General features: G+C 64.6%; 52 protein-coding genes (1 of these 52 cut by a window edge). 29 read left to right on the forward strand and 23 right to left on the reverse strand.

Annotated features, from left to right (window positions below):
- Positions 1 to 2: 2 nt before the first annotated feature.
- The gene (gene lpxC, locus F3J45_RS10720) at positions 3 to 914 is read left to right on the forward strand and encodes a UDP-3-O-acyl-N-acetylglucosamine deacetylase (RefSeq protein WP_167061433.1); all 912 of its coding nucleotides are present in this window, start codon (positions 3 to 5) and stop codon (positions 912 to 914) included.
- Positions 915 to 966: 52 nt separating this feature from the next.
- On the opposite strand, the gene F3J45_RS10725 is transcribed toward lpxC, so the two are convergent.
- Positions 967 to 1,425, reverse strand: coding sequence for a DUF721 domain-containing protein (locus tag F3J45_RS10725; protein WP_167061436.1), 459 nt, complete (start codon positions 1,423 to 1,425; stop codon positions 967 to 969).
- A 366-nt stretch (positions 1,426 to 1,791) separates the two neighbouring features.
- Here F3J45_RS10725 and secA point away from each other — a divergent pair, with 366 nt between their 5' ends.
- The 3 genes from secA (at position 1,792) to F3J45_RS10740 (ending at position 7,040) form a co-directional block, all read left to right on the forward strand.
- On the forward strand, positions 1,792 to 4,524 hold the full coding sequence (gene secA / locus F3J45_RS10730; RefSeq protein ID WP_167061439.1) for a preprotein translocase subunit SecA: 2,733 nt from the start codon (positions 1,792 to 1,794) through the stop codon (positions 4,522 to 4,524).
- Between the two features lie 195 nt (positions 4,525 to 4,719).
- Complete coding sequence (gene argJ / locus F3J45_RS10735) at positions 4,720 to 5,937, forward strand: bifunctional glutamate N-acetyltransferase/amino-acid acetyltransferase ArgJ (protein ID WP_167061442.1); 1,218 nt, start codon at positions 4,720 to 4,722, stop codon at positions 5,935 to 5,937.
- Positions 5,938 to 6,095: 158 nt separating this feature from the next.
- Positions 6,096 to 7,040: a Nudix family hydrolase gene (locus F3J45_RS10740; protein WP_167061445.1), complete on the forward strand. Its 945-nt coding sequence runs from the start codon at positions 6,096 to 6,098 to the stop codon at positions 7,038 to 7,040.
- A gap of 80 nt (positions 7,041 to 7,120) precedes the next feature.
- On the opposite strand, the gene F3J45_RS10745 is transcribed toward F3J45_RS10740, so the two are convergent.
- From F3J45_RS10745 to F3J45_RS10755, 3 genes are read right to left on the reverse strand one after another with little or no spacing between them, the layout of a single operon-like run.
- Positions 7,121 to 7,687 carry a cob(I)yrinic acid a,c-diamide adenosyltransferase gene (locus F3J45_RS10745; RefSeq protein WP_167061448.1) on the reverse strand — a complete coding sequence of 189 codons (567 nt, stop codon included), beginning with the start codon at positions 7,685 to 7,687 and terminating at the stop codon, positions 7,121 to 7,123.
- 1 nt (position 7,688) lies between these two features.
- Positions 7,689 to 9,716: an ATP-binding protein gene (locus tag F3J45_RS10750; protein ID WP_167061451.1), complete on the reverse strand. Its 2,028-nt coding sequence runs from the start codon at positions 9,714 to 9,716 to the stop codon at positions 7,689 to 7,691.
- 29 nt (positions 9,717 to 9,745) lie between these two features.
- On the reverse strand, positions 9,746 to 10,663 hold the full coding sequence (locus F3J45_RS10755; RefSeq protein ID WP_167061454.1) for a putative 2-dehydropantoate 2-reductase: 918 nt from the start codon (positions 10,661 to 10,663) through the stop codon (positions 9,746 to 9,748).
- A 102-nt stretch (positions 10,664 to 10,765) separates the two neighbouring features.
- Here F3J45_RS10755 and F3J45_RS10760 point away from each other — a divergent pair, with 102 nt between their 5' ends.
- The 3 genes from F3J45_RS10760 (at position 10,766) to F3J45_RS10770 (ending at position 13,616) form a co-directional block, all read left to right on the forward strand.
- Positions 10,766 to 11,251, forward strand: a complete 486-nt coding sequence (locus F3J45_RS10760) for a YajQ family cyclic di-GMP-binding protein (protein ID WP_167061457.1) — start codon at positions 10,766 to 10,768, stop codon at positions 11,249 to 11,251.
- A gap of 114 nt (positions 11,252 to 11,365) precedes the next feature.
- Complete coding sequence (locus F3J45_RS10765; RefSeq protein WP_167061460.1) at positions 11,366 to 12,208, forward strand: mechanosensitive ion channel family protein; 843 nt, start codon at positions 11,366 to 11,368, stop codon at positions 12,206 to 12,208.
- Positions 12,209 to 12,374: 166 nt separating this feature from the next.
- Positions 12,375 to 13,616 (forward strand): MFS transporter, encoded by a 1,242-nt coding sequence (locus F3J45_RS10770; RefSeq protein WP_167061463.1) that lies wholly within the window; start codon positions 12,375 to 12,377, stop codon positions 13,614 to 13,616.
- A gap of 134 nt (positions 13,617 to 13,750) precedes the next feature.
- On the opposite strand, the gene F3J45_RS10775 is transcribed toward F3J45_RS10770, so the two are convergent.
- Both F3J45_RS10775 and F3J45_RS10780 read right to left on the reverse strand, forming a co-directional pair.
- Positions 13,751 to 15,298, reverse strand: coding sequence for an AmpG family muropeptide MFS transporter (locus F3J45_RS10775; RefSeq protein WP_167061466.1), 1,548 nt, complete (start codon positions 15,296 to 15,298; stop codon positions 13,751 to 13,753).
- Between the two features lie 44 nt (positions 15,299 to 15,342).
- Entirely contained in the window at positions 15,343 to 15,696 is a 354-nt protein-coding gene (locus F3J45_RS10780; protein ID WP_167061469.1) for an MGMT family protein, read from the reverse strand.
- Between the two features lie 179 nt (positions 15,697 to 15,875).
- On the opposite strand from F3J45_RS10780, the gene F3J45_RS10785 reads away from it, so the two are divergent.
- The 5 genes from F3J45_RS10785 to groL all read left to right on the forward strand — a co-directional run bounded on the left by F3J45_RS10785 (position 15,876) and on the right by groL (position 20,552).
- Complete coding sequence (locus tag F3J45_RS10785) at positions 15,876 to 16,859, forward strand: DUF481 domain-containing protein (RefSeq protein WP_205300475.1); 984 nt, start codon at positions 15,876 to 15,878, stop codon at positions 16,857 to 16,859.
- Positions 16,860 to 17,054: 195 nt separating this feature from the next.
- Complete coding sequence (locus tag F3J45_RS10790; protein WP_167061475.1) at positions 17,055 to 17,786, forward strand: HugZ family protein; 732 nt, start codon at positions 17,055 to 17,057, stop codon at positions 17,784 to 17,786.
- 67 nt (positions 17,787 to 17,853) lie between these two features.
- Entirely contained in the window at positions 17,854 to 18,318 is a 465-nt protein-coding gene (locus F3J45_RS10795; RefSeq protein ID WP_167061478.1) for an FxsA family protein, read from the forward strand.
- Between the two features lie 249 nt (positions 18,319 to 18,567).
- Positions 18,568 to 18,861, forward strand: a complete 294-nt coding sequence (locus F3J45_RS10800) for a co-chaperone GroES (protein WP_009684394.1) — start codon at positions 18,568 to 18,570, stop codon at positions 18,859 to 18,861.
- 50 nt (positions 18,862 to 18,911) lie between these two features.
- A complete protein-coding gene (gene groL / locus F3J45_RS10805; RefSeq protein WP_167061481.1) occupies positions 18,912 to 20,552 on the forward strand; it encodes a chaperonin GroEL in 1,641 nt (546 codons plus the stop codon).
- 198 nt (positions 20,553 to 20,750) lie between these two features.
- On the opposite strand, the gene F3J45_RS10810 is transcribed toward groL, so the two are convergent.
- Complete coding sequence (locus F3J45_RS10810) at positions 20,751 to 21,479, reverse strand: phosphatase PAP2 family protein (RefSeq protein ID WP_167061484.1); 729 nt, start codon at positions 21,477 to 21,479, stop codon at positions 20,751 to 20,753.
- Positions 21,480 to 21,659: 180 nt separating this feature from the next.
- Between F3J45_RS10810 and colR the strand changes: the two genes are divergently transcribed.
- From colR to F3J45_RS10835, 5 genes are all read left to right on the forward strand, one after another.
- On the forward strand, positions 21,660 to 22,343 hold the full coding sequence (gene colR, locus F3J45_RS10815) for a two-component system response regulator ColR (protein ID WP_003255215.1): 684 nt from the start codon (positions 21,660 to 21,662) through the stop codon (positions 22,341 to 22,343).
- On the forward strand, positions 22,333 to 23,634 hold the full coding sequence (locus tag F3J45_RS10820; RefSeq protein ID WP_167061489.1) for a HAMP domain-containing sensor histidine kinase: 1,302 nt from the start codon (positions 22,333 to 22,335) through the stop codon (positions 23,632 to 23,634). The genes colR and F3J45_RS10820 overlap by 11 nt, the downstream gene beginning before the upstream one ends.
- A gap of 107 nt (positions 23,635 to 23,741) precedes the next feature.
- Positions 23,742 to 24,422, forward strand: coding sequence for a class I SAM-dependent methyltransferase (locus F3J45_RS10825; protein ID WP_167061492.1), 681 nt, complete (start codon positions 23,742 to 23,744; stop codon positions 24,420 to 24,422).
- A gap of 6 nt (positions 24,423 to 24,428) precedes the next feature.
- Positions 24,429 to 25,130, forward strand: a complete 702-nt coding sequence (locus tag F3J45_RS10830; RefSeq protein ID WP_167061494.1) for a lipopolysaccharide kinase InaA family protein — start codon at positions 24,429 to 24,431, stop codon at positions 25,128 to 25,130.
- Positions 25,127 to 25,357, forward strand: coding sequence for a hypothetical protein (locus tag F3J45_RS10835; RefSeq protein WP_167061497.1), 231 nt, complete (start codon positions 25,127 to 25,129; stop codon positions 25,355 to 25,357). The genes F3J45_RS10830 and F3J45_RS10835 overlap by 4 nt, the downstream gene beginning before the upstream one ends.
- A gap of 177 nt (positions 25,358 to 25,534) precedes the next feature.
- On the opposite strand, the gene F3J45_RS10840 is transcribed toward F3J45_RS10835, so the two are convergent.
- The 9 genes from F3J45_RS10840 to F3J45_RS10880 all read right to left on the reverse strand — a co-directional run bounded on the left by F3J45_RS10840 (position 25,535) and on the right by F3J45_RS10880 (position 39,153).
- On the reverse strand, positions 25,535 to 28,579 hold the full coding sequence (locus F3J45_RS10840) for a multidrug efflux RND transporter permease subunit (protein ID WP_167061501.1): 3,045 nt from the start codon (positions 28,577 to 28,579) through the stop codon (positions 25,535 to 25,537).
- A gap of 13 nt (positions 28,580 to 28,592) precedes the next feature.
- Entirely contained in the window at positions 28,593 to 29,741 is a 1,149-nt protein-coding gene (locus tag F3J45_RS10845; RefSeq protein WP_167061504.1) for an efflux RND transporter periplasmic adaptor subunit, read from the reverse strand.
- A 182-nt stretch (positions 29,742 to 29,923) separates the two neighbouring features.
- Positions 29,924 to 31,021 (reverse strand): DUF1513 domain-containing protein, encoded by a 1,098-nt coding sequence (locus tag F3J45_RS10850; RefSeq protein WP_167061507.1) that lies wholly within the window; start codon positions 31,019 to 31,021, stop codon positions 29,924 to 29,926.
- Positions 31,022 to 31,023: 2 nt separating this feature from the next.
- Positions 31,024 to 32,088 (reverse strand): imelysin family protein, encoded by a 1,065-nt coding sequence (locus F3J45_RS10855; RefSeq protein WP_167061513.1) that lies wholly within the window; start codon positions 32,086 to 32,088, stop codon positions 31,024 to 31,026.
- Positions 32,089 to 32,106: 18 nt separating this feature from the next.
- Positions 32,107 to 33,534, reverse strand: a complete 1,428-nt coding sequence (locus F3J45_RS10860; protein WP_167061520.1) for a di-heme oxidoredictase family protein — start codon at positions 33,532 to 33,534, stop codon at positions 32,107 to 32,109.
- Positions 33,535 to 33,789: 255 nt separating this feature from the next.
- Complete coding sequence (locus F3J45_RS10865) at positions 33,790 to 35,127, reverse strand: imelysin family protein (protein ID WP_167061527.1); 1,338 nt, start codon at positions 35,125 to 35,127, stop codon at positions 33,790 to 33,792.
- Positions 35,128 to 35,298: 171 nt separating this feature from the next.
- Positions 35,299 to 37,350, reverse strand: coding sequence for a bifunctional diguanylate cyclase/phosphodiesterase (locus F3J45_RS10870; protein WP_167061533.1), 2,052 nt, complete (start codon positions 37,348 to 37,350; stop codon positions 35,299 to 35,301).
- 248 nt (positions 37,351 to 37,598) lie between these two features.
- A complete protein-coding gene (locus F3J45_RS10875) occupies positions 37,599 to 38,195 on the reverse strand; it encodes a superoxide dismutase (protein WP_167061540.1) in 597 nt (198 codons plus the stop codon).
- A gap of 358 nt (positions 38,196 to 38,553) precedes the next feature.
- Positions 38,554 to 39,153 carry a LysE/ArgO family amino acid transporter gene (locus F3J45_RS10880; protein WP_167061547.1) on the reverse strand — a complete coding sequence of 200 codons (600 nt, stop codon included), beginning with the start codon at positions 39,151 to 39,153 and terminating at the stop codon, positions 38,554 to 38,556.
- Between the two features lie 105 nt (positions 39,154 to 39,258).
- Here F3J45_RS10880 and F3J45_RS10885 point away from each other — a divergent pair, with 105 nt between their 5' ends.
- From F3J45_RS10885 to F3J45_RS10895, 3 genes are all read left to right on the forward strand, one after another.
- A complete protein-coding gene (locus F3J45_RS10885) occupies positions 39,259 to 40,149 on the forward strand; it encodes a LysR family transcriptional regulator ArgP (protein ID WP_167061554.1) in 891 nt (296 codons plus the stop codon).
- Between the two features lie 45 nt (positions 40,150 to 40,194).
- The gene (locus F3J45_RS10890) at positions 40,195 to 41,190 is read left to right on the forward strand and encodes an NAD(P)-dependent oxidoreductase (protein WP_167061559.1); all 996 of its coding nucleotides are present in this window, start codon (positions 40,195 to 40,197) and stop codon (positions 41,188 to 41,190) included.
- 87 nt (positions 41,191 to 41,277) lie between these two features.
- Positions 41,278 to 42,099 carry an ATPase gene (locus F3J45_RS10895; protein WP_167061562.1) on the forward strand — a complete coding sequence of 274 codons (822 nt, stop codon included), beginning with the start codon at positions 41,278 to 41,280 and terminating at the stop codon, positions 42,097 to 42,099.
- A 72-nt stretch (positions 42,100 to 42,171) separates the two neighbouring features.
- Here the strand turns inward: F3J45_RS10895 and F3J45_RS10900 are convergent, their stop codons facing one another.
- A complete protein-coding gene (locus F3J45_RS10900; protein WP_167061565.1) occupies positions 42,172 to 43,221 on the reverse strand; it encodes an alkene reductase in 1,050 nt (349 codons plus the stop codon).
- Positions 43,222 to 43,238: 17 nt separating this feature from the next.
- Positions 43,239 to 43,541 carry a helix-turn-helix transcriptional regulator gene (locus F3J45_RS10905; RefSeq protein ID WP_167061568.1) on the reverse strand — a complete coding sequence of 101 codons (303 nt, stop codon included), beginning with the start codon at positions 43,539 to 43,541 and terminating at the stop codon, positions 43,239 to 43,241.
- 143 nt (positions 43,542 to 43,684) lie between these two features.
- Here F3J45_RS10905 and F3J45_RS10910 point away from each other — a divergent pair, with 143 nt between their 5' ends.
- Positions 43,685 to 44,257, forward strand: a complete 573-nt coding sequence (locus F3J45_RS10910) for an ACP phosphodiesterase (protein ID WP_167061572.1) — start codon at positions 43,685 to 43,687, stop codon at positions 44,255 to 44,257.
- A gap of 114 nt (positions 44,258 to 44,371) precedes the next feature.
- Here the strand turns inward: F3J45_RS10910 and F3J45_RS10915 are convergent, their stop codons facing one another.
- Both F3J45_RS10915 and olsB read right to left on the reverse strand, forming a co-directional pair.
- Positions 44,372 to 45,160: a lysophospholipid acyltransferase family protein gene (locus F3J45_RS10915; RefSeq protein WP_167061576.1), complete on the reverse strand. Its 789-nt coding sequence runs from the start codon at positions 45,158 to 45,160 to the stop codon at positions 44,372 to 44,374.
- Complete coding sequence (olsB, locus tag F3J45_RS10920) at positions 45,160 to 45,915, reverse strand: L-ornithine N(alpha)-acyltransferase (protein WP_167061579.1); 756 nt, start codon at positions 45,913 to 45,915, stop codon at positions 45,160 to 45,162. The genes F3J45_RS10915 and olsB overlap by 1 nt, the downstream gene beginning before the upstream one ends.
- 147 nt (positions 45,916 to 46,062) lie before the next feature.
- On the opposite strand from olsB, the gene F3J45_RS10925 reads away from it, so the two are divergent.
- The 6 genes from F3J45_RS10925 to F3J45_RS10950 all read left to right on the forward strand — a co-directional run bounded on the left by F3J45_RS10925 (position 46,063) and on the right by F3J45_RS10950 (position 50,895).
- Positions 46,063 to 46,950 (forward strand): acyl-CoA dehydrogenase, encoded by an 888-nt coding sequence (locus F3J45_RS10925; RefSeq protein WP_167061582.1) that lies wholly within the window; start codon positions 46,063 to 46,065, stop codon positions 46,948 to 46,950.
- Positions 46,951 to 47,104: 154 nt separating this feature from the next.
- Positions 47,105 to 48,187, forward strand: a complete 1,083-nt coding sequence (locus tag F3J45_RS10930) for a serine hydrolase (RefSeq protein ID WP_167061585.1) — start codon at positions 47,105 to 47,107, stop codon at positions 48,185 to 48,187.
- Complete coding sequence (locus F3J45_RS10935) at positions 48,184 to 48,480, forward strand: amidase (protein ID WP_167061588.1); 297 nt, start codon at positions 48,184 to 48,186, stop codon at positions 48,478 to 48,480. The genes F3J45_RS10930 and F3J45_RS10935 overlap by 4 nt, the downstream gene beginning before the upstream one ends.
- Before the next feature lie 44 nt (positions 48,481 to 48,524).
- Positions 48,525 to 49,106, forward strand: a complete 582-nt coding sequence (locus F3J45_RS10940; RefSeq protein ID WP_167061591.1) for a YceI family protein — start codon at positions 48,525 to 48,527, stop codon at positions 49,104 to 49,106.
- Between the two features lies 1 nt (position 49,107).
- Positions 49,108 to 50,265, forward strand: coding sequence for a phosphatidylserine/phosphatidylglycerophosphate/cardiolipin synthase family protein (locus F3J45_RS10945; RefSeq protein ID WP_167061594.1), 1,158 nt, complete (start codon positions 49,108 to 49,110; stop codon positions 50,263 to 50,265).
- Between the two features lie 51 nt (positions 50,266 to 50,316).
- Positions 50,317 to 50,895: a DJ-1/PfpI family protein gene (locus F3J45_RS10950; protein ID WP_167061597.1), complete on the forward strand. Its 579-nt coding sequence runs from the start codon at positions 50,317 to 50,319 to the stop codon at positions 50,893 to 50,895.
- Positions 50,896 to 50,998: 103 nt separating this feature from the next.
- Here the strand turns inward: F3J45_RS10950 and F3J45_RS10955 are convergent, their stop codons facing one another.
- Complete coding sequence (locus F3J45_RS10955) at positions 50,999 to 51,397, reverse strand: nuclear transport factor 2 family protein (protein ID WP_167061602.1); 399 nt, start codon at positions 51,395 to 51,397, stop codon at positions 50,999 to 51,001.
- Between the two features lie 115 nt (positions 51,398 to 51,512).
- On the opposite strand from F3J45_RS10955, the gene F3J45_RS10960 reads away from it, so the two are divergent.
- A complete protein-coding gene (locus F3J45_RS10960; RefSeq protein ID WP_167061605.1) occupies positions 51,513 to 52,103 on the forward strand; it encodes a GNAT family N-acetyltransferase in 591 nt (196 codons plus the stop codon).
- A gap of 213 nt (positions 52,104 to 52,316) precedes the next feature.
- On the opposite strand, the gene F3J45_RS10965 is transcribed toward F3J45_RS10960, so the two are convergent.
- Positions 52,317 to 53,840, reverse strand: a complete 1,524-nt coding sequence (locus tag F3J45_RS10965; protein ID WP_167061608.1) for a fumarate hydratase — start codon at positions 53,838 to 53,840, stop codon at positions 52,317 to 52,319.
- Between the two features lie 251 nt (positions 53,841 to 54,091).
- Between F3J45_RS10965 and F3J45_RS10970 the strand changes: the two genes are divergently transcribed.
- On the forward strand, positions 54,092 to 55,012 hold the full coding sequence (locus F3J45_RS10970) for an iron-sulfur-binding ferredoxin reductase (protein ID WP_167061611.1): 921 nt from the start codon (positions 54,092 to 54,094) through the stop codon (positions 55,010 to 55,012).
- Between the two features lie 96 nt (positions 55,013 to 55,108).
- Here F3J45_RS10970 and pyk read toward each other — a convergent pair whose 3' ends face one another.
- Positions 55,109 to 55,828: the 3' end of a pyruvate kinase gene (gene pyk / locus F3J45_RS10975; protein WP_167061614.1), read on the reverse strand. It continues 732 nt past the right edge of the window; 720 of the gene's 1,452 nt are visible here — the last part of the coding sequence; the start codon falls outside the window, past its right edge; its stop codon occupies positions 55,109 to 55,111.

A 55,828-nucleotide genomic window follows, 5' to 3' on the forward strand; every position in this document is an offset into this window, starting at 1 on the left:
CCATGATTAGACAACGCACCCTGAAGAATACCATCCGTGCCACCGGCGTCGGCCTGCACTCCGGGGAGAAGGTCTACCTGACCCTCAAGCCTGCGCCTGTCGACACCGGCATCGTCTTCCGTCGCGCCGACCTCGACCCTGTGGTCGAAATCCCGGCGCGCGCGGCCAATGTGGGCGAGACCACCATGTCCACCACGCTGGTCAACGGTGACGTCAAGGTCGATACGGTCGAGCATTTGCTCTCCGCCATGGCGGGCCTGGGCATCGATAACGCCTACGTCGAGCTCTCCGCCTCGGAAGTGCCGATCATGGATGGCAGCGCCGGTCCCTTCGTATTCCTGATTCAGTCTGCCGGCCTGGAAGAACAGGACGCAGCCAAGAAGTTCATCCGCATCCTGCGCGAAGTGACAGTGGTGGAGGGCGACAAGAGCGCCACCTTCCTGCCTTTCGACGGGTTCAAGGTGAGCTTCGAGATCGACTTCGATCACCCGGTCCTCAAGGGCCAGACCCAAAGTGCGGTGGTAGACTTCTCCAGCACCTCCTTCGTCAAGGAAGTCAGCCGCGCCCGTACCTTCGGTTTCATGCGTGACATCGAGTACCTGCGCAAGCACAACCTTGCGCTGGGCGGCAGTGTCGAGAACGCCATCGTGGTCGACGAGACTGGTGTGCTCAACGAAGACGGCCTTCGTTCCGATGACGAATTCGTCAAGCACAAGATCCTCGACGCCATTGGCGACCTTTACCTGCTGGGCAACAGCCTGATCGGCGAGTTCAAGGGCTACAAGTCTGGCCACGCGCTGAACAACCAGCTGCTGCGCAAGCTGATCAAGGAAACCGATGCCTGGGAAGTGGTCACGTTCGAAGATGCCAGCACGGCACCGATCTCGTACATGCGCCCTGTAGCGGCGGTGTAAGTTCGAACACTCTCTAGTTCATTAAGGCCACCTTCGGGTGGCCTTTTTTTTTTCAGCCCTTGCCTTTGTTGGCGTGGCTGGCCAGGCGTTCGAGGGCGGCGCGCAACTTGGGGTCGGCGATACCTTCTGCCGAATCGCGGATGCTCATTGCGGCGTTGCTCGACAGTTCGGTGGTATTGCCGCCGCGCTTGGCCGGCACCAGCGGCGGCTGCACCTTGTACAGGATGCGCTTGAGGTTGCCGAAGGCTTCCAGTTCCTGAAGCTGGCGCAGCAGGCGTTTTTGCTGGTAGCGCAGGCGGGTGGCCCAGTGCCCGTCGGTGACCACCAGCAGCAGCGTGCCATCACGCCAGGACGCCACATGGCAATGTTCGCGCGCAGCCGGCTGCAACTGGCTTTCCAGCAGGCGCTGCAGGTGCTCCAGGCGCTCGGCCTGGTTCAGTAGCAGGCGCAGCGGGCGGTTCTGGCGCAGCAGGGCGGCGGGTGGCTGGGCGGGGGAGGGTTTGAAGGCCATGGCTGTTTGCATGAAGTTACAAGATGGGCAGTCTAACATCTCTGTTGGCTGTGCCGGCCTCTTCGCGGGGCAAGCCCGCTCCTACAGATATTGCGCGATTCCCGTAGGAGCGGGCTTGTCCCGCGAAGAGGCCAGTGCAAGATACGAGTCATTCTCGCTACGTTTCATCAACCTGAAGGTTGAACTCAGGGAAAATGCCCCTATCTTAGAAAAGCCCCCGCCTAAGCGCTGTGCCAGCATCGTGGCAATCGACCACTTTCCTCACCATCGTTTCCGGGTAGAATGCTCGTTCGCATGCGGCCTCAGGGCTGCACGGGCGACTCATGGGGCCGCCCTCCATCCCTACGTGTGGAAGATCCTGCCGATATGTTTGCGCCTTTGTTAAAAAAACTTTTTGGAAGCAAGAACGAGCGTGAAGTCAAACGCATGCTCAAGACGGTAGCTATCGTCAATGCCTTCGAAGAGAAGATGGTGGCCCTCTCCGACGAGCAACTGCGGGGCAAGACCGCAGAGTTCAAGGAACGCTTGGCCAAAGGCGAGACCCTGGACCAGCTGTTGCCTGAAGCCTTCGCCGTGGCCCGTGAGGCCGGCAAGCGCGTGATGGGCATGCGCCACTTCGACGTGCAGCTGATCGGTGGCATGACCCTTCACGAGGGCATGATCGCAGAAATGCGTACCGGTGAAGGCAAGACCTTGGTCGGTACCCTGGCCGTGTACCTGAACGCACTGTCCGGCAAGGGCGTGCACGTGGTCACGGTGAACGACTACCTGGCCCGCCGTGACGCCAACTGGATGCGCCCGCTGTACGAATTCCTCGGCCTGTCCGTGGGTATCGTCTCGGCCTTCCAGCCGCCTGAAGAAAAGCGCGCTGCCTACGCCGCCGACATCACCTACGGCACCAACAACGAATTCGGTTTCGACTACCTGCGCGACAACATGGCGTTCAGCCAGGAAGAGAAGTTCCAGCGTGAACTCAACTTCGCGGTGATCGACGAAGTCGACTCGATCCTCATCGACGAAGCCCGTACCCCGCTGATCATCTCTGGCCAGGCCGAAGACAGCTCCAAGCTGTACATCGAGATCAACCGCCTGATCCCGCGCCTGACCCAGCACATCGAGGAAGTGGAAGGCCAGGTCACCCAGGAAGGCCACTTCACCATCGACGAGAAGAGCCGCCAGGTCGAGCTCAACGAAGCCGGGCACCAGTTCATCGAGGAAATGCTCACCCAAGCCGGCCTGCTGGCCGAGGGCGAGAGCCTGTACTCGGCGCACAACCTGGGCCTGCTGACCCATGTCTATGCCGGCCTGCGTGCGCACAAGCTGTTCCACCGCAACGTCGAGTACATCGTGCAGGACGGCCAGGTGCTGCTGATCGACGAGCACACCGGCCGTACCATGCCGGGCCGTCGCCTGTCCGAAGGCCTGCACCAGGCCATCGAGGCGAAGGAAAACCTGAACATCCAGGCTGAAAGCCAGACCCTGGCTTCGACCACCTTCCAGAACTACTTCCGCCTCTACACCAAGCTGTCCGGCATGACCGGTACCGCCGACACCGAAGCGTTCGAGTTCCAGTCGATCTACGCCCTGAACGTCATGGTCATTCCGCCGAACAAGCCGCTGGCGCGCAAGGACCACAACGACCTGGTGTACCTGACCGCCGACGAGAAATACGCCGCGATCATTGCCGACATCAAGCAAAGCATGACCCAGGGCCGGCCGATTCTGGTGGGTACCGCCACCATCGAAACCTCCGAGCACATGTCGAACCTGCTGAAGCAGGAAGGCATCGACCACAAGGTACTGAACGCCAAGTACCACGAGAAGGAAGCCGAGATCATCGCCCAGGCCGGTGCCCCGGGCGCGCTGACCATCGCCACCAACATGGCTGGCCGTGGTACCGACATTCTGCTGGGTGGTAACTGGGAAGCCGAAGTGGCCGCCCTGGAAAACCCGACCCCTGAGCAGATCGCCCAGATCAAGGCCGACTGGCAGAAGCGTCACCAGCAGGTGATCGAGGCCGGTGGCCTGCACGTGATCGCCTCCGAGCGCCACGAATCGCGCCGTATCGACAACCAGCTGCGTGGCCGTTCCGGCCGTCAGGGCGACCCGGGTTCGAGCCGTTTCTACCTGTCGCTGGAAGACAGCCTGATGCGCATCTTCGCCTCTGACCGGGTGAAGAACTTCATGAAGGCACTGGGCATGCAGTCCGGTGAGGCCATCGAGCACCGCATGGTCACCAACGCCATCGAGAAAGCCCAGCGCAAGGTCGAAGGCCGCAACTTCGACATCCGCAAGCAGCTGCTCGAATACGACGATGTGGCCAACGAACAGCGCAAGGTGATCTACCACATGCGCAACAGCCTGCTGGCGGCCGAGAACATTGGCGACACCATCGCCGAGTTCCGCCAGGAAGTGCTCGATGCCACCATCAGCCAGCACATTCCGCCGCAGTCGCTGCCCGAGCAGTGGGACGTGGCCGGCCTCGAGGCTTCGCTGGCCAGCGATTTTGCCATCAAGCTGCCAATCCAGCAGTGGCTCGACGAGGACGATCACCTCTACGAGGAAACCCTGCGCGAGAAGCTGCTGAGCGAAATCACCACGGCCTACACCGAGAAGGAAGACCAGGCCGGCATCGACGCCCTGCGTACCTTCGAGAAGCAGATTCTGCTGCGCGTGCTGGACGATCTGTGGAAAGACCACCTGTCGACCATGGACCACCTGCGCCACGGTATTCACCTGCGTGGCTATGCGCAGAAGAACCCGAAGCAGGAGTACAAGCGCGAGTCGTTCACCCTGTTCCAGGAACTGCTGGAGTCGATCAAGCGCGACACCATCCGCGTGCTGTCGCACGTTCAGGTACGCCGCGAAGACCCGGCCGAAGAAGAAGCCCGCCTGCGCCGCGAAGCCGAGGAGCTGGCCAGCCGCATGCAGTTCCAGCATGCTGCCGCGCCGGGCCTTGAAAGCGAGCTGAGCGAGGAGGGTGCTGAAGTGGCCGTGGCCGCCGCCCCGGTGCGCAACGACCTGAAACTGGGCCGCAACGAGCCGTGCTGGTGTGGTTCGGGCAAGAAATTCAAGCATTGCCATGGTCAGATCGAGTGATCTGATTCACTCGCTGTAACGTGACACACCGGGGGCCGCTGTGCGGCCCATTCGCGGCACAAGGCCGCTCCTACAGGGACCGCGCCCAGCCTGATGGTTGCGATGCCCTTGTAGGAGCGGCCTTGTGCCGCGAATGGGGCGCGAAGCGGCCCCGCTTTTCCCTCATCATTTCACCGTATTTCTAGGAGCGCTCTAATGGCTGTTGGTCTTGGTCCTTTGCCCACCCTGCACCCGGTTCCGGGTTTTGAACTCGGCATCGCTTCTGCCGGCATCAAGCGCCCTGGGCGCAAGGACGTGGTGGTCATGCGCTGCGCCGAAGGCTCCAGCGTCGCAGGCGTGTTCACCCTCAACGCCTTCTGCGCCGCACCGGTGATCCTCTCCAAGCAGCGTGTACAAGGCACCGTGCGCTACCTGCTGACCAACACCGGTAACGCCAACGCCGGCACCGGCGCACCTGGCCTGGCCGCCGCCGAGCGCACCTGCGCCAAGCTGGCCGAGCTGACCGGCGTGCCAGCCGAGTCGGTACTGCCGTTCTCCACCGGCGTGATCGGTGAGCCGCTGCCGGTCGAGAAGATCGAAGGCGCCCTGCAGGCCGCCCTGGACAACCTGTCGGAAAACCACTGGGCTGAAGCCGCCACCGGCATCATGACCACCGACACCCTGCCCAAGGGTGCCAGCCGCCAGTTCCAGCACGACGGCGTGACCGTTACCGTCACCGGTATCAGCAAAGGCGCGGGCATGATCCGCCCGAACATGGCCACCATGCTCGGCTACATCGCCACCGACGCCAAGGTCGCGCCGGCGGTGCTCAAAGACCTGATGCTCGATGGCGCCAACAAGTCGTTCAACCGCATCACCATCGATGGTGACACCTCCACCAACGACTGCTGCATGCTGATCGCCACCGGCAAGGCCAACCTGCCGGAAGTCACCGAGGCCAGCGGCGCGCTGTTCGAAGCGCTGAAAAAGGCCGTGTTCGAAGTGTGCATGGAAGTGGCTCAGGCCATCGTCCGTGACGGCGAAGGCGCGACCAAGTTCGTCACCGTGCAGGTCAACGGCGGGGGCAACCACCAGGAGTGCCTGGATGTGGGTTACGCCGTGGCCCACTCGCCGCTGATCAAGACCGCGCTGTTCGCTTCCGACCCGAACTGGGGCCGTATCCTGGCCGCCGTTGGCCGTGCGGGTGTGCCTGAGCTGGACGTCAGCCTGATCGATGTGTACCTGGACAGCGTGTGCATCGCCAGCCAAGGCGGGCGCAGCCCGAGCTACACCGAGGAGCAAGGCTCGAAGGTGATGGCGCAGGAAGAAATCACCATCCGTATCGAGCTGGGCCGTGGCCAGTGCAGCGAAACCATCTGGACCACCGACCTGTCCCACGAGTACGTGAAGATCAACGCCGAATACCGTACTTGATGTAACGGTTTTTGGCTTGCGGGCCCTTTCGCGACCTGCGGTCGCTCCTACGGGGGGTTGCGTTGCCCTGTGGCAGCGAGCGTAGGGCGGGATAGGGCTTGCACGCCGAATGCCACCCCAAACCATTTACCACTGGCCGGCCTGGCGGAGCGTGAAGGTTGAAACGGATACATGTTGTAGCAGCAGTCATTCGGGGCACCGATGGCCGCATTCTGATAGCCCGGCGCGCCGACACCCAGCACCAGGGTGGTCTCTGGGAATTCCCAGGTGGCAAGGTGGAGCAGGGCGAGGCCGTCGAAGCGGCCCTGGCCCGTGAGCTGCGCGAGGAGCTGGGTATCGACGTGGTGCGTTCGCGGCCACTGATCAAGGTCAGCCATGACTACCCGGACAAGCAGGTGCTGCTGGAGGTTCGCGAAGTCGACGCCTTTGTCGGCGAGGCCCACGGCGCCGAAGGCCAGCCACTGGCCTGGGTGGCCCCGCGGGATTTGCCCCAGTACGAGTTCCCCGAGGCCAACAAGCCGATCGTCGCCGCAGCGCGCCTGCCCGACCAATACCTGATTACCCCCGATGGCCTGGAAGTGCCGCAACTGCTCAAGGGCATCCAGAAGGCGGTGGCCAATGGCATTCGCCTGATCCAGTTGCGCGCGCCAGACATGTACGACCCCAAGTACCGCGATGTGGCGGTGGACGCGGTGGGCCTGTGCGCCGGCAAGGCGCAGCTGATGCTCAAGGGCCCGCTGGAATGGCTGGGCGACTTCCCGTCGGCCGGCTGGCACCTCACGGCTGCGCAGTTGCGCAAGTACGCGGCCAAGGGGCGGCCATTCCCGAAAGCACGCTGGCTGGCGGCGTCTTGCCACAGTGCCGAGGAGCTGGCGCTGGCTGAGCAGATGGGGGTGGATTTCGTGACCCTGTCGCCGGTGCAGGCAACCCAGACCCACCCTGAGGCCGTGCCGCTGGGCTGGGATGAGGCGCAGCGGTTGATCGCAGGTTTCACCCAGCCCGTCTACCTGCTGGGTGGCGTAGGGCCGGCTGAGCGCGAGCAGGCCTGGGCGGCTGGCGCGCAAGGTGTGGCGGGGATCCGGGCGTTCTGGCCTGAGGCCTAAGCGCCCACGCCCCCCCGGTAGGAGCGACCGCAGGTCGCGATGGGCTGCAAAGCAGCCCCATCACGACCTACACACAACCATCACCCCAAAGGCTTCTGCGCAGGCTGCCACAACACCTCAGCCACCCCCTGGCGCCGCCCAATGATCCGCGCCGCCACAAACAGCAAATCCGAAAGCCGGTTGATATAGGCCAACCCCACCCCCGCCAACGGCTCCAGCGCATTGAGCTGCTGGCAGCGCCGTTCGGCACTGCGCGCCAGGCTGCGGCACACATGGGCCTGGGCCACCAGCGCCGAACCGCTGGGCAGGATAAAGTTCTTCAACGGCCCCAGTTCCTCGTTCCACACATCGATGGCCGCTTCCAGCCGCTCCACCTCGGCCTGGTTCAGCGCCTGGTAGCTGGGCATCGCCAGCTCCCCGCCCAGGTCGAACAGCCGATGCTGGCAGGGCGCAAGCACGTTACCCACCTCATCCAGCCCGTGTTCCCCCAGCCCCGCGAGCAGCAGGCCAAGTTGGCTGTTAAGGCTGTCGACCTCGCCGATCGCCTCGATTCGCGGGTGGTCCTTGGGCACCCGGCGCCCATCGCCCAGGCCGGTTTCGCCCTGGTCGCCGGTGCGGGTGTAGATTTTCGACAGGCGATAGCCCATGTCATGCCTCCGTTTTGGTCGCCGCCGTCGCCGGCTGGCCGAGGGGCAGGCGCAGGGTGAAGCAGGTGCCCTGGCCGGGCGTGGACTGCACTTCCATCTGCCCCTTGTGGTTATTGGTGATGATGAAGTAGGAAACCGACAGCCCAAGCCCGGTGCCCTGGCCGATCTCCTTGGTGGTGAAGAATGGCTCGAAGGTACGCTTGCGCACGGCCTCGGGCATGCCGACGCCGTTGTCCTCCACCTGGATTTCCGCCCACGGCGGGTTGAGCCGGGTGCGCAGGGTAATGCGCCCCGGCTCGCTGGGCTGGGGGCGCAGGTGAATGGCCTGGGCGGCGTTCTTCAGCAGGTTGAGCAGCACCTGCTCCAGCTCGTTGGCCGTGCCTGGCACCGGCCCCAGGTTGGGGTCGAACTGGCGCACGATGGCCTGGCCCTTGAAGTCGAAGCCGATGGTCAGGTCGAAGTCGTTGCCGGCAATTTCCACGGCCTGGTCGATCAGTGCCGGCAGGTCGCAGGGTGCCAGTTGGCGGTTGCTCAGGCGGCTGAAACTGAGCATGTGGGTGACGATTTTCGCGGCCCGGGCACCGGCCTGCTGGATGCCATCGAGCAGTTGCGGCACCTCGCGGCTGGCCAGGTAACGGTTGACGCTGGTGAGGTCGATGCCCTGCTCGCCGGCCTGCTCCTGGTTGCGCGGCAGCTCCGGAGACAGGCGCCGGCGGATGTTCTGCACGTTGTGCAGAATCGCCCCCAGCGGGTTGTTGATTTCGTGGGCCATGCCGGCTGCCAGGCCGCCGACCGAGAGCATCTTTTCCGACTGCACCATCATCTCTTCCAGCGACAGGCGCTGGGTGATGTCGTCGATCCGAATGACCACGCCACGCCCGCCACCGCCCATCAACGGGTAGAAGGTCAGGGCGTAGTGGCGCGAGTCGTCCGCCTTGGGCCAGGTGACCCGCTCGATCTTCGCCACCCGGTGCTTTTCCACGGTTTCCTTGAGCTGGGGCAGGAACGGCTTGAGCGGTTCGAAGGCGATGAAGATCGGTTGGTTCAGCGCCTCGTCCAGGGGCGTGCCGGAGAGTACCGTGGCCTCGTGGTTCCACTGGGTGACGTAGAGTTGTTCGTCGAGGGCGATCAGCGCCGAGGGCATCGAGTCGATGATGCTGTTGAGGTAGTTCTGAAAGCCCGTGAGCTTTTTCTCGATCTTGCTGCGAACCTGAACTTCCAGCTCCAGCTTGCGGTTGGTGTGGCGGGTTTCCTCGGCCAGGCCCTGGGCCTGGTCGTAAGCGTCCTGGAACTCGTCACGGGCGCGCTTGAGCTGCTGCTCGCGGGCCTCGATACGCGACAGCATGGTGTTGAAGGCCTCGGCCAGGCTGCCGATTTCGTCGTCGTTGCCCCGCTGCGCGCGCAGGGCATAGCTTTCCTCGCGGGTTACCTGGCGGCTGAGCTCTTCGAGCTGATTGATCGGCTGGGTAATCAGGCGCTTGATCTGCCGGGCGATGACGATCCACAGCAGGATGCTGAACACCAGGATCGCCAGGCTGGCGCTGAGGGTGCCGGTGTAGAAGGCCGTGGGCAGCTCGCTGCTGGCTACCAGCAGCAGGTGCGCTGGCGGGCTGGCCTCGCGGGGCAGGCGGATCAGCTGGGTGCTGCGAAACTCCATCAGGCGCCAGCCGTCGATGTTGCGGTAGCGCTTGGGCAGGGCCAGCGGCTCGCCGTGCTGCAACTGCGCCAGCAGGCGCCCGTCGCCGCCGTAGAGGGCCGCCGCGCGCAGTGGCGTGTAGCTGCCCAGTTCCTGGAGCAGGGCGGTGGCGTTTTCTTCCGAGTCGCCGGCACGCGCCGACAGCTGCGGGTTGGCCACCAGCCGGCCAATGGTCTGCAGGGCCTGCGGCGCCATGCTTTCCTGGGTGATCCAGTAGGCGGCGCTGATGAAGGTCAGGTTGGCCACCAGCAGAATGGTCACCAGCAGCACCAGCAGGGCTGCCAGCAGCTTCTGCCCGACCGGGAGGTTTTCCAGGCGTTGGCGCAAGGTCATGGGCTGGGCGATGTCCTTATGGGTTGACGTCAGGCGCTGGGCAAACCGCGCGCCCGCAGGTTATCGACCAGGCGCTGGTGCAGGTGTTCCAGCTGGGGCAGCGCCATGCCGTGGCGGGCAGCGGCGCGGCAGGCATGGCCCAGCAGGTAGTGCACCTCGGTGCGCCGGCCGGCGCGAACGTCCTGGTACATGGAAGAGTAGTTGGCCGCGGTGGCCAGGATCACCCGTTGCACGTCTTCGGCAAGGTCGATTGCCGCCTCGGGCTGGCCACAACGCTGCAGCAGGCCGGCCAGCTCCGCACTCAGCGCCTCCACTTCACCCAGGTGGCCGAGCAGCCCGCCGTTCTGGCAATCGTGCAGCACGGTCAGCGGGTTGATCGCGCAGTTCAGCGCCAGCTTGCGCCACAGGCGGGTGAGGATGTCGACGGTCCATTCGCTGGGGATGCCGGCGTCCTGCAGGTCGCCGAACCAGTCGGGCACGGCCGGGTTGGCAGGGTCGCCCAGCCAGGTGAAGCCCTGGCCGGCAAAGCGCACCTGAAAGTCGCCCTCGCGAAAGGCGCCTTCGGTGCTGGAGGCAAAGATGCAGCGGGCCAGGGGCACCTGCTCGGCCACTTCGTCCTGGCTGCCCAGGCCGTTTTGCAGCAGCACGATCGTCGCGCCATCGGCCAGGCGTGGGGCGAGGCGGGCGATGGCGGGGGCGGCGTCATAGGCCTTGCAGGCCACCAGCACGCGGTGGATCGGCCCGGGGGCCTCAGCGGTTTCCGCGGGAATGGCGTAATGCCGCGGTTGCTCCTGTTCGACCAGGGTCAGGCCACCGGCCTGCTGGTAGGCCTGCAGGCGCGCTGCATCACGCAGGATCAGGCGCACTGCCTTGCCCGCACGGGCCAGGCGGCAAGCCCAGAGGGTGCCGAGGCTGCCGGCGCCGAGAATATGCCAGGTGCTGCTCATCTGCGTTTCGCAACCCGTTATAATGAGTCCGCATTTTAACCCGCTAACACCGACGCGCTCCATGTTCAGACTGAGCGCGCTTTTATTTTATGGAGAACAACCATGCCTTCGTTCGACGTGGTATCGGAACTGGACAAGCACGAAGTGCAGAACGCGGTCGACAACGCCATCAAGGACCTCGACCGCCGCTACGACCTCAAGGGCAAGGGCAGCTTCGAGTTCAAGGACAAGGAGCAGACCGTGGTACTGACCGCCGAGGAAGAGTTCCAGCTCGAAGCGATGCTGGAAATCCTGCGCCTGGCCCTGGTCAAGCGCAAGATCGACGTGAAATGCCTGGAAACCAAAGACCCGTATGCCTCGGGCAAGGAAAAGAAGCAGGAAGCCAAGTTCCGCGAAGGCATCGACAAGGACCTGGCCAAGAAGATCGTCGCCACCATCAAGGATGGCAAGCTCAAGGTCCAGGCCGCCATCCAGGGCGAGCAGGTGCGCGTCACCGGCAAGAAGCGTGACGACCTGCAGGAAGCCATCGCCCTGCTGCGCACCAAGGAGTTCGACATGCCAATCCAGTTCAACAACTTCCGCGACTGATCGCCGGGTTGTCTGGAACCCCGATGGCCCAATGATGTCCATGGTGGCCATGGCCGCTGAAATACCGGCGGCCTGCTTCACAGTGCATGTGCCGCTCGGCATCAGGAGATGACTATGGATTTGAACGCTGAAGTGGATCAGCTGGTCCGCCAATCGCAGACCTGGATCCCCTTGATCATGGAATACGGCAGCCGCCTGCTGCTGGCGTTGCTGACCCTGGCGGTCGGCTGGTGGATCATCAACAGGGTCAGCGCCCGCCTGGGCAAACTGGTTGGCCTGCGCAATGCCGACCTGGCACTGCAGGGGTTCATCAGCACCCTGTCGAACATCGTGCTGAAGGTGCTGCTGTTCGTCAGCGTGGCGTCGATGATCGGTATCGAAACCACCTCGTTCGTCGCCGCCATCGGTGCCGCGGGCCTGGCCATCGGCCTGGCCTTGCAGGGGAGCCTGGCGAACTTCGCCGGTGGCGTGCTGATTCTGATGTTCCGCCCGTTCCGCATTGGTGACTGGATCGAGGCGCAGGGCGTGTCTGGTACTGTCGACAGCATCCAGATTTTCCACACCGTGCTGCGCACCGGTGACAACAAGACGGTCATCATGCCCAACGGCAGCCTGTCCAACGGCATCATCACCAACACCAACCGCCAGCCGACGCGCAAGGTGGTGTTCGATGTGGGTGTGGACTACGAGGCCGACTTGCAGAAGGCCCGCCAGGTGTTGCTGAGCTTGGCCCAGGACCCGCGTGTGCTGGCCGAGCCGGCGCCGCAGGCGGTGGTTTCGACCTTGGGCGACAGCTCGATCACCGTGTCGCTGCGCCTGTGGACCAAAACCTCCGACTACTGGGATGTGATGTTCATGCTCAACGAGCATGCCCGTGACCGGTTGAAGGCTGAAGGCATCGACATTCCCTTTCCGCAGCGGGTGATTCGCGTGGTGCAGGAGACGGCCGCGCAGTAAGTTTTCGTTGAAGCCGGGGCCGCGTGCGGCCCTTCGCGGGGCAAGCCCGCCCCTACAGGGCGCGCTTGCCCCGGTTTTTTTTGCGTCCCTTACACTTGTTCACAGCAAACCCCCACCATTTCTGGCATATAGCCTGACCCCCTCTGCCTGTACCCGATACGCCATCATGAAACCACTCCTGTACATCACCCCCCTGCGGGCCCTGCTGTTTGGCCTGACCCTGGCCCTGTTCGAACTGCTCACCTACCTGGCCAGCGACGCCGTGATGCCGGCCATGCCGGTGGTGGTCGAGCACCTGAACGCCAGCCCCGAATACATCCCCCATGCGCTGAACCTCTACCTGCTCGGTGGCGTGGTGCTGCAATGGCTGATCGGCCCGCTGGCCGACCGCTATGGCCGCCGGCCATTGTTGCTGGCAGGCTGTGCGTTCTTTGGCGTGGCCTGCCTGGCCACCTACTGGGTGCAGGACATCGGCCTGTTCAACCTGCTGCGCCTGTTGCAGGGCATTGGCCTGGGCTTCGTGGTGACCGTGAGCTACCCGGCGCTCAACGAGGCCTTCAGCGAGGCTGACGCGGTGCGCATGATGGCACTGCTGGCCAATATCGCCTTGCTCTCGCCGTTGCTCGGCCCGCTGATCGGCACCCTGATGCTGCAGTGGCTGGACTGGCGCTGGCTGTTCGTGGCCTTCGCCATCGGCGCGGTGCTGTGCTGGGTGTTGCTGCACCGCTTGATGCCCGAAACCCTGGGGGTGGAGCGCCGTGACGGCTCGCGCCTGGCGTTCACGCCGATCCACCTGCTGCCGCTGCTCGCCGGTTATGGCCAGTTGCTCGGCAACCTCAAATTCGTTGCCGGCAGCGCTGCACTGGGCCTGGTGGGCTTGCCGCTGATTGCCTGGATCGGCCTGTCGCCGGTGCTGTTGATCCACGACGAGGGGTTGAGCACGATGGCCTATGCGCTGTGGCAGTTGCCGGTGTTTGGTGGGTTGATCCTGGGTAACCTGGTCATCAACCGCATTGCCGAGCGCTATCCGTTGCCGGCGTTGGTACGCGGCGCACTGGGGCCGTATCTGGCCGGGCTGTGCCTGATGGTGCTGGCGACCTGGTGGTGGCCGTCGGTGACCAGCGTGGTGGCGGGCATGACGCTGTATGCCCTGGGGCTGGGGGTGGCCAATGCCGTGCTGTACCGCATGACGCTGTTCGCCAGCGAGCAGAGCAAGGGGTTGGTGTCGGCGATGTTGGGGATGATCACCATTGCCCTGCTGGGGCTGGGTGGGGCGCTGCTGGCGATGATCGGGGCGGGGGAGAGCTTGCTGCACTTTGCCCTGGCCGCCGGTGTGGCCGGAGTGCTGGCGCTGTGGCCGTTGTGGTTCGTGGTGGGGCGGCCGGCTTCACCTGTGGTTGCGGGGTAATCGCAATCGCCTGTAAGGGCCTCTTCGCGGGGCAAGCCCGCTCCTACAAGGACCGCACACCATTTGAGGTTTGTGCGGTCCTTGTAGGAGCGGGCTTGCCCCGCGAAGAGGCCGCTACAGGCTAACAAGCACTGTCAGGGCTGCTCGGCCGCCGGGTTCTCAACCGGCACGGGCTTGCCCTTTCCCGCTTCCTGGCGCCAGTGCAAGGCAATCAGGATCAAGGTCGGTACACCCAGCAACGCCGTAATCAGGAAGAAGTCGTGGTAGCCGTACTTCTCCACCATCACCCCCGAATACCCGCCGATCAGCCGTGGCAGCAACAGCATGATCGAACTCAGCAGCGCATATTGCGTGGCCGAGAACTTCAGGTTGGTCAGGCTCGACAGGTAGGCGACGAACGCCGAGGTGGCCAGGCCCGAGCTGAAGTTGTCGAGCGAGATGGTCACCACCAGCATTTCCAGGTTCGGGCCCATGTCCGACAGCATCAGGAACAGCAGGTTGGTGGCCGCCGAGGCAACCCCGCCGATGAACAGGATCGGCAGGATGCCGAAGCGCACGATCAACAGGCCGCCGACACCCGCGCCGACCAGGGTCATGACCAGGCCGAAGATCTTGCTGACGCTGGCGATTTCGTCCTTGGTGAAGCCCATGTCGATGTAGAACACGTTGGCCATCACCCCCATGACTGTGTCGGACATGCGGTAGGTGGCGATCAGCCCAAGCAGCAGCAGGGCCTGCCAGCGGTAACGGGCGATGAAGTCGTTCACCGGCGTCAGCACCGGCGCCAGGCCGCGCCGGCCCATGCCCGACAAGCAGGCCCAGGTCAGCAGCACGTAGAGGATCAGGCGCAGGAAGGCGCGGTCTTCGAGCAGCAGGTCGAGCGGCGTGGCATCGCCGGAAATCACGCTGGACCAGCCGGTGTTGAACATCTGGGTGAAGCTTGCCGGCACCGATACCAGCAGGATGATCAGCACGAACACCGAGGCCATCTGGTGCATCAGGCCGTAGCGCGCGGCCGACAGCTGGGTGCGCATCGGCACCGGTGGCTCACGCATCACCAGGGTGGTGAACAGCGCCGGCAGCATCATCACGCCAAACAGCACGTAGGTGCCGGCCCAGGCCTTGTGCAGGTAGCTGAAACCGGTGGAGCCGAACCATTCGGCGAAGAACAGCGCGCCGGCGGTGGCAAGCAGGGCGGCCACCCGGTAGCCGGCCATGTAGCTGGCGGCCAGGGCGGCCTGGCGCTGGTCATCGGCGATTTCCAGGCGGTAGGCATCGACGGCGATGTCCTGGGTGGCCGAGGCGAACGCCACCAGCACGGCCAGGGCAATCAGCCACGACAGGTGCTGTTGCGGGTCGCACAGGCTCATGCCGACCAGGCCGATCACCACCAGCGATTGCGACAGCAGCAGCCACGAACGCCGCCGCCCCAGGCCGCCGAGCAAGGGCAGGCGCCACTGGTCGAGCAGCGGCGACCAGACCCACTTGAAGGCATAGGCCAGGCCGATGAGGCTGGCGTAGCCGATGGTTTCACGGGCAACACCCGCTTCGCGCAGCCACACCGAGAGGGTTGAAAACACCAGCATGTAGGGCAGGCCGGCGGCGAAGCCGAGCAGCAGGAGTACCAGGGTTGACGGACTGGCATAGGCGGCAAGGGCAGCGCGCCAGGTTTTACGGGGCATGGGCCAACATCTGCCTCAAAGTTTGCGAAAACAAAGCGCGCACTCTAACCGCTGTGCTCCATTGGGCGCCAGCCATGGCGCGTCATATCCACACGATTATTGGCTACATTCACACCCTCCGCACGCAGCCTGGCCCGTTGTTCATCACCCGATGGCGTGCCCAGCGCCAGGCTCAGGCGGCCGCCAGCGCCCAGCACGCGGTGCCAGGGCAGGCGGGTATCGGCTGGCAGTTGCCCGAGGGTGCGCCCAACCCAGCGCGCCGCCCGCCCGAGCCCGGCCAGTTCGGCAAGCTGGCCGTAGCTGACCACCTTGCCTTCGGGCACCTGGCCCAGCACCGAATACAGCGCCGTTCGTCGGGCCTCGGGCGAGTCCAGGGCATGCGCATACGGCTCAGACATCAGGGCAGCCCTGGCCTGGGATGAAACCGGACGAATGGTCGCGGCAAATGAGAGTTGAACTCAATGGCATGGTCCTGGGTCTGTGCTTGCTCTGGTAGCGGGTATCTGGATAATGCCCGGCTTTTTCGTCAAATCGAACCCGTAACGTGCTTATGTATTCTAGATCCTTGCTGTGCCTGATGAGTGCTTCGCTGTTTGCCGCCCCGGCCCTGGCCGACACCGTGTGGATGAAGAACGGTGACCGCCTGAGCGGCAAGATCCGGGTCTTCGACGGCGGCAAGCTGCTGCTGGAAACCCCGTACGGCGGGTCGATCTCGCTGGACTGGAAGCAGGTCAAGACCCTGGAAAGCGACCAGGAACTGCTGGTCAAGCAGGATGCCTACACCGGCGAAAAAGCCAAGTCGCTCAAGGCTGCCGAGCCGGGCAAGGTGACCCTGGCCAATGGCGATGCGCCGAAAACCGTTGACCTGGCCAGTGTCCAGCAGATCATGAAGCCCAAGCCGCTGGTGGAGGACTTCATCTGGAAGGGCAACGTCGATGTGGCAATGGACTACAAGCGCGCCGAAACCGACAGCGACGACTACGACGTCAGCTTCAAGACCACCGCCCGCCACGGGCGCTGGCGGCACAATGCCGAAGGCGAGTACAACCGCGAAACCAAGGACGACGTCACCACCACCGACAACTGGAGTGCCGAGTACGCACTGGACCGCTTCATCACCGAGAAGTGGTTCTGGCAGGGGCGTCTTGAGTACAAGAGCGACCGCATCGAAGACCTGGCGCGCCAGCGCACGGTCGGTACCGGCCCTGGCTACCAGTTCTGGGATGATGAACTGGGCGCGTTCTCCCTGGGTTCGCTGATCAACCGCACCGACTTCGAGTACCAGGACGGGTCCAAGGACAACTTCTATTCCGCCGCGGTGAAGTGGGACTACACCCGCTACCTGATCGGCAAGAACGTGCAGCTGTTCACCAATGGCGAGTTCGCCAAGCCACTGGGTGGCGCGGCAGACTACTCGCTGGATGCCGAGGTGGGGCTGCGCTACAAGGTCACCGAGTGGGCATCGCTTAACCTCAAGGCCGAGAAAGACATCATCAGCGGTACTCGGGACAGTGACCTGGACAAGACCCGGTATACCGCGGGCTTCGGTGTGACCTGGTAATCGCCGGGGGCGCGTTGCGCCCCAATCGCGACGTACCGTCGCTCCTACGGGGGGAGGGCGCGCGATCTGCAGGGGTGGGATTTACCGTAGGAGCGACGGCACGTCGCGATGGGCTGCAACGCAGCCCCTCTGGCACTCCCAGGTGATAATGCTTATCGTGTCACCCATCCAGCCCGCCATCAGGAGCCGCCCCCAGTGAGTACCAACGCCATCCGCCCCGCCCGGGAACTGCTGCTCAAGGAGTACCGCGGCGTGCTCTCGACCCATTCCAAGTCCATGCCCGGTTTCCCGTTCGGCTCGGTGGTGCCTTATTGCCTGGACGCCGAGGGCAACCCGCTGATTCTCATCAGCCGCATCGCCCAGCACACCCACAACCTGCAGAAAGACCCCAAGTGCTCGTTGCTGGTAGGCGAGCGCGAGGCCGAGGACGTGCAGGCGGTTGGCCGCCTGACGCTGATGGCCGAAGCCCACAAGCTGGTCGATGAAGCCGCCATCGAGGCCGCCGCCGAACGCTACTACCGCTATTTCCCCGACGCCGCCAATTACCACAAGGCCCACGACTTCGACTTCTGGGTGCTGCAACCGGTACGTCACCGCTACATCGGCGGCTTCGGTGCCATCCACTGGCTCGACCAGGTAACCCTGGCCAACCCGTTCGCGGGCAAGGCCGAGGCCAGCATGATCGAGCACATGAACAGCGACCACGCCAATGCCATCGCTCACTATGTAGAGCTGAGCGACCTGCCACGCAGCGCAGCGGCGCACATGGTGGGTATCGACAGCGAGGGCATGCACCTGCGCATCGGCCAAGGCATCTACTGGCTGCCATTCCCAAGCCCTTGCAACACGCCGACACAAGTGCGCGAAGCCTTGGTTTTGCTGGCCCGCGCCGACCAATGGCCGACCGCGACGCACGTCGAGGCTTGAAAAGCTGCGTTCACGCATCCATCTGTAGGTCTTACAGGAAGGGTTTCTTCCGACGAGGAATGCTTTGATGCGTGCTTTTCTATTGCTGTTTCTACTGTTCCCGGTGCTGGAGCTGTTCGTCTTCGTGAAGGTCAGCGCGGCCATCGGTTTCTTCCCGGCGCTGCTGCTGATCATCGCTGGCTCCGCCCTGGGCGTGCTGGTGATTCGCGTGGCCGGCCTTGCCACCGCCCTGCGTGCCCGTGAAAGCCTGCAGCGTGGCGAGTTGCCCGCCGAGGACATGTTCCAGGGCCTGATGCTGGCGGTGGGTGGTGGCCTGTTGCTGCTGCCGGGCTTCATCAGCGACGTGCTGGGCCTGCTGTGCCTGCTGCCGTTCAGCCGCCACCTGGCTGCGCGCAAGATGCGCGAGCGCGCCGAGGCCCAGGCCATGCGCCAGCGTGCGTTCCAGGACGACCCGTTCCAGGCGCAGCCGCGAGACGGCGGCCACCGGCCGAACGTGATTGAGGGCGAGTACGAGCGCCGCGACAAACAGTGACACCCACAACCCCCGGGGCCGCATCAGCGGCCCCGGTGTTTTTCAGCCTGCTGAAAATTTTTGCATGGCAAGCCTTGTAATTGATTATGGCGGCCTCATGTATGTGGTCACCGCAAGGTTTCTGGTGGCAACGCCAGGCTAAACACAGGTGGTTCGCCCTTTGCGGGCCACCCCCGGCCACGCCGGACCGCATCAACCCGCCGGTGTCGATACCGGCCGATGAAAACCACAATTTGGGAGAGATCGACAATGAAGCTTCGTCCTCTGCATGACCGCGTAGTCATCCGTCGCAGCGAAGAAGAATCGAAAACCGCTGGCGGTATCGTCCTGCCGGGTTCGGCCGCTGAAAAACCAAACCGCGGCGAAGTCGTTGCTGTTGGCACCGGTCGCGTTCTGGAAAACGGCGAAGTACGTGCCCTGGCCGTAAAAGTCGGTGACAAAGTGGTTTTCGGCCCTTACTCGGGCAGCAACACCGTGAAAGTCGATGGCGAAGACCTGCTGGTCATGGCCGAGAACGAAATCCTCGCCGTTATCGAAGGCTGATTTCCCCCGACTTCCCGTTACTCCAAAGAATTTCCAAGGATTAAACGATCATGGCTGCTAAAGACGTAAAATTCGGCGACTCCGCTCGTAAGAAAATGCTGGTTGGTGTCAACGTTCTGGCTGACGCGGTAAAAGCGACCCTCGGCCCGAAAGGCCGTAACGTGGTTCTGGCCAAGAGCTTCGGCGCGCCAACCATCACCAAGGACGGCGTTTCCGTCGCCAAAGAGATCGAGCTCAAAGACGCCTTCGAGAACATGGGCGCCCAACTGGTCAAGGAAGTCGCTTCCAAGGCCAACGACGCTGCCGGTGACGGCACCACCACCGCAACCGTCCTGGCCCAGGCCATCGTCAACGAAGGCCTGAAAGCCGTCGCTGCCGGCATGAACCCAATGGACCTCAAGCGCGGCATCGACAAGGCCACCGCTGCCATCGTCGCCGAGCTGAAGAACCTGTCCAAGCCATGCGCCGACTCCAAGGCCATCGCCCAGGTAGGCACCATCTCCGCCAACTCCGACAACTCCATCGGTGAAATCATCGCCGAAGCCATGGAAAAAGTCGGTAAAGAAGGCGTGATCACCGTTGAAGAAGGCTCGGGCCTGGAAAACGAACTGTCCGTCGTAGAAGGCATGCAGTTCGACCGTGGCTACCTGTCGCCATACTTCGTCAACAAGCCAGACACCATGGTTGCCGAGCTGGAAGGCCCGCTGCTGCTGCTGGTCGACAAGAAGATTTCCAACATCCGCGAACTGCTGCCAGTGCTGGAAGCCGTTGCCAAGGCCGGCCGCCCACTGCTGATCGTTGCTGAAGACGTCGAAGGCGAAGCCCTGGCTACCCTGGTCGTCAACAACATGCGCGGCATCGTCAAGGTTGCTGCTGTCAAGGCACCGGGCTTCGGCGACCGCCGCAAGGCCATGCTGCAGGACATCGCTGTCCTGACCGGCGGCCAGGTCATCTCCGAAGAAATCGGCCTGACCCTGGAAACCACTACCCTGGAGCACCTGGGTAACGCCAAGCGCGTGATCCTGTCCAAGGAAAACACCACCATCATCGACGGTGCTGGCGTTGACGCCGACATCGAAGCACGCGTCAAGCAGATCCGTGCCCAGATCGAAGAAACTTCCTCGGACTACGACCGTGAGAAGCTGCAAGAGCGTCTGGCCAAGCTGGCTGGCGGTGTTGCCGTGATCAAGGTCGGTGCTGGCACCGAAGTTGAAATGAAAGAGAAGAAAGCCCGCGTTGAAGACGCCCTGCACGCTACCCGTGCAGCCGTTGAAGAAGGCGTGGTGCCTGGCGGTGGTGTGGCCCTGGTTCGCTCCCTGGCTGCCATTGTCGGCCTCAAAGGCGACAACGAAGACCAGAACGTCGGTATCGCCCTGCTGCGCCGCGCTGTAGAAGCCCCGCTGCGCCAGATCACTGCCAACGCCGGCGACGAGCCAAGCGTTGTTGCTGACAAGGTCAAGCAAGGTTCCGGCAACTACGGCTACAACGCTGCTACCGGCGAATACGGCGACATGATCGAAATGGGTATCCTGGACCCAGCCAAGGTCACCCGTTCGGCCCTGCAAGCTGCAGCTTCGATCGGCGGCCTGATGATCACCACCGAAGCCATGGTTGCTGACCTGCCGGAAGACAAGCCAGCTGCTGGCATGCCTGACATGGGCGGCATGGGTGGCATGGGCGGCATGATGTAAGCCAGCCTTACCCCCTGCACCAAGAAAAAGCCCCGGTTCGTAAGAGCCGGGGCTTTTTCGTTCTTCCGTTCCAGCCCTGCGGGCCTCTGTAGGAGCGGGCTTGCCCCGCGAAGCAGGCGGCGCGGTGTATGGCACCGGCGGCGCCGGTGTTCGCGGGGCAAGCCCGCTCCTACAAGGTTCTGAGGTGTTAGCGGCGAATCAGGCGGCGCGCTGTTCGCCGGCTGGCGCTTCGGCCAGGCCTTTGCGGTACAACACGAAGTAGTACGACCCCAAGCCGATCAACCAGCAGAACACTGCCGTCCACACGTTGTGCGACAGGAAGTGCGCACCCTGCATCATCCGGCCCAGCGCCAGCCCGGAGCCGGCCACCAGGGCTACCACGAACGCCACCCGCGCAAGCTTTGGTTTGCGGTCACGCAGCATGAAGAACAGGCCGAACAGGCAGAACCCGGTTGCCGCATGCCCACCGGGCCAGCACAGCCCCGGTTTGTCGGTGGCCGGCCGGGGCTGCAGCAGTTCGCTGTAGGTTTCCTTGCCGCCGAACTGGGTCAGGCTCCACGGGCACTGCACCTGGGTCACCTTTTTCAGCGGCGTGACGAACGCCGTCGACAGGCCCAACGCCAACACCAGGCAGCCCAGCTCCCGGCGCCAGCCGAACAGCTTCTGCCAGAAGAAGCTCAAGGCGTATGTGCCCAGGGACAACAGGCCGATCAGAATGACCACCTGCTTGACCCGGTCATGCATGATGGTTTCCAGCAGGTAACTGTGGCGGCCGATGAACTGCCCGGCAGCAGGGTCGAAGAACAGGTTGGCGACGTCCATGTCGACCGAGGTCAGCTCCATCAGAACCAGGCCCACGGCAACCGCCAGCGGGATGCCCAGGTACAGCCAGGGGTTGATCGGGCGCGGCCGAGTGCGTTGTTGCATGACGACTCCAGAGGGTAAAAAGACCGGGCATTGTCATGCGCCCGCTATCCTCTGTTCGTGAAGGATCAGTGAAAAAACTGTCAAGTTCGCAGAGTTTGCCCCAGGGCTGGCACAGTGCCGACGATGGCCTTAAGCTGCGCCTGCCGTGCACCCCGGCGAAGCGCCGCACAGGAGAACCCGATGCGTATTCTTTTGGTTGAAGACAACCGCGATATCCTGGCCAACCTGGCCGACTACCTTGGCATGAAGGGCTACACCGTCGATTGCGCCCAGGACGGCCTGTCTGGCCTGCACCTGGCCGCCACCGAACACTACGACCTGATCGTGCTCGACATCATGCTGCCCGGCATCGATGGCTACACCCTGTGCAAACGCCTGCGCGAGGACGCCCGCCGTGATACCCCGGTGATCATGCTCACCGCCCGCGACCAGCTCGACGACCGCCTGCAGGGCTTCCGCTCGGGCGCCGACGACTACTTGCTCAAGCCCTTTGCCCTGTCGGAACTGGCTGCGCGCATCGAGGCGGTGCTGCGCCGGGCCCAGGGCGGCGGGCGCCGCACCTTGCAGGTGGCAGACCTGAGCTACGACCTCGACACCCTCGAAGTGACCCGCCAGGGCCGCCTGCTCAAGCTCAACCCGGTAGGCCTCAAGCTGCTGGCCGTGCTGATGCAAAAGAGCCCGCACGTGCTGCGCCGCGAAGTGCTGGAAGAGGCCCTGTGGGGCGACGATTGCCCAGACAGCGACAGCCTGCGCAGCCATGTGCACCAGCTGCGCCAGGTCATCGACAAACCGTTCGAAAAACCCCTGCTGCATACCGTCCATGGCGTCGGCTATCGCCTCGCCGAGGGCCGTGATGGAGTTTAAGCAAAGCCTTGCCCAGCGCATCATCATCGCCTTTGCGCTGATGAGCGCGCTGGTGGCCGGGGCCTTCGCCTTCGGCATCGTTGCCACCGTGCACCTGGTCGAGGAGCGGTTGATTTCCTCGGTGCTGGGCGGTGACCTGCAGCGCCTGCTGCGCATGGACAGCGTCAGCGACTGGAGCCACCGGCCGCGGCCGGACCAGCTGTTCTACTTCAGCGGCGGGCGCGATGATTTCGAACTGCCCAAGGACCTGCGCCACCTGGACGTCGGCTTCCATGAGGTATTCCGCGACCAGCTGTCGTACCACGCCATGGTCGAGATCGTCGATGGCCGGCGCTATGTGCTGCTGCAGGACCAGAGCGACTTCGAAGAACGCGAGCGGGTGCTGTTCGCCGTGGTGGTGGTCGGCTTCGTGCTCAGTCTGGTGCTGGCCGTGGTGCTGGGCTGGCTGCTGGCGCGACGGGTGATGGCTCCGGTGATCCGCCTGGCCCGCCAGGTACGCCACCGCGACCAGTTGCTGGGCCTGGCGCCGCCGTTGGCGCCCGATTATGCCGCCGACGAAGTGGGCCAGCTGGCGGTGGCCTTCGACGACACCCTGGGCCGGCTGCGTGATGCGCTGACCCGCGAGCGGCTGTTCACCAGTGATGTCAGCCACGAGCTGCGCACGCCGCTGATGGTGCTGGCCACCTCGTGCGAACTGCTGATCGAAAACCCCAACCTCGACACCCGTTCGCGCAGCCAGGTGGAACGCATTGCCCGTGCCACCGAAGAAATGCGCGAGCTGGTCAAGACCTTCCTGATGCTCGCCCGCGCCCAGCGCGACCAGGGGGCGGTGGCGTCCCAGGCGACGTTGCGTGAAGTGGCCGATGACCTGATCGGGGTGTGGCGCGACACCATCGAGCAAAAGGGCCTGTCGCTGTACTTCGATGGCCGGGTCAGTGCCGGGCCACTGCTGTACAACGCCACCTTCCTGCACTCGGTGATGGGCAACCTGTTGCGTAACGCTGCGCATTACACCGACAGCGGCTATATCCGCCTGAGCCTGGAAGCCAACGGTTTCAGTGTCGAGGACAGCGGTGTGGGCATTCCTGAGGAGCAGCGTGAAAAAATGTTCCAGCCGTTCGTGCGCGGCGAGGAGCGTCGTGGCGAGGGCCTGGGGTTGGGGCTGTCGCTGGTGCAGCGGATTTGTGACGACCAGGGCTGGCGCGTCACCCTGACGTCGGCCGCACCCCATGGCTGCCGTTTCCAGGTAGACCTGAGCCAAAGCGCGGAAAAAACAGACCCTTCTCAGTAACAAGATGATATATCTTACAGACTAGATTACATTTTTTTCACGCGGGCATGACCAGACGGCTACGCTTGCTTACCTAAGGTGGGCGCTCTGGAGTCAGGAGATGCCCGATGCGCAGCCCAATCAAACTCGAATTTTCCGAGAAGTACGACCAGCAGCACGCCCAGGAGTACTTCCTCAAGCACCAGGATGGCCTGGCCCGTCGCCTGTCGCACCTACGCGATGAGCAACTGGCCCGGCACGCCTTGGCGCTGGCCGGAGAACCGGGCTTGGTGCTCGATTTGCCCTGTGGTGCGGGCCGTTTCTGGCCGCTGCTGGCGGAAAAGCCGAACCGCGTGATCATCGGTGCCGACAACTCCGAGCACATGCTTGAAACCGCCCGCGCTGCGCAACCACCACAGGTGGTGGCGCGGGTACGGCCCTTGCAGACCTCGGCGTTCGATATCGACCTGCCGGACAACGCGGTGGACAGCATCTTCTGCATGCGCCTGTTCCACCACATTGGCGAGGCTGCGCATCGCAAGACGATTCTCGATGAGTTTCAACGGGTGACCCGCGACAGCGTGATCCTGTCGCTGTGGGTGGACGGCAACTTCAAGGCCTGGCGGCGCAAGAAGCTTGAGCACAAGCGCAACGCCAAGGCCGAGCAGGGCAGCTACCAGAACCGTTTCGTGCTACCGGCCGAAACCGTTGAGGCCGAATTTCAGGCCGCCGGCTTCAGAATCCAGGAACGCCTCGACTTCCTGCCGTTCTACGCCATGTGGCGGGTTTATGTATTGCGCAAGGGGTAGTGTTTGATGGCTGTAGCCCAAAGTGGGGAGTCACGGTTCGATTTTTACTGGCGCCAGCAGGGCGAATGGGTCGAGGAGCCCAACCAGCGGCGTGGTGGCGAAAGTGGCGTGCAACGCCTGAACGATGCCAGCGGCAAGCTGCTGTATGCCAAGCGCCAGGTGGGGCATATCTACCGCAGCCTGCTGCATCCGTTCGGCAGGCCAACCGTATTGCGTGAACTCGATGCGCTGAACAGCTTCGAGCAATTGGGCGTGCGCGTACCGCGCATCGTCTTCTGCGGCGCCGAGCGCGATGCCGACCACCAATGGCGTGCGCTGCTGGTGAGCGAGGCGCTGGATGGTTTCGTCGAGCTCGACACCTGGCACGAACAGGGCGCGCGCGAGCGTTACCCGCAGGTGGTGCACGAGCGCATGCTCAAGGACCTGGCCGACAACCTGGCGCGCATGCACCTGGGGCATTGGCAGCATGGCTGCCTGTACGGCAAGCATGTGTTCATCAAGGTGATTGGCGAGGGCGAGCAGGCCCGCGTCGAAGTGGCGTTGCTGGACCTGGAGAAATGCCGGCGGCGGATCAGCTGCCAGCGTGCGGCCGGCAATGACCTGCGCCAGCTGCGCCGCCACTCGTCGCTCAACGACGCGGAATGGCAAACGCTGCTCTATTTTTATCAGATGGCGTTTGGCAGCGCTGTCAAAGGGTTAGGGCAATGAAACTAGAAATCGCTCGAGCTTTGTTCCTGGTGGCTGGCTTGGCTGTGACCACGGCGGCGGTGGCTGCCTGGGAAGAGCCGCGTCCTGTGGTGTTCAGCAAGGCTGAGCAGGCGGCGCAGTGCGCGTTGCCGCGGGAAGTGAAGCAGCAGCACGCGCAGGTGGCGCCAGATCATGATCTGTTGCTGTTCCTGTTCGGCATGCGCCAGGGACTTCGGCCATTTGGCTGAAATTGGCTTGAGCAAACAAAGGCCCCGCACTCGCGGGGCCTTTGCTTTTGAAATGGGCGCGCATCCTGTAGGAGCGAGCGTAGCTCGCGATGCGCCGCCTGCGGCGCCCGATAGCACCGCCGTTGAACCAGCGCCGCGCGCGGCGCATCGCGAGCTGCGCTCGCTCCTACAGGGGCGTCAGGCGGCTGCGGGGTGTTTGGCTTCGGACCTGTGGGCCAGCAGGGTGTAGATGCACGGCAGCACGAACAGGGTAAATAGCGTGCCGATGGACATCCCCGTGGCAATCACCGTACCGATGTCGAACCGGCTGACCGCCCCGGCCCCGGTCGCCAGAATCAACGGCACCATGCCGAATACCATCGCCGCCGTGGTCATCAGCACCGGCCGCAGGCGAATCGCCGCCGCTTCTTCGATCGCCTCGCGCACGCCCAGGCCTTTTTCCTCGCGCAGTTGGTTGGCGAATTCGACGATCAGGATACCGTGCTTGCTGATTAACCCGATCAGCGTCACCAGCCCCACCTGGGTATAGATGTTCATGCTGGAAATCCCCAGGAACAGCGGCAGCAATGCCCCACAGATCGACAGCGGCACCGTTACCAGAATCACCAGCGGGTCGCGGAAGCTTTCGAACTGCGCCGCCAATACCAGGAAGATGATCGCCAGCGCCAGGCCAAAGGTTACCCACAGCGCGCTGCCTTCCTGCACGTATTGCCGCGCCGTGCCGGCATAGTCGAAGGAGAAGCCCTCCGGCGCCTCCTCGCGGGCAATGTCCAGCACCGTCTGCAAGGCCTCGCCGATGCTGACCATCGGCACGCCCTGGATGATCGCGGCGTTCAGTTGCTGGAACTGGTTGAGCTGGCGCGGGCGGGCGCGGTCGTTGAGGGTGATCAGGGTCGACAGGGGCAGCAACTGGCCCTGCTCGTTCTTCACGTAGTAGTTGTTCAGCCAGCCGGGGTTGTCACGGTAGGGCCGCTCGACCTGGGCGATCACCTTGTAGCTGCGCCCCTCCAGGGTGAACCGGTTGATTTCCCCCTCGCCCAGCAGGGTGGCCAGGCTGCCGCCCAGGGTGTCCATGGACACGCCCATTTGCGCGGCCTTGGCCCGGTCGATATCAACCACCACCTCGGGCTTGTCGAAGGCCAGGTCGATGTCGAGGAAGGCGAACTTGCCCGAGGCCTGCGCCCGCTGCTTGACCCGCTGCGCCACCTCCAGCAGGGCCGGGTAGTCGCCGGCGGTGTTGATCACGAACTGAAATGGCAAGCCCTCGCCGGTGCCCGGCAGCGATGGCAGGTTGAAGCCGAAGATCTGCAGCCCGCCAATCTGTTCGAGCTTGGCCTGCACCAGGGGCAGCAGCTGCATCTGGGTGCGCTCGCGCTCGTTCCAGGGCTTGAGCAGGAACCCGCCGATACCGCTCTGCACACCGTTGAAACCGTTGATCTGGAACGACGAATAGTATTCGGGAAAGCTCTTGAACAGCGGCGTGAACTGGTCGGTGTAGGCGTTCAGGTAGTCAAGGTTGGCCGGCTGCGGCGAACTGCTCATCATGAAGATCACGCCCTGGTCCTCGTTGGGCGCCAGCTCGTTCTGGGTGAACTTGAGCAGCACCGGGATCAGGCACAGGATGATCACCGCGAACACCAGCACCACCGGGCGGCTGTCGAGGGTGGCGTGCAACAGGCGCTGGTAACGCCCCTTAAGGCGTTCGAACAGCACGTCCAGGCGGTGGGCCAGGCCACTGGCATTGTGCTCCGGGCGCAGCAGCAGGGCGCACATCATGGGTGACAGGGTCAGGGCAACAATCCCGGAAATCACCACCGCCCCGGCCAGGGTGAGGGCGAACTCCTTGAACAGCGCACCGGTCAGCCCAGTGAGAAAACCGATGGGGGCGTACACCGCCGCCAGGGTGATGGTCATCGACACCACCGGCATGGCAATTTCCCGCGCGCCCTCAAGCGCTGCGTCGAACGGTGTCTTGCCTTCTTCCATGTGCCGGTGAATGTTCTCCACCACGACGATGGCATCGTCCACCACCAGGCCGATGGCCAGCACCATGGCCAGCAATGTCAGCAGGTTCAGCGAATAGCCCATCATCTGCATGAAGAACAGCACGCCGATCATCGACAGGGGAATGGTCACCACCGGGATCAGCACCGAGCGCAGGGCACCGAGGAACAGGAACACCACCACGATGACGATCAGCACCGCCTCGCCCAGGGTCTTGATCACCTCGTCGATGGACGCCTGGATGAACAGCGTGGCGTCGTAGGCGATCGACACCTTGAGCGCTTCAGGCAGCTGGCCTTGCAGCTCGGGCATGATCTTGCGCACTTCCTTGATCACCTCCAGCGGGTTGGCCGCCGGGGTGGCCTTGATGCCGATGTACACCGACGGCGTGCCGTCGAACGAGCTGACCGTGTCGTAGTTCTCCGCACCCATCTCCACCCGCGCCACGTCGCCCAGCAGCACCCGGCTGTCACCGGACACCTTGACCGGCAACGCGGCGAACGCTTCGGCGGATTTCAGCTCGGTGCTGGCGTTGATGCTGGTGACGGTGTATTCGCCCTTCACCTCGCCAGCGGCGGAAAGGAAGTTGTAGCGGCGCACGGCACTGGTCACGTCGGTGGCCGAAAGGCCGAAACCGGCCAGCTTCACCGGGTCGATCCAGATGCGCATGGCGAATACCTGGTTGCCGAGAATCTCGGCCTCGGCCATGCCCGGCAGGGTGGCCAGCTTGGGCTGGATCACCCGCGACAGGTAGTCGGTGATCTGCGGGTTGCTCATTTCCTTGCTGTAGAAGCTGATGTACATCAGCGCCGAGGCGTCGGCGGCTTCCTTGCTCAGCACCGGGTCTTCGGAGTCTTGCGGCAGCTGGTTGCGCACTTCGTTGGCCTTGGCCAGCAACTCGGTGAACAGCCGGTCGCTGTCGGCGCCGATGCGTGCGTAGATGGAGATCACCGAGAAGTTCTGCCGGCTCACCGAGGTCATGTAGTCGATGCCTTCGGCACTGGCCAGGCTCTGCTGAAGGGGCTGGGTGATGTAGCCCTGGATGGTTTCGGCGTTGGCCCCGGGGTAGGCGGTGGTCACCGTGATCAGGGCGTTTTCCATTCGCGGGTACTGGCGGATCTGCAGCTTGTTCCAGGCCTGGAAACCCAGCAGCAGAATCAGCAGGCTGACCACCGTGGCCAGTACCGGGCGGCGGATGAACGGGTCGGTGAATGCCATGCCTGCCTCCCGTTCAGTCCGTGCGCCTGGCGCCCTGGTCGGGCTTGAGCGCGCTGTCCTGGCCAATGCGGATCGCCGCGCCCGGGGTCAGCTTGAGCTGGCCAGCGGTGACCACCTGCTCGCCGGCCTTGAGGCCCTTGCTGACCACCACCACGCCGTCGCGGCGCTCGCCGGTCTGCACGGTGCGCTGCTCGGCAGTGAGCTGGGGCTGGCCGTTGTCATCGTGCTGCGGGTTGCCGTCCTGGTCCTTTTTCGGTGTGGCGACGTACACCGAGTTGCCGTACAGGGTGTAGGTGATGGCGCTTTCCGGCACCACCACTTGCGGCTGCGGGTCGGGCAACAGGACCAGCAGGTTGGCGAACATGCCCGGCAGCAGCTTGCCATCGGGGTTGGCCAGGGTTGCGCGCAGCAACAGGTTGCGGGTGTTTTCATCGACCTTGGGGTTGATCGCGCTAAGGCTGGCGGGGAAGGTCTGGCCAGGGTAGGCGGCCACCTGCACCAGTACTTGCTGGCCCAGGCTCAGGTGCGGCAGGGCCTGCTCCGGTACGTTGAAGTCGACGTACAGGCTGGAGAGGTCCTGCAAGGTGGCGATCATGGTGCCGGCGGCCAGGTACTGGCCGATGTCCACCTGGCGGATGCCGAGGGTGCCGCTGAACGGGGCATTGAGGCTTTTCTTGGTCTTCTGCGCCTTGAGCTGTTCGACCACCGCCTGGTTGCGCCGGTACTGGGAGTTGAGCCGGTCGAACTCGCCACGGGAGATGGCCGCATCGCCCACCAGTTGGCTACCACGGCCGAAGTCGACCTTGGCCAGGCCCAGGTCGGCCTGGGCGGTGCCGAGCAGGGCCGACTCCTGGTCGTCGTTCAGTTGCAGCAGCGGTTGCCCGGCTTTCACCTTTTGCCCGGAATCGAAATACAGCGCCTTGACGATGCCTTCCACTTCAAGGCTCAGGTCAACGCCCTGCAGCGCCCGCAGGCTGCCCACGGCGGGCAGGCGTTCTTGCCACTGGCGTTGTTCGGCCTGGGCGGCGGCGACGGTGATCGGCGGCCGGGGGGCGGTGAACATCTGGACCTGTTTATAGATCGAGAAGCCCTTGTAGCCCGCCAGGGCCAGCACGATCAGCAGTACGACGGCCAACATGATGAGCATGCGGCGACGGACCATGGTTCCGGTTCCTTGGAGGCTGGGTTGTTATGCGTTTTGACACGACAACGGGCGATCATGCCCACGTGCGGATAGACGAAGTATTGACTGTTTTCCGAGAGAAGGGGAGATGATTGCCTATGGCGGCCTCTTCGCGGGCAGGCCTGCTCTTGTAGGAGCGGGCTTGCCCCGCGAAAGGGCCCTCAAGCCAGGTGCAAATGGTTGTCCCAAAACCCGGAAGGCAGCTTCATCGGTTGCCCGACCAGCTCGCCCTTGCGGCAATCATAGAAGCGGCAACGCCCCTGCCCGGAGGTGACGACGAAGCCATCCTTCACCGCCCCGACACCGGCGCAATCGGGCATCGGCGCATCGAGCTTCACCGCCCCGCTGTCCAGGTCCCAGACGAACAGGCGGTTGGCCCGTGGCGCGGTCAGTGCCACCAGGCGCAGGTCGCTGTGAATGGCGACGCTGGCGGTGTACTGGGCCATCGACTGCAACTGGTGTTCCGGCACCGGGAACGCCTTGAACGGCTCACCCGGGCGCTTGATCGCCAGCAACTCGGCGGTTTCGTCGGCATCGCCCATGAACTGCTGGCAGGCCGCGATCGTGCCATCTTCGCCCACCGCCAGGTGGCGCACGCTGTTCATCTGCTGGGCCAGGGTTTCCTTGCTCAGCAGGGTGCCATCGCGCTGCATCAGCACCAGGCTCGGCTCCATGGCGTTGAGGTTCATCTCGACCCGGCTCTCGGCTTCGGTGCGAATGCCACCGTTGGCCACGACCAGGGTTTCGCCGTCCGGCAGCCAGGCCAGTTCATGGGGGCCGATGCCGTGGGTCGGGATTTCCCCGGTGTACACCAGGCGCTCGCCCTCGAAACGGTACACGCCGAGCACGCCACGCCCCGGGTCGGTGGTGTCGTTCTCGGTGGCGTACAGCCATTCGCCGCCCTTGTGGATCACCGCGTGGCCATAGAAGTGCCGGTTCGGCTGCGACGCGATGGTTTGCAGCAGGCGCCCGTCACGAAGGTCCAGCAGGTAGCTTTCGGTGCCGGGGCGGCGGGCGACGAACAGGGCGATCGGCAGCTCGGGGTGGTTGATGATGGCATGGCAACGCTGGGCCACCTGGGTGCTGAACACCTGGGTGCCATCCAGGCGGAACCCGACTGCGTAGTGCTTGCCGTCGCCATCGTCACGCGCCGACAACAGCAGCGGCTCGCTACCCTTGTTGCGCAGCAGGCTCCAGCCGCCCAGGGTCAGGGCGCTGAGCAATACGCTACCGAGTTTGAGGGCCTGGCGTCGCAGCATGATCAGTCACCGTCGTTGGCATTGAAGCCCAGCTGGATGTTCAACGCCTTGGCCAGGTCGCCTTCGTGCAGGCGGTGGACGACGTTGAGGGCATCGTAGATCTGGTTGAGGGTCTGCTGGCCGGCGTCGTCGGCCAGCAGCTCGCCGAGGGTCTTCTGGTTGTCGGCCAGCAGTTTCAGGGCAGTAGCGTAGGCGTCGTCGATCTTCTGCGCCAGGGCTTTCTGATCGCTGGGCAGCAGTCCGCGCAGGCCCTGGTTGTCGACACCCACCCACACGGCCTGGGCGGCCTTGAGGGTAGCTTCCAGGCTTTTCATCGACGAGTGGCTGCGCCAGGCTTCGGCCTGCAGCGGCTGCGGGATGCCCTTGCTCTGGCGGCCCATCGGCGCGCCCAGCTTCTTCTTCAGGGTGTCCAGTGCCGTTACCTGGGAGCGCAGCAGGTCGGCGATGGCCTCGTGGGAGTCGGCGTAGCGCTGGTTGGGGAACTTGGTCATCTGCGACAGCATGCCGTCGGTGCTGTTCCAGCTCTTGAGGATTTCCTCGGCCAGCACCTTCTGGTGTTCGCCGATGGCCACCAGCAGCGGGCAGTAACGGGCCTTCTGCTCGGCGGTAGCGATGTCAGGCTTGCTGTCGAACAGGATGTATTCGTAGGCCGAGAGGCCACGTACCACGACGCTGGCCTTGCCCAGGGCCGCGGCATCGACGGGCTTGTCACCATTGACCAGTTGCTCGACCTGGCGGCCGACCAGGTTCTTCTTGTCGGGCCAGAATTGCACTTGCCAGGCGCGGTTGCCTTCGGCCAGCGGGCCGACCAGCAGGGGTTGCAGCTCGGCCCAGGCTTTCTGTGCATTGAGGAAGTCGGCGCGTGCGGTGTCCAGGCTTTCCTTGCCTTCGCAGTAGGCCAGGGCGCTGGCCGCCAACTGGCGGTCGGCTTCGACCCAGCGGCTGTAGGTCGGCAGGATGACCTGCTTGGCGATGGCAGCGGAGGTGACCGCTTGTGGGTCCTGCGGCGAGCAGGCACCCAGGGCGAGTGCGGCGAGGCTGGTGAACAACAGTTTGGGTCGGAACATGCCCGGCTCCTTGCGCGTTTAAAGTGAGTTCAGGAACGCCAGCAGCGCGGCGCGCTGCTCGGCATTGAAGGTCAATACATGGTCGCGCGCCGCCTGCGCCTCGCCGCCGTGCCAGAGCACGGCTTCGAGCAGGTTGCGGGCGCGGCCGTCGTGCAGGTACTGGGTGTGGCCGCTGACGGTTTCGGTCAGGCCGATGCCCCACAGGGGCGGGGTGCGCCAGTCCTGGCCGTTGGCGGCGAATTCGGTGCGCTCGTCGGCCAGGCCCGGGCCCATGTCGTGCAGCAGCAGGTCGCTGTAGGGGCGGATCACCTGGTGCGCCAGCTCCGGTTCTGCGCTGTTGGCTCCGGTGGTGAACTGCGGCACATGGCAGGCCTGGCAACCGGCCTGGAAGAACAGGTTCTTGCCGGCCAGCACCTGCGGCGCGCCGACGTCACGGCGGGCAGGTACGCCCAGGTTGCGGGTGTAGAAGGTGACCAGGCGCAGGATATTGTCGCTGACTTCCTTTTCACCGCCTTCACCGTCGCCATTGGGCGCGGCCAGGCAGTCTACCTGCGCCGCGGTGCAGTCGTCCTTCGGTTGCAGGGTGCTGGTCAGGCCCATGTCGCCACTGAAGGCGTGCACGTTCTGCTGGTTGACGTTGGGCTGCCCGGCTTTCCAGCCGAAGCGGCCGACCACGGTCTTGCCCTGGGCATCGTCCCAGACCCGGTTGGCACGCCCGCGGATACCGTCGCGGTTGTGGTCGTCGGGGTCTTCGTTGGCCAGGATATCGGCTTCGGGAATGGCTTCGAGCAGGCCCAGGCCGATCATCGGCGGGGCCACGCGGGCCGAGAAGCGGGTGTCGGGGTGCATCGGGCCGTAGCCGAGCTGGGTGATCTGCAGGGCAGGGCGGCGCAGCTCGACCGGGTGGCCGTCCTTGAAGGTGACGGTTTGCGTGGTGTAGCTCACCCGCACCTTGCCCTCCGGCGCCACGCCGGGGATGGCCATGTCCTGCAGCTGCGTGCCGTAGACCGGCTCGGGAACCACGCCCAGGCGTTCGATCACTTTGGCCAGGTACGGCTGGTCGGGGATCGACAGGCGTACCAGCATGCCCACCGCATTGCTGTCGCCAGGTTCGGGCGGGTGGCCGCGGCCATCGCGCACGTGGCAGTTCTGGCAGGCCGTGGTGTTGAACAGCGGGCCCAGGCCATCGCGGGCGGTGGTGGTGGACGGGGCGATCACCCAGGGGCTGCGGAAGAAACTGTTGCCCACCGAGAAGTCCAGGCGCCGCTCGGGCGAAAGGTTGGCCGAGGGCATGGAAAAGGCACTGCGGTCGCTGCGCTGCACGGTTGCCTGGCCGCCAGACAGCGCTTCGCCCGGCTCGGCCTGGGTGAAACGCGGGGCGTCATCACAGGCGGCAAGGGCAAGGGCCAGCAGCAAGGGGGAAAGTCGGGACAGCGACGAGGACATGCAAAATCCTGGGCGTGGACGAAAAACCGGCGTGCAAGCTTAGCAGGCCAGCCCTGTTTGAATAAGAGCAATTTGCAATTGCCTGGGTGAAAAGGATGTGAAATGCCAGCATTTTCATTGACTGTGCGGGCCCTTTCGCAGGGCAAGCCCGCGCCTACACAGGTCGAGATGTAGGAGCGGGCTTGCCCCGCGAAAGGGCCCGCACAGAAAAAAGGCGACCCGAAGGCCGCCTCTTTGCAGAACCGAAACGACTGATCAGAACTCGTGGTCAGCAGTATCCGGGTTCAGGTTGGCAATGCCCAGCTTGCCGGCGGCCTGCTCGATGGCGCCCGTCTGCTTGACCAGCGAGGCGATGGCATCGCGCACGATCTGGTTGCCGGCAGGGTTGTCGGCGGCGATCAGCTGGTCGTAGTGCTCGCCCTTGAGCGCGTGGTCGACCATGACCTGGATCTTGGCCTGGGTGGCGTCCAGGTCGGCCTTCAGGGTGCTGTCGGTCGCCGGGTCGGCCTTGGCCACCAGCGACGACAGGCTTGGGCCGCTCAGCTTGGTGCCGTCGACGCGGGTGTACTCGCCCAGGTAGACGTTGCGAATGCCCAGGGCATCGTAGAAGTGCGAGTAGTGGGTGTTGTCGCTGAAGCAGTCCTGCTCGTCTTCCGGCGAGTTGGCTTCCAGCGAAACCTTCATGCGCTCGCCGGCCAGTTCGCCCAGCGACAGGCTGCCCATGCCGAACAGCATCTTGCGCAGGCCATCGCTGGCAGGTTCTGCTTCCAGGGTGGCGCGGTAGTTGTCGGCGACGTTCGGCGCCCAGTTGCCGACCATCTCTTCGAGGTCCTTGACCAGCAGGTCGGTCACGGCCTTCAGGTAGGCGCGGCGACGGTCGTTGTGGCCGCCGGTGGCACCCTGGCCTTCGAGGTAGTCGGTGTACGGACGGTTGCCGGCGCCTGGGCCGGTGCCGTTGAGGTCCTGGCCCCAGAGCAGGAATTCGATGGCGTGGTAGCCGGTGGCGACGTTGGCCTCGGAACCTGCCAGTTCATTCAGGCTGGCCAGCTTCTCGGGGGTGATGTCCTTGACGTCGACCTTCTCTTCGCCCACCTGGATCTCGGTGTTGGCGATGATGTTGGCGTTGGCCGCAGGGTTACCCAGGGCGTGCTCGTAGCTCTTGTCGACGTAGTCGATCAGGCCTTCGTCCAGCGGCCACGAGTTCACCTGGCCTTCCCAGTCGTCGATGATGGTGTTGCCGAAGCGGAAGGCTTCGCTCTGCAGGTACGGAACGCGCGCGGCGGCCCAGGCTTCCTTGGCGGCCTTCAGGGTGTCGTCGCCTGGCTTGGCGAGGAAGGCGTCGATCGCGGTTTGCAGGGTCTTGGCGGTGCTCAGCGAGTCGCTGTATACGGCAAAGACCATCTCGGCGTAATGCTTGACCACGGCCTTGCCGGCCGCTTCATCGACTGCGCCAGGGGCCGCAGCGGTGGTGCTGGCGGCAGCAGGTGCCTGGGCTTGCGGGGCGGCGGCCTTGTCGTCTTTGCCTTCACCGCAACCGGCGAGAGCGATGGCGATGGCCAGCAGACTGGCGGAGGCCAGAGGCATACGAATCATTATTGGTTTTCCTGCGTCGTGTGGTTGGACCAAGGGTTAGGCCGTGCGCCGTGGCACGCGAAACCGCAACATCATGCGAAAGATTTGCATTTGCTGTAAAGGGGCGCACGCGCAATTCATGTAAATGCGCGTCATGGCCTGTAACCATGGCGTGCAACCCGAAGTGCAGCGTTACAGCACGGACACCTGGTTGCGCTGCGCCTGCTTGAGGAAGTTGGTCAGTTCGCGCGAAGGCAAGGGTTTGCTGTAGTGGTAACCCTGACCCTCATGGCAGCCCTGGGCGATGATGTAGGTTTCCTGCTCGGCGCTTTCCACGCCCTCGGCAATCACCTGCATGCCCAGGCTTTTGCCCAGCTGGATGATGGCGCGCACGATGGTGGCGTCGTCATCGTCGTCGAGCAGGTCCTGGACGAAGCTCTTGTCGATCTTGATCTTGTCCAGCGGCAGCGACTTGAGGTAGCTGAGCGAGGAGTAGCCGGTGCCGAAGTCGTCGATGGCGATCATCGCCCCGGAGCGGCGCAGGCTCAGCAGGTGCTGGGCGGCGGTGCTGATATCTTCCATCAGGCCGGTTTCGGTAACTTCCAGCTCCAGGCTGCGCGGTGGCAGGCGGTGCGCCTGCATCAGGTTGTTGACCACCCGTGGCAGCTCGTTGTGGTGCAACTGCACGGTGGACAGGTTGACCGCCATGCGCAGCTCGACGAACCCTAGGTCGTGCCATTCGCGCAGTTGGCGGCAGGCCTGGTCGAGTACCCACTCGCCGATGGCGATGATGCTGCCGTTCTGCTCGGCCAAGGGAATGAACTGGTCGGGCGGCACCATGCCCAGTTCCGGGTGCTGCCAGCGCAGCAGCGCTTCCACGCCGACCACGCGGTGGTCGCGGTAGCTGATCTGTGGCTGGTACACCAGGTACAGCTGGTTGCGCGGCAGGGCTTCGCGCAAGTCTTTTTCCAGCTCGCGGCGGCGGCGCATCTCGCTGTCGACGCTGGCGATGTAGAACTGGTAGCGGTTGCGCGAGCGGGCCTTGGCCAGGGTCATGGTCTGCTCGGCTTTTTGCAGCAGTTTCTCGGTGCTGTCGCCGTCTTCGGGGAACAGGGTGATGCCGATGGTGGCGCGCAGGCGGATTTGCTGGTGCTCGAAGCCGAATGGCACTTCCAGGTCGTCGAGAATGCTCTGGGCCAGTTCCGCGGCTTCGTAGGGCTGCTCGATATTGGCCTGAACCAGGGCGAACTGGTCACCGCCCAGCCGCGCCAGGGCGCCCAGGCGGCCACTGTGGGCGCGCAAGCGGTCGGCCAGGGCCAGCAGCAATTGGTCGCCCACCTGGTAGCTGAACTGCTCGTTGATGCCCTTGAAGTCGTCCAGGCCTACGCACAGCACGGCCACCCGATGTTGCAGGCGGCCGCCGTCGACCAGAATCTTGTCCAGTTGCTGCTGCAATTGCTGGCGGTTGGGCAGGCCGGTGAGGAAATCGTACTGGGCCATGCGCTGCAGGCTGTTCTCGGCTTCATGGCGCAGGTGGGTGTTGCGTTCGATCGAGGCCAGCAGTTGGTTGGCCGTGTTCACCCAGATGCCCAGTTCGTTCTTCTCGTGGCCCTTGAGCAGCGGGATCTGGTGCTGGCTGGGGCGGTCGGGGTTGATCTGGGTCAGGTGCTCGATGATCTTCGACAGCGGCTTGGTCAGCAGCCAGTGGTACACCAGGTACAGCACCAGGCCCATGGCCAGGGCGCGCAGCACGCCGGACACGAAGATGATGATCGCGTTGACCAGGAAGTCCTCGCCGTAGGAGGCGGTGTCGAGGGTGATGCTCAGGTCGCCGTAGTATTCGCTGTACGGGCCACGGCCGACCAGTTGGGTGGTGTAGGTGCGCTCCTGGCCAAGGAACAGGTCGGTGAGCCAACGCATGGACATGTCCTGCAGCGGGCGGGATTTTTCCGCGAGCATGGTTTCGTTGGGGTGGCCGATCGAGGCCATGCGCACCGAGTCGTCCTGGAACAGGCCTTCCATCACCTGCATGCCCATTTCCCGGTCGAGGCTGTACACCGCCTGGGTGGAAGGGTCGCGGAACATGTCGAGGATGCGCTGGGCATCGTTGTTGACGGCCTGGCGGGTCTTGTAGGTGTCGTAGACGATCTGCGCGCAGCTAAGGACGACGCCGACCGCCAGTGCCGAAAGAAGCACGACCCTGAGCAACTTGACCGATAAGCTGTTCCGCAATTCCAGCTTCAATGGGGTTTCCTTAATCCATGCGCATGGCATCATTTTGCCATTAACGTTGGCAATACACTATCGGCCTACCATGGGAAGTGTATCGGTTGCCCGACCCTGCAACTTGAGTGCGCGCTGCCAAACTTCCAGAGGTTTGATGTTAGCGCGCTATACGGGCTGAGCAAGCAAAACCGTGTTGGCCTGCTTGCGGGCACAGGCACAAAAAAACCCGGCACAGGGCCGGGTTTCTTGGGTCAGGGCTGAACGAATCAGGCCTTGAAGGTGTTGCCTTCGAACTGCTCGGCCACGAAGGCCCAGTTGACCAGGTTCCAGAACGCCTCGACGTACTTAGGACGCACGTTGCGGTAGTCGATGTAGTAGGCGTGTTCCCAGACGTCGCAGGTCAGCAGCGGGGTGTCGCCGCTGGTCAGCGGGCAGCCGGCGCCGATGGTGCTGGCCAGGGCCAGGGAACCGTCAGCCTTCTTCACCAGCCAGCCCCAGCCGGAACCGAAGGTGCCGACCGAAGTCTTGGTGAACTCTTCCTTGAACTTGTCGAAGGAACCGAATGCGGCGTTGATGGCCTCGGCCAGGGCGCCAGTTGGCTGGCCGCCGCCGTTTGGCGACAGGCAGTTCCAGTAGAAGGTGTGGTTCCAGACTTGAGCGGCGTTGTTGAAGATGCCGCCCGAAGAGCTCTTGACGATCTCTTCCAGGGTCTTGCCTTCGAATTCGGTGCCTGGGACCAGGTTGTTCAGGTTCACGACATAGGTGTTGTGGTGCTTGTCGTGGTGAAACTCCAGGGTTTCCTTGGAGATGTGCGGCTGCAGGGCATCGTGGGCGTACGGCAGCGGCGGCAATTCAAAAGCCATGGTGGATCTCCTGATTCAGGTCTGTTTGCGGTTTGCGCAAGGCCGATCACGGGCGGCCCGATATACGTCGGCGAGTTTTTACTCTTTGCGACGCAGGGGCTGGATCATAGCACCGGGCCCGACGCATAACCACGCAACAAACATAGGGAATAGAGGTTCCAGAGCGGTTGGGGCGAGCCGACCGGTGGTGTATGCCGTAAGCCTTTCAGCGCCTGGGAGATCGAGCGCCGCCCGCGCGGCGCATCGCAGGCAAGCCTGCTCCTACATCTGTTTCGGGCCAATCAATGCTGTGCCATTGGCGCAGGCGTCCAATGTAGGAGCAGGCTTGCCTGCGATGCGCCGCGCCAGCGGCGCTCATTCACCCAAATACCAACTGCGCCGCCACGGCAAACATCATCACCGCCACCATCAGGTCCAACAACCGCCAGGTGGCCGGGCGGGCCAACCACGGCGCCAGCCACGCCGCGCCGATCGCCAGGGTCGAGAACCACAGCAGCGAGGCACTGGCGGCACCGGCCACGTAGGCGCCGGGCACGGTTTGCTGGGCGCCCAGCGAGCCAATCAGCAGCACGGTGTCGAGGTAGACATGGGGGTTGAGCAGGGTCACCGCCAGGGCGCTGAGCAGCACCGCCCGGCGTGACCGCATGCCCTGGCCCTCCTGGTGCTGCAGACTCTGCTTCGAGCAGGCGCTGCGCAGCGCCTTGGCGCCGTACCAGATCAGGAACACCGCGCCGCCCCAGCGGGCGATGGCCAGCAGCGTCGGGTTGTGCGCCAGTACCGTGGCCAGGCCGAACACCCCGGCCGCGACAAGGATGGCATCGCAGACGATGCACAGCGCCGCCACCGGCAGGTGGTGTTCACGGCGCAGGCTCTGGGCGAGGACGAAGGCGTTCTGCGCGCCGATGGCCATGATCAGGCCGAAGGCCACCAGCATGCCGTTGATATAGCTTTGCCACATGGCACAGGCTCCCGAAAATAAACAGCCAGAAAAGATGCTGGCCATTGTCGCCATGGCGGCTGTATAAGAAAAACAAATAACGCTCACCCCACATTAGGAAAATCGATGTTCGACTACAAGTTGCTGGCCGCCCTCGCGGGGGTGGTCGAGCAGGGTGGTTTCGAGCGCGCCGCCCAGGTGCTGGGGCTGTCGCAATCGGCCATTTCCCAGCGCATCAAGCTGCTTGAGGCGCGGGTTGGCCAGCCGGTACTGGTGCGCGCCACGCCGCCAAGCCCCACTGAAGTGGGCCGGCAACTGCTCAACCATGTGCAGCAGGTGCGCCTGCTCGAACGCGACCTGCAGCGCCAGGTGCCGGCGCTGGACGAGGAGGGGCTGCCCGAACGCCTGCGCATCGCTCTCAACGCCGACAGCCTGGCCACCTGGTGGGCTGGCGCAGTCGGGGCGTTCTGCGCCGAGCAGCAGTTGCTCACCGACCTGGTGGTGGAGGACCAGGAAGTGGGCCTCAAGCGCATGCGGGCCGGCGAAGTGGCGGCCTGCCTGTGTGGCAGCGAGCGGCCGGTGGCCGGCGCACGCAGCTTGCCATTGGGCGCCATGCGCTATCGGGCCCTGGCCAGCCCCGGGTTCATGGCGCGCTATTTCCCACAGGGTTTCGACGCCGGGCGCCTGGCCCGCACGCCGGCCATCGTCTATGGCCCGGACGACTTCCTGCAGCACCGCTACCTGGCATCGCTGGGCATTCAGGACGGTTTCCTGCATCACCTGTGCCCATCGTCCGAAGGCTTCCTGCGCATGACCGAGGCCGGCCTGGGCTGGGGCCTGGTGCCCGAGTTGCAGGCCCGCGAGCAGTTGGCCAGCGGGCAACTGGTGGAAATTTGCGCCGATACCCCTATCGATGTGCCGCTGTACTGGCATCATTGGCGCAACGGCGGGCACCTGCTCGCGCAACTGACCGAACACCTGCGCGCCACCGCGCACCACTGGCTGGTGCCGTTGTAGCGGCGGCTGGCGTCTGTTGCATCTGAAATCTAGGCGGAGTCATACATGCAAATTCTGGTCACCGGCGCGAGCGGCTTCATTGGCGGGCGCTTTGCGCGCTTTGCCCTGGAGCAGGGCCTGAAGGTGCGGGTCAGCGGCCGGCGCGCCGAGGGGGTCGAGCACCTGGTCAAGCGTGGGGCGCAGTTCATTCCCGGCGACCTGGGCGACCCGGAGCTGGCCCGGCGCCTGTGCCAGGGCGTCGAGGCGGTGGTGCACTGCGCAGGCGCGGTGGGCAATTGGGGGCGTTACCAGGACTTCCACCAGGGCAACGTGGTGGTGACCGAGAACGTGGTTGAAGGCTGCCTGAAAGAGCACGTTCGGCGCCTGGTGCACCTGTCGTCGCCGTCGATCTACTTCAACGGCCGCGCCCGCCTGGATGTTCGCGAAGACCAGGTGCCGCGGCGTTTCCACGACCACTATGCACACACCAAGTACCTGGCCGAGCAGAAGGTGTTCGGCGCCCAGGAGTTCGGCCTGGAAGTGCTGGCGCTGCGCCCGCGCTTCGTGACCGGCGCAGGCGATGCCAGCATTTTCCCACGGCTGATGCAGATGCAGCGCAAGGGCCGCGTGGCGATCATCGGCAACGGCCTGAACAAGGTCGACTTCACCAGCGTGCACAACCTCAATGATGCCCTGCTCAGCGCGCTGTTCGCCGACGACCGGGCGTTGGGCCACGCCTACAACATCAGCAACGGCCAGCCGCTGCCGCTGTGGGACGTGGTCAACTACGTGATGCGCCAGATGAACCTGCCCCAGGTCACCCGCTACCGCCCCTATGGCCTGGCCTACAGCCTGGCAGCGTTGAACGAAGCCGCCTGCCTGCTCTGGCCCGGGCGCCCGCAGCCCACGCTTTCGCGCCTGGGCATGCAGGTGATGAGCCGGGATTTCACCCTGGACATCAGCCGCGCCCGCCAGTACCTGGACTACCAGCCCAAGGTCAGCTTGTGGACGGCGCTGGATGAATTCTGCGCCTGGTGGAAGCATCAGCCGCCGGGGCAGTGAACCCGGGCGGCAGAAGATGGTCATCAGTGCGCCGCGTGAGCGGTTTATAATCATGTCTCTTTGCTACCACCGCGGTTGAAGCCCCCTATGCGCAACGATGCCCACGACGATTTCGATGATGTGCCCACCTTGCGGGCCGGAACTCCCGATGACGACGAGCTGCTGCCCGCGCACGTTTCGCGCAGCCGCAAGAAGGCCGCCAAGCCGGCCAGCACCGGCCCGCTGTGGGCGTTGCTGGCGGCGTCGTTCATAGCCCTGGCCGGGTTGGGCTGGTGGAGCTTCCAGCAGATCTCGCTGATGGAGCAGCAACTGGTCGCCACCCAGGAAAGCTTTGCCCGTATCAGTGAGGAGGCGGCTGGGCGGCTGCAGGCGATCAGTGGCAAGGTCGATGCCAGCGAGTCGTCCAGCACCACCGGTAGCGAGGCGTTGAAGCTGCAGATTCGCCAGTTGCAGGCGAGCCTGGCCGAGCAGGGCAAGCAGCAGCAGGGCGTGGCGGGGCAGGCCGGTGACCTGGGCAAGCGCCTGGAGCAGGTGCTGGCCGATACCCGCGAGCAGCAGAAGGCCGTGACCGAGTTGCAAACCCAGTTGCAGGCGCAGTTGAAGGCGGTCAATGGCGAACTGGCCGCGTTGAAGTCGGGCCAGGTGGACGGTGGCAAGCTCGATGGCCAACTGAAAAGCCTGAACGATGACGTGGCGGCGCTGAAGAAGCAGGGCGGCCAGAAAGCGGCCATCGAAAGCCTTGAGCAGGATGTGCTGGTGCTCAAGACCCAGATGGAGAACCGCACGGCGTCCGGGAGCGGGGCCACGGTGCAGGAATTCGATGCGTTTCGTGGGCAGACCACGCGCAACCTGAATACCCTGCAGAGCCAGATTCAGAACTTGCAACAGCAGATTAACGCTCGGCCTTGAGAGCACCTGAGGCTTCTTCGCGGGGCAAGCCCGCTCCTACAGGAGCGGGCTTGCCCCGCGAAGGGGCCAACATCAAAGGTGCGGGTAGTCGATGTACCCCACCGGCCCCTGGCCATAGAACGTCTCGGGGTGCGCCTCGTTCAACGGCGCATCGGCCGCCAGCCGTGCTGGCAGGTCCGGGTTGGCGATGAACGGCACGCCAAAGGCCACTGCATCGGCCTTGCCTGCCGCCAACGCGGCATTGGCACTGGCCTTGTCGAAGCGCTCATTGACGATGTACGCCCCGCCGAACGCCGCCTTGATCTGCGGCCCCAGGCTGTCGTCGGCTTCCTTCTCCCGCGAGCAGATGAACGCGATACCCCGCTTGCCCAGTTCGCGCGCCACGTAGGTGAAGGTTTCGGCGCGGTCGGCGTCGCCCATGTCATGGGCGTCGGCCCGCGGTGCCAGGTGTACGCCCACCCGGCCTGCGCCCCACACCTCGATGGCCGCATCGGTGACTTCCAGCAGCAGGCGCGCGCGGTTCTCCAGCGAGCCGCCGTAGCGGTCGGTGCGCTGGTTGGTGCTGCTTTGCAGGAACTGGTCGAGCAGGTAGCCGTTGGCGCCGTGGATCTCCACACCGTCAAAACCCGCGGCCTTGGCGTTTTCCGCAGCACTGCGGTAGGCCTCGACGATGTCGGCGATTTCCTCGGTTTCCAAGGCCCGTGGGGTCGGGTATTCGCTCAAGGGGCGTACCAGGCTGACATGGCCCTTGGGCTGGATCGCGCTGGGCGCCACCGGCAACTCACCGTTGAGGTAGCTGGGGTGCGAGACGCGGCCAACGTGCCACAGCTGCAGGAAAATGCGCCCGCCGGCGCCATGCACGGCCTGGGTGACGTTATGCCAGCCACGCACCTGCTGGTCGTTCCAGATACCGGGGGTGTCGGGGTAGCCGACGCCCATCGGGCTCACCGAAGTCGCCTCGCTGAGGATCAGCCCGGCGCTGGCGCGTTGCACGTAGTATTCGGCCATCAGCGCGTTGGGCACCCGGCCTTGGTCGGCCCGGCAGCGGGTCAGCGGAGCCATGATGATGCGGTTGGGCAGTTGCACGTCGCCCAGGGTGATCGGATCGAAAAGCGTGGTCATAAGGGTTACCTGCCTGGTCAAAGCGCGTGGCGCAGTTGTTCGAGGAACGCCTGGATGGTGGCTTCGTCGCGTTTGAAAAAGTGCCACTGGCCGATCTTCTGGCTGCGGATCAGCCCGGCGCGCTGCAAGGTCGCCAGGTGGGCCGAGACGGTCGACTGCGAAAGGCCGCAGCGTTGGTCGATCTGCCCGGCACACACACCGTTTTCGGTGCTGTGGTACTGGTCGGGGAATTGCGTTGCCGGGTCTTTCAGCCAGCTGAGGATTTCTCGCCTGACCGGGTGGGCCAGCGCTTTTATGATTTCGTCGAGATCGAGTGGCATGGGTGAGGCTCGTTGTGTATCGCGGTTGAGCGAAATTTAAATCGGTATTTCGCGATATACAAATATGAAGAGGTTCTGAGCTGAGTGCGAATCGCTATATCGCGTTATAACGATATAGGTGTGGGCGGTGCTAGACTGGGCCCATGAACTACCTCGCACACCTGCACCTGGGCGGCCCGGCACCGCAACAACTGCTTGGCAGCCTGTATGGCGACTTCGTCAAAGGCTCGCTGGAGGGGCGCTTTGCGCCTGCGCTGGAGTCGGCGATCCGGCTGCACCGGCAGATCGACAGCTACACCGACCAACACCCGCTGGTGCTGGCGGCGCTGGCACGGTTCCCCCGTGAGCGGCGGCGCTTTGCCGGCATTGTGCTGGATGTGTTTTTCGACCATTGCCTGGCGCGGCATTGGGGCGACTATGCCGACCAGCCCCTGGAGCAGTTCACCGCGGGGTTTTACCGGGTGCTGTTGGCCGAGCCGGAATTGCCGGGGCGATTGGCGCGGATTGCGCCGTTCATGGCGGCGGATGACTGGCTCGGGGCTTATGGTGATTTTGCGACGTTGGAGCAGGTGTTCAATGGCATTGCCCGGCGATTGTCTCGTCCGGAGGGGATGGCGGGAGTGATGGTTGAGCTTGAGCGGTTGTATGAACCGTTGATGGCGGATTTTCGTGAGTTCTATCCGCAGTTGCAGGCGTTTGCGGCGGCGGGCAGGTGAGCTGTGTGGTGCCTGTACCGGCCCTTTCGCGGGGCAAGCCCGCTCCTACAAGTACGTATCCCGTTGTAGGAGCGGGCTTGCACCGCGAAAGGGCCGGTACCGGTAAAGCCAGGCTCAGGCAGCCCGCGCCTGCCGCCGCGGCACCACCGGCACTTCCTCAGCCCCGAACAACGCCAGGTGAATCGCCTGCTGCGCCTGGAACGCCAGCGCCGCCCGCTCTTTGTCCACGCTGCTGATCGGCGCCAGCAACTGAATACACACCTCACCCCGTGGCTCGGCAAACAAGCGCGTCAGGTGCGACACCAGGTCATCGTCACCGATGAACGGTGCAATCGGGTCGGTTTCGCCGTTGCGCCGGTACTGGATGGCCACCGGCTGCAGGGCCACGCCCTGGTCGATGGCGCCGGCCAGCAGGCGGCCGTGGAAGGTGCGCAGCTGTTGGCCGTCGGTGGTGGTGCCCTCGGGGAAAATCACCAGCGGCTGGGCCTGGCCCAACTGCCCGCTGATCTGCTCGCGCAGGCGCTGGCCGTCGCCACCGCCGCGGCGGATGAACAGCGTGCCGGCCTTTTCCGCCAGCCAACCGGCCACAGGCCAGTGACGCACTTCGGCCTTGGACAGGAACGACAGCGGCATCAGCATGCCCAGCAGCGGAATGTCGGTCCATGACACATGGTTGCTGACCCACAGCATCGGCTGCTGCGGCAGCGTGCCGACCACCCGTACCTCGAAGGGCAGGGCGCCGGCCAGGTATTTCATGAACCAGCATGTCCAGCGCTGGCGCCGCTGCATCGGTGTCTTCAGGCCCAGGCGTTCGCCCACGCCGATGATGCTTGCCATGAGCATGCCCAGCAGCAGCACCAGGATCAGCCTTGAGAAGCGGGCGATGACCCGCAGCTTGGGCATCAGACCGCTGCCTTGAAGTGGCGGGCGTAGCGTGGGCACAGGTCGTCGCGCTTGAGCAGGATGAACACATCGGCGACCTGGAAATCTTCGTCCCAGCATGGCTCGCCGCAGATCTTCGCGCCCAGGCGCATGTAGGCCTTGAGCAGCGGTGGCATTTCGGCGATGACGTTGCTCGGCAGGGCCAGGTTCGGCAGCGGGTTCTTGGGTTCGGCACGCAGGTGCTCGGTGCACAGGTAGCGTTCGCGCAGGCGCTGCATGACGGCATGGGCTTGCACGCCGCCGTCTTGCATGGGGATGCTGGCGCAGCCCATCAGGTAGCTGTAGCGGCCTTCGTTGAGCACTTCGGCCAGCTCGCCCCAGAGCACGGCGATGGTGCCGCCGTTGCGGTAGTCGGCCGCCACGCAGGTGCGCCCCAGTTCCAGGATCGGGCCTTGCAGCTGCAGCAGGCCGTGCAGGCTGAATTCTTCTTCGCTGTAGAAGCGGCCCAGGCTGCTCGCGGCCTGGTGGTCGAGCAGGCGGGTGGTGGCAACCAGCTCGCCGGTGTTCAAGTCTCGCACGCCGATGTGGCGGCAGTGCACGTCATAGTCATCCATGTCCAGGCCCTGTTCGGCGCCTTTGAGCTTGGCTTTGAATTCCGCGCTGAATACCTTGTAGCGCAAGGCCTGGGCTTCCTGCAGGGCGGCTGCGCCGACCAGGCGTTCGGCTTGCAGACGGCGTTCAGTGCTGTTGTCGCCAGAGCGAGCGATCCGAGTCATTACGAGTCTCCATAAGCCAGCCATGAAGGGTTGCGGCCGGTCGGCTTTGTTGTGCAAAGTCAGCCTAGGTAGGCGCGGTGTCACCCCTGTGAATCTTTGGTGATGCTTGCGTGACACCCCAGAACAGCCCCCGATAAGGAGCGTCCGATGGCCTGGTTGCAACGACTCAACGACCCCCTCCGCCAGCCTTTGGCCGGCACCCTGGGCGAAACCTACGCCGCCGAGCTGCAGCGCCTTGGCAACGTGGCCCCGTTCGAACTCGCGGTGCTGGGCGGGCGTGCCATGGCCACCCCGGGGCTGGCCTTCCTGATTGGCTACCAGGCCGCCCTGCGCGTGCTCTGGCCCAGTGCCCCGGCCAGCCTCGGAGCGCTGTGCGCCACCGAACGGCGCAGCGTGCGCCCGGCAGACATGCATACCCGCCTGCTGGGCCTGCGCCTGAGTGGCAGCAAGGATTTCGTCACGGCCGGGCTGGATGCCGAATGGTTGCTGGTGGCGGCGCGCGACGAGCCGCCAGGCGCGGCGCCGCGGCTGAAGCTGGCCGTGGTCTACCCCGGCGAGGCGGGGGTGGCGCTGGAGGCCTTGCCGACCTTGCCGTTGATGCCCGAGGTGGGGCATGGGCGCCTGCAACTGGAACAGGCAGCATGCGAGCTGCTGGCGGGGGATGGTTGGGATGCCTACGTCAAGCCGTTCCGCTCGCTTGAAGACTTGTACGTGCTGGCGGCGCTGGTGGCCTGGTTGTACGGGGTGGGGCAGGAGTGCGCCTGGCCCCAGGCACTGCGCCTGCGCCTGCTGGCCGTGCTGGCAGGGTGCGCCGAGGGCAGCCGGCAATGTGCCGACAGCGTGGCGTGCCATTTGCTGTTGGCGGGCTTGTTCGAGCAGTTCCAGGACCTGCGCGGGGCCATCGACAAGGCCTTGCTGGATGGGCCGCGGCAGTGGGCGCAGTTGTGGCAGCGGGACCAGGGCGTGCTGGCGCTGGCGACGGCGGCGCGGGAGAAACGCTTGGCCAAGGCATGGGCGGCTGCAGGATTGTCATGAAAGGCTGCGAGGCTGTGTGATCCTTTGACATCCGGGGCCGCGTTGCGGCCCTTCGCGGGGCAAGCCCGCTCCTACAGCGATAGCGCCGGTGCCTGTAGGAGCGGGCTTGCCCCGCGAAGGGCTGCAACGCAGCCCCAACGCAGGCGCCCCCCGCATGAAGGCATTGTGGTTGATTCTGATGTTGGCCATGGCCCCCGCCTGGGCCGAAGACTGGCCTGAACCCAATTGGCCCGTCGACAACACCCCCCTCGACTGGCAAGCCGTGGACGCCTACGCCTTCCCCGAACGCAACGCCAGCGAACGCAGCGGCATCCGCACCGATGCCCTGCTGATCATCCGCGACGGGCGCATCCTGCACGAACGCTACAGCGCGCCCACCACCGCCAATACCGCGCACCTCACCTGGTCGATCAGCAAGAGCGTCCTGGCCACCGTGCTGGGCGTGGCCCAGGGCGAGGGCCGCTTCCAGTTGCAGGACCCCGCCGCACGCTTCTACCCGCCGATGCAGGCACACCCCGAGGTGCGCCTGGCCGACCTGTTGCACTGGGCCAGCGGCCTGGCCTGGCAGGAAGACTACGAATACGCCCCGCTCAAGTCCTCGGTGGTGGCCATGCTCTACACCCGTGGGCGCAACGACATGGCCGCCTATACCGCCGCCTGTGCCCGCGCCGACGCACCCGGGCAGCGCTTCGTCTATTCAAGCGGCGACAGCAACGTACTGGCGGCGGCCCTGCGCGGCATGCTTGGCAAAGGGAATTATGCGCAGTATCCCTGGCAGGCGCTGTTCACGCCGTTGGGGATCGACAGCGCCGTGTGGGAGCGCGACGGCAGTGGCACCTTCGTCGGCTCGTCCTACCTCTACCTCAGCGCCCGGGACCTCGCCCGCATCGGCCTGTTGATGCAGCGCGACGGGCGCTGGGGCGAGCGCCAGCTGCTGCCGGCAAGCTGGGTGGCCTTCAACCGTACCCTGTTCGCCCAGGCCCAGGCCACGCCCGGCGAAGCCAACCCGGGCGGCCACTGGTGGTTGAACCAGCCCTTGGCCGGCCAGCCGCTGCCCTGGCCAGACGCCCCGGCAGATGCCTTCGCCGCCCTCGGCCACTGGGGGCAGGCACTGTATGTGTTGCCCTCGCAGAAGCTGGTGATCGTGCGCTATGGCGACGACCGTGATGGCCGCTACTCGCACAATGAACTGCTCAAACGGGTGCTGGCGGTGCTGGCCAAGGAGGAGGGCGCATGAAGCGCGTGCTGTTGCTGCTGGTGCTGGCCCTGCTGGGCTGGGCCTGGCTGGAGCGCCAGGCCCTGGCGGACTTCCCCGGTATTCTCTCGGCCTACTCGGCCAAGGAATATTGTTCGTGCCGTTTCGTCATGGGCTTCGACGAAGGGTATTGCCGGGGTTATGTGAAGCAGTGGCTGCCGTTGAGCGAGCTGCACGAAGACACCCCGCAGCGGCGGGTAAGCGCCGCTGGCCTGGGCCAGCGCAGCCAGGCGGCCTGGCAGGGCCCCCAGGCGGGCTGCCGCTTGCTGCCATGAAGGCGGGCGGGTAAGGTTGACGGTCAAGTTTCACGAGACCTGTCATGTTCAAGTTGCCCCGCCTACTGCCTGCCTTGCTGCTGGCCCTGTGCCTGCCCGCCCACGCCAACTGGCACCTCGATGGCGAGTCTTCCCGCCTGTCATTCGTCACTGGCAAGAACGGCACGACCGCCGAGGTGCACCGCTTTCTGGTGCTGCATGGCAGTGTCGACCGCAAGGGCGCGGCAGCGCTGAGTATCGAGATGGACTCGGTCAGCAGTGGCATTCCCCTGCGCGACGAGCAGATGCGCGACAACCTGTTCGAGGTCGAGCGGTTCGCCGATGCCACGGTAAAGGCGCAGATCGACCTGCGGCCCATCAACGACCTGGCCAATGGCGCGCAGATCGAACTGCGCCTGCCACTGACCGTGACCCTGCATGGCCAGTCCCACAGCTACAACGCCTTGCTCCTGGCCACCCGCCTGGACCAGCGGCGTTTTCAGGTGGTAACGCTCGAACCGCTGGTGCTGCGCGCCAGCGACTACGGCCTGCTGCCGGGTCTTGAAAAGCTGCGCACCTTCGCCAAGCTCAAGTCCATCAACCCGTCGGTGCCGGTTAGCGCGGTGCTGATCTTCAACGCCCGCTGACATGCCCGGGCCGGTCTTTCCCTGGCGTGACGGCAACCAGTTCGAACTGCTGATCGACGGCCCCGAGTTCTTTCCGCGCATGCTCCAGGCCATTGCCCAGGCCGAGCTGCAGGTGGACCTGGAGCTGTACCTGGTGGAAGCCGGGGCCTGCGCCGAAGCGGTGGTGCAGGTGCTGGAGCAGGCGGCCAGGCGCGGCGTGCGGGTGCGTTGCCTGTTCGATGACTACGGCTCGCTGGCCTTTACCACGGCCCTGCGCCAACGCCTGCTGGACGCCGGGGTGTACCTGCGCTGGTACAACCGCCTGCGCTGGAAACGTGGGTTTCGCAACCTGTACCGCGACCACCGCAAGTTGCTGCTGGTGGACGAGCGCTGGGCGGCGGTGGGTGGCACTGGGGTGACCGACGAATTCTGGACACCGGGCCAGGCGACCAGCGAGTGGCACGAGGTGATGGTGCAACTGCAAGGGCCGGTGGTGGCCGATTGGCAACTGCTGTTCGACCGCCAGTGGCACGCCAACAACCGCCGCACGGCCTGGCGGCCGGCCGAAGGCTTCGGCTTGCCACGCCTGCCCAAGGCCCCGGCACAAGGCGTCGGCATGGGCCGGGTCGCCTATGCCGACGCCCGTCAGCACCAGGACATCCTGCATTCGCTGGTGCGCGCATTGAACAGCGGCAAACAGCGGGTGTGGCTGGCCACGCCGTACTTCTTGCCCACCTGGAGCGTACGCCGCTCGCTGCGCCGGGCCGCCAGCAAGGGCCTGGACGTGCGCCTGCTGCTGACCGGCCCGCGCACCGACCACCCGTCGGTGCGCTACGCCGGGCACCGCTACTACCCGCGCCTGCTGCGCGCCGGGGTGCGGATTTTCGAGTACCAGCCGTGCTTCCTGCACCTGAAGATGGCCGTGGTGGACAACTGGGTGAGCGTCGGTTCGTGCAACTTCGACCACTGGAACCTGCGCTTCAACCTTGAAGCCAACATCGAAGCCCTGGACCCGCCCCTGACCGCGGCGGTGGTGGCCAGTTTCGAGCGCGATTTCGCCCTGAGCGAGGAAGTCGACCTCAACCACTGGAACGCCCGGCCCCTGTGGCGGCGGGTGAAGCAGCGGATCTGGGGGTGGATCGACCGGCTGGTGGTCAACGTGCTCGACCGCCGCGACTGAGACCGGCTATCGTGCTGTGACTGTTCACAGGCAATCGAAGGAGTGGGTGCGATGACGGCGAAGAAGATTCTCATGCTGGTGGGCGACTACGTCGAGGACTACGAGGCGATGGTGCCGTTCCAGGCGTTGCTGATGGTGGGCCACACCGTGCACGCGGTGTGCCCGGAGAAAGTCGCCGGGCAGACGGTGCGCACGGCCATCCATGACTTCGAGGGCGAGCAGACCTACAGCGAAAAGCCAGGGCACAATTTTGCCTTGAACTACGACTTCGTGCGGGTACGGGCCGAAGGCTATGACGCCCTGTTGATTCCCGGTGGCCGTGCGCCAGAATACCTGCGCCTGGATGAGCGGGTGCTGGAGCTGGTGCGGGCGTTCGACCAGGCCTGCAAGCCGATTGCGGCGGTGTGCCATGGGGCCCAGTTGCTGGCGGCGGCCGGGGTGCTGGAAGGGCGCGAATGCAGTGCCTACCCGGCGTGTGCGCCGGAGGTGAGGCTGGCGGGCGGGACGTTCGTGGATATCGCGGTGGACCAGGCGCATGTCGATGGCAACCTGGTCACGGCACCGGCATGGCCTGCCCACCCGGCGTGGCTGGCGGCGTTCCTCAAGGTGCTCGGCACCCGTATCGCCTGACCGGCCTGTTCGCTTGCGGCACTTCGCGAGCTACGCTCGCTCCTACAGGCCGATGAACTCCCTTGTAGGAGCGAGCAAAGCTCGCGAAGAGGCCAGCACAGGTTCAAGCCACCTGCTCAACCCAATCATTGAGGTTGTAATAGCTGGTCACCCGGGCAATTTTCCCGCAGTGGATGTAGAAGAACGCCCCCGCCAGCAACACATAGGTCTGCCCGTTGGCCGCCGGCAGCCCTTCGTCATCGGCCAGGTACTGGCCATGCACGGTAAATTCCGCCGCCGCACGGCTGCCCTCGGCATTCTGCATCACCACGATATCGGCCAGGCGCTCGCGGTAGCAGCGGTTCATCTTGTCCATGAACGCGGCGAACTTGGCCTTGCCCATCTGCCGCTCGCCCTGGTTGACGTCATGGATCACGTCTTCGCTAAGCAGGGCCAGAAAGCCCGGCATGTCGCCGGCATTGAAGGCGGCGTAGTAAGCATTTACCAGTTCGGTAGCGGTCATGGAACAATACCTGTCGTGTAGGGAAAAGGCGGTCAGTGGATTCCGATGATAGGGTTTCCCCTCAAGCCCGGCTTAGCCGAGCGCGTCATCCACATCGACAAAACGACCGCCAAGCATGGAAATACGCCTGTTGCACGGCGCCGCTATCGCGCCTTACATCGATGACCTCGCTCGCCTGCGCCTGACCGTGTTCCGCGATTTTCCCTACCTCTACGATGGCACCCCGGAGTATGAGGCCGACTACCTGGCCAGCTACACCCGCTCCGGGCGCAGCCTGGTGGTGCTTGCCCTGGACGACGGCCAGGTGGTAGGTGCCTCCACCGGCCTGCCGCTGGTGGACGTGGCGCCTGCGCTCCAGCAGCCGTTCCTGGCCCAGGGTCGCGACCCGGCCAGCGTCTATTACTTTGGTGGGTCGCTGGTGTTGCCGGAATACCGTGGACTTGGTCTGGGTGTGCGCTTCTTCATCGAGCGTGAGTCGTATGCCCACAAGCTGGCCGAATTTGACTTCTGCGCTTTCTGCGCGGTCGAGCGACCAGGCATTCATCCGCGTCGTCCTGCGGACTACAAGCCGTTGCATGGTTTCTGGCGCAATCGTGGCTTCCTGCATGATCCTTCGCTACGTACGCGTTTTGCCTGGCGCGACCTCGACGAGCAGGAGAGCTCGGACAAGATCATGTCGTTCTGGACCAAGGGACTGCCGATTTGAATGGGCTTGCCATCGAGCCTTGGTTGGCATTGTGCGAGGGGGATAGGGAAGAGGTGAGGCAGGTGTTACCCGCAGGACTGGGCGGAGCAGTTCGACAGCATTGTGTAGAGCAGGCTTGGCCTCTTCGCGGGGCAAGCCCGCTCCTACAAGGGGACGCGATTCCCTGTAGGAGCGGGCTTGCCCCGCGAAGCAGGCGCCGCCGTTACATCAGGTTTACTTCACTTCGACTGCCAGGCTCTGGGCAATCTTGCTCTGCCACAGGGCAGGGCCGGTGATGTGCACCGACTCACCGTTGCTGTCCACGGCCACGGTCACCGGCATGTCCTTGACCTCGAACTCGTAGATCGCTTCCATGCCCAGCTCGGCGAAGGCCAGGACCTTCGACTTGCGGATCGCCTGGGCCACCAGGTAGGCGGCGCCGCCGACGGCCATCAGGTACACGGCCTTGTTGTCCTTGATCGCCTCGATGGCGGTCGGGCCGCGCTCGGACTTGCCGATCATGCCCAGCAGGCCGGTTTGCTCGAGGATCTGGCGGGTGAACTTGTCCATGCGGGTGGCGGTGGTCGGGCCAGCTGGGCCTACCACTTCGTCACCGACCGGGTCGACCGGGCCTACGTAGTAGATGAAGCGGCCTTTGAGGTCCACCGGCAGCTCTTCACCGCGGTTGAGCATTTCCACCATGCGCTTGTGCGCAGCGTCGCGGCCGGTGAGCATCTTGCCGTTGAGCAGGATGGTTTCGCCCGGTTTCCAGCTGGCCACTTCCTCGGGGGTGATGTCGTCGAGGTTGACGCGACGGGCGCTTGGGCCGGCTTCCCAGACGATTTCCGGGTAGGCGTCCAGCGACGGGGCTTCCAGTTCGGCAGGGCCGGAGCCGTCGAGCACGAAGTGGGCGTGGCGGGTGGCGGCGCAGTTGGGGATCATGCACACCGGCAGCGAGGCGGCGTGGGTCGGGTAGTCCATGATCTTGACGTCGAGCACGGTGGTCAGGCCACCCAGGCCCTGGGCGCCGATGCCCAGCTGGTTGACCTTCTCGAACAGCTCCAGGCGGATTTCTTCCAGGCGGTTCTGTGGGCCACGGGCCTTGAGTTCATGGATGTCGATGGACTCCATCAACACTTCCTTGGCCATGACCGCGGCCTTCTCGGCGGTGCCGCCGATACCGATGCCGAGCATGCCCGGTGGGCACCAGCCAGCGCCCATGGTCGGGACGGTTTTCAGTACCCAGTCGACGATCGAGTCGGACGGGTTGAGCATGGCCATCTTCGACTTGTTCTCCGAGCCGCCGCCCTTGGCTGCGACATCGACCTCGACCTTGTCGCCGGGAACGATGGAGTAGTGGATCACTGCCGGGGTGTTGTCCTTGGTGTTCTTGCGGGCACCGGCCGGGTCGGCCAGGATCGAGGCGCGCAGGACGTTCTCAGGCAGGTTGTAGGCGCGACGCACACCTTCGTTGATCATGTCGTCGACGCTCAGGGTGACGCCGTCCCAGCGCACGTCCATGCCCACGCGCACGAACACGGTGACGATACCGGTGTCCTGGCAGATCGGGCGGTGGCCGGTGGCGCACATGCGCGAGTTGATCAGGATCTGGGCGATCGAGTCACGCGCGGCTGGGGACTCTTCGCGCAGGTAGGCCTCGTGCATCGCCTGGATGAAATCGACGGGGTGGTAGTACGAGATGAATTGCAGGGCGTCGGCGACGCTCTGAATCAGGTCGTCTTGCTTGATCACGGTCATGCAGCGCGCTCCTCTTAAAGACGGGAACATTCGAAAAGACGCCCGACGGTGCCGACCAGCATGTCGATGCGCCTTGCAAGGCGCGCCGGCAGGCTGGCCGGCGCAAAAGGGCGCGGCAGTATAGCGCGCCTCACCGCGCGAAACACCTGCGTGTGGTCTGGACCATGGTCGGCTGGCCGCAGGCACCATTTTTGCTGCCGATACGCGCTTGGCATACAGTGACCCGGTAATCGTTGGAGAAACACCCCACCATGCCCGAACTTCATGTGGGCGAGCGCCGCTTTGCGGTGCCGGCCGGCAGCAACCTGCTCGATGCCTTGAACGAGGCCGGGCTCAACGTGCCCTACAGTTGCCGGGCCGGCAGCTGCCATGCCTGCCTGGTGCATTGCCTGGCCGGGCAGCCGGTGGACGCCTTGCCCGAGGCCCTGGCGCTGGACAAGCACGCCCAGGGCTGGCGCCTGGCCTGCCAGTGCCGGGTGGTCGAGGACCTGCAGGTGGCGCTGTTCGACCCGCTGCAGGACGGCGTGCCGGCCCAGGTGTGCGCGCTGGACTGGTTTGCCGATGTGCTGCGTGTGCGGCTGCGGCCCGAGCGGGCGCTGCGTTACCAGGCGGGGCAGCACATGGTGCTGTGGCTCGGGGCGGTGGCGCGGCCCTATTCGCTGGCCAGCTTGCCGGGCGAGGATGACTTTCTCGAATTCCACATTGATTGCGCGCAGCCGGGGGCCTTTTGCGACCTGGCGCGTGGGCTGCAAGTGGGCGAGCGGATGCGCCTGGGCGAAGTGCGCGGCGGCGCCTTGCATTACGAGCTGGACTGGCAAGACCGGCCGCTGTGGTTGCTGGCGGCGGGCACTGGGCTGGCACCGTTATGGGGCATTCTGCGCGAAGCCCGGCGGCAGGGGCATCGGGGGGAGGTGAGGGTGATGCATGTGGCGCGCGATGGCGCGGGGCATTACCTGGCCGGGCCGCTGCAGGCGTTGGCGGGGGTGACGGTCGAGTTGGTGCTGGCGCAGCACTTGGACGAGGCGCTGGCAGGGTTGCGGCCGACATCGCGGCAGACGGTGGCGCTGGTGTGTGGCGGGGCGGGGAGTGTCGAGCGGTTTGCCCGGCGGCTGTTCATTGCCGGGGTGCCGCGGGGGCAGGTGTTCGCCGATGTGTTCGTGGCGCATGCCTGAGGGTTTTGTGCTGCCTGTGCGGGCCTTATCGCGACCTGCGGTCGCTCCTACCAGGGATGTGTAGGAGCGACCGCAGGTCGCGATAGGGCCTGGGCATCAAACCAGCGGGTCACCCACGTGCAGGATCTTCATGCCGTTGGTGCCACCGATGGTGTGGTAGCTGTCACCCTTGGTCAGGATCACCCAGTCACCTTGCTCCACCAGGCCGCGCTTGAGCAGCTCGTCGACGGCTGCCTGGCTGACCTTGTCGGCCGGCAGCGAGGCCGGGTCGAAGGCAATCGGGTAGACGCCACGGAACATGTTGGCACGGGCCTGGGTGGCGCGGTGCGGCGACAGGGCGAAGATCGGCACGTGCGAGCGCAGGCGCGACATGATCAGCGGGGTGTAGCCGCTCTCGGTCAGGGCGATGATCGCCTTCACGCCCGGGAAGTGGTTGGCGGTGTACATGGCCGCCAGGGCGATGCTTTCGTCACAGCGCTCGAACGTGGTGTGCAGGCGGTGGCTGGACTTCTGGCTGGTCGGGTGCTTCTCGGCGCCCGAGCAGATACGGGCCATGGCCTGTACGGCTTCGATCGGGTAGGCACCGGCGGCGCTTTCGGCCGACAGCATCACCGCATCGGTGTTGTCCAGCACGGCGTTGGCCACGTCGGACACTTCGGCGCGGGTCGGCATCGGGTTCTGGATCATCGACTCCATCATCTGGGTCGCGACGATCACCGCCTTGTTGTTGCGGCGGGCGTGCTGGATGATCTTCTTCTGGATGGCGATCAGCTCGGCGTCACCGATTTCCACGCCCAAGTCACCACGGGCCACCAT

This window comes from Pantoea sp. Ap-967, assembly GCF_011752565.1.
GTDB lineage: Bacteria > Pseudomonadota > Gammaproteobacteria > Pseudomonadales > Pseudomonadaceae > Aquipseudomonas.

Bases quoted from the DNA above. Each gene is read 5' to 3' on its own strand.
- lpxC (WP_167061433.1), top strand. From the start codon at position 3: ATGATTAGACAACGCACCCTGAAGAATACCATCCGTGCCACCGGCGTC.
- F3J45_RS10725 (WP_167061436.1), bottom strand. From the start codon at position 1,425: ATGGCCTTCAAACCCTCCCCCGCCCAGCCACCCGCCGCCCTGCTGCGC.
- secA (WP_167061439.1), top strand. From the start codon at position 1,792: ATGTTTGCGCCTTTGTTAAAAAAACTTTTTGGAAGCAAGAACGAGCGT.
- argJ (WP_167061442.1), top strand. From the start codon at position 4,720: ATGGCTGTTGGTCTTGGTCCTTTGCCCACCCTGCACCCGGTTCCGGGT.
- F3J45_RS10745 (WP_167061448.1), bottom strand. From the start codon at position 7,687: ATGGGCTATCGCCTGTCGAAAATCTACACCCGCACCGGCGACCAGGGC.
- F3J45_RS10750 (WP_167061451.1), bottom strand. From the start codon at position 9,716: ATGACCTTGCGCCAACGCCTGGAAAACCTCCCGGTCGGGCAGAAGCTG.
- F3J45_RS10755 (WP_167061454.1), bottom strand. From the start codon at position 10,663: ATGAGCAGCACCTGGCATATTCTCGGCGCCGGCAGCCTCGGCACCCTC.
- F3J45_RS10760 (WP_167061457.1), top strand. From the start codon at position 10,766: ATGCCTTCGTTCGACGTGGTATCGGAACTGGACAAGCACGAAGTGCAG.
- F3J45_RS10765 (WP_167061460.1), top strand. From the start codon at position 11,366: ATGGATTTGAACGCTGAAGTGGATCAGCTGGTCCGCCAATCGCAGACC.
- F3J45_RS10770 (WP_167061463.1), top strand. From the start codon at position 12,375: ATGAAACCACTCCTGTACATCACCCCCCTGCGGGCCCTGCTGTTTGGC.
- F3J45_RS10775 (WP_167061466.1), bottom strand. From the start codon at position 15,298: ATGCCCCGTAAAACCTGGCGCGCTGCCCTTGCCGCCTATGCCAGTCCG.
- F3J45_RS10780 (WP_167061469.1), bottom strand. From the start codon at position 15,696: ATGTCTGAGCCGTATGCGCATGCCCTGGACTCGCCCGAGGCCCGACGA.
- F3J45_RS10785 (WP_205300475.1), top strand. From the start codon at position 15,876: ATGAGTGCTTCGCTGTTTGCCGCCCCGGCCCTGGCCGACACCGTGTGG.
- F3J45_RS10795 (WP_167061478.1), top strand. From the start codon at position 17,854: ATGCGTGCTTTTCTATTGCTGTTTCTACTGTTCCCGGTGCTGGAGCTG.
- F3J45_RS10800 (WP_009684394.1), top strand. From the start codon at position 18,568: ATGAAGCTTCGTCCTCTGCATGACCGCGTAGTCATCCGTCGCAGCGAA.
- groL (WP_167061481.1), top strand. From the start codon at position 18,912: ATGGCTGCTAAAGACGTAAAATTCGGCGACTCCGCTCGTAAGAAAATG.
- F3J45_RS10810 (WP_167061484.1), bottom strand. From the start codon at position 21,479: ATGCAACAACGCACTCGGCCGCGCCCGATCAACCCCTGGCTGTACCTG.
- colR (WP_003255215.1), top strand. From the start codon at position 21,660: ATGCGTATTCTTTTGGTTGAAGACAACCGCGATATCCTGGCCAACCTG.
- F3J45_RS10820 (WP_167061489.1), top strand. From the start codon at position 22,333: ATGGAGTTTAAGCAAAGCCTTGCCCAGCGCATCATCATCGCCTTTGCG.
- F3J45_RS10825 (WP_167061492.1), top strand. From the start codon at position 23,742: ATGCGCAGCCCAATCAAACTCGAATTTTCCGAGAAGTACGACCAGCAG.
- F3J45_RS10830 (WP_167061494.1), top strand. From the start codon at position 24,429: ATGGCTGTAGCCCAAAGTGGGGAGTCACGGTTCGATTTTTACTGGCGC.
- F3J45_RS10835 (WP_167061497.1), top strand. From the start codon at position 25,127: ATGAAACTAGAAATCGCTCGAGCTTTGTTCCTGGTGGCTGGCTTGGCT.
- F3J45_RS10840 (WP_167061501.1), bottom strand. From the start codon at position 28,579: ATGGCATTCACCGACCCGTTCATCCGCCGCCCGGTACTGGCCACGGTG.
- F3J45_RS10845 (WP_167061504.1), bottom strand. From the start codon at position 29,741: ATGGTCCGTCGCCGCATGCTCATCATGTTGGCCGTCGTACTGCTGATC.
- F3J45_RS10850 (WP_167061507.1), bottom strand. From the start codon at position 31,021: ATGCTGCGACGCCAGGCCCTCAAACTCGGTAGCGTATTGCTCAGCGCC.
- F3J45_RS10855 (WP_167061513.1), bottom strand. From the start codon at position 32,088: ATGTTCCGACCCAAACTGTTGTTCACCAGCCTCGCCGCACTCGCCCTG.
- F3J45_RS10860 (WP_167061520.1), bottom strand. From the start codon at position 33,534: ATGTCCTCGTCGCTGTCCCGACTTTCCCCCTTGCTGCTGGCCCTTGCC.
- F3J45_RS10865 (WP_167061527.1), bottom strand. From the start codon at position 35,127: ATGATTCGTATGCCTCTGGCCTCCGCCAGTCTGCTGGCCATCGCCATC.
- F3J45_RS10875 (WP_167061540.1), bottom strand. From the start codon at position 38,195: ATGGCTTTTGAATTGCCGCCGCTGCCGTACGCCCACGATGCCCTGCAG.
- F3J45_RS10880 (WP_167061547.1), bottom strand. From the start codon at position 39,153: ATGTGGCAAAGCTATATCAACGGCATGCTGGTGGCCTTCGGCCTGATC.
- F3J45_RS10885 (WP_167061554.1), top strand. From the start codon at position 39,259: ATGTTCGACTACAAGTTGCTGGCCGCCCTCGCGGGGGTGGTCGAGCAG.
- F3J45_RS10890 (WP_167061559.1), top strand. From the start codon at position 40,195: ATGCAAATTCTGGTCACCGGCGCGAGCGGCTTCATTGGCGGGCGCTTT.
- F3J45_RS10895 (WP_167061562.1), top strand. From the start codon at position 41,278: ATGCGCAACGATGCCCACGACGATTTCGATGATGTGCCCACCTTGCGG.
- F3J45_RS10900 (WP_167061565.1), bottom strand. From the start codon at position 43,221: ATGACCACGCTTTTCGATCCGATCACCCTGGGCGACGTGCAACTGCCC.
- F3J45_RS10905 (WP_167061568.1), bottom strand. From the start codon at position 43,541: ATGCCACTCGATCTCGACGAAATCATAAAAGCGCTGGCCCACCCGGTC.
- F3J45_RS10910 (WP_167061572.1), top strand. From the start codon at position 43,685: ATGAACTACCTCGCACACCTGCACCTGGGCGGCCCGGCACCGCAACAA.
- F3J45_RS10915 (WP_167061576.1), bottom strand. From the start codon at position 45,160: ATGCCCAAGCTGCGGGTCATCGCCCGCTTCTCAAGGCTGATCCTGGTG.
- olsB (WP_167061579.1), bottom strand. From the start codon at position 45,915: ATGACTCGGATCGCTCGCTCTGGCGACAACAGCACTGAACGCCGTCTG.
- F3J45_RS10925 (WP_167061582.1), top strand. From the start codon at position 46,063: ATGGCCTGGTTGCAACGACTCAACGACCCCCTCCGCCAGCCTTTGGCC.
- F3J45_RS10930 (WP_167061585.1), top strand. From the start codon at position 47,105: ATGAAGGCATTGTGGTTGATTCTGATGTTGGCCATGGCCCCCGCCTGG.
- F3J45_RS10935 (WP_167061588.1), top strand. From the start codon at position 48,184: ATGAAGCGCGTGCTGTTGCTGCTGGTGCTGGCCCTGCTGGGCTGGGCC.
- F3J45_RS10940 (WP_167061591.1), top strand. From the start codon at position 48,525: ATGTTCAAGTTGCCCCGCCTACTGCCTGCCTTGCTGCTGGCCCTGTGC.
- F3J45_RS10945 (WP_167061594.1), top strand. From the start codon at position 49,108: ATGCCCGGGCCGGTCTTTCCCTGGCGTGACGGCAACCAGTTCGAACTG.
- F3J45_RS10950 (WP_167061597.1), top strand. From the start codon at position 50,317: ATGACGGCGAAGAAGATTCTCATGCTGGTGGGCGACTACGTCGAGGAC.
- F3J45_RS10955 (WP_167061602.1), bottom strand. From the start codon at position 51,397: ATGACCGCTACCGAACTGGTAAATGCTTACTACGCCGCCTTCAATGCC.
- F3J45_RS10960 (WP_167061605.1), top strand. From the start codon at position 51,513: ATGGAAATACGCCTGTTGCACGGCGCCGCTATCGCGCCTTACATCGAT.
- F3J45_RS10965 (WP_167061608.1), bottom strand. From the start codon at position 53,840: ATGACCGTGATCAAGCAAGACGACCTGATTCAGAGCGTCGCCGACGCC.
- F3J45_RS10970 (WP_167061611.1), top strand. From the start codon at position 54,092: ATGCCCGAACTTCATGTGGGCGAGCGCCGCTTTGCGGTGCCGGCCGGC.